Annotated in this window: 55 protein-coding genes (2 of these 55 cut by a window edge); 24 read left to right on the plus strand and 31 right to left on the minus strand. The window is 56.2% G+C overall.

From position 1 onward, the window contains the following. The 10 genes from moaA to AC0IM9_RS08330 form a co-directional block, all read left to right on the plus strand. Positions 1 to 349: the 3' portion of a GTP 3',8-cyclase MoaA gene (moaA, locus tag AC0IM9_RS08285; RefSeq protein ID WP_482803682.1), read on the plus strand. It extends 656 nt beyond the left edge of the window; 349 of the gene's 1005 nt are visible here — the last part of the coding sequence; its start codon lies off the left edge, out of view; the stop codon is at positions 347 to 349. Positions 350 to 364: 15 nt separating this feature from the next. Next, entirely contained in the window at positions 365 to 724 is a 360-nt protein-coding gene (locus tag AC0IM9_RS08290; RefSeq protein ID WP_140911434.1) for a YajD family HNH nuclease, read from the plus strand. After that, on the plus strand, positions 724 to 1293 hold the full coding sequence (locus tag AC0IM9_RS08295; protein ID WP_278210473.1) for a DNA-3-methyladenine glycosylase I: 570 nt from the start codon (positions 724 to 726) through the stop codon (positions 1291 to 1293). Before AC0IM9_RS08290 ends, AC0IM9_RS08295 begins: the two co-directional genes overlap by 1 nt. A gap of 4 nt (positions 1294 to 1297) precedes the next feature. Next, on the plus strand, positions 1298 to 1768 hold the full coding sequence (locus tag AC0IM9_RS08300) for a pyridoxamine 5'-phosphate oxidase family protein (RefSeq protein ID WP_482803683.1): 471 nt from the start codon (positions 1298 to 1300) through the stop codon (positions 1766 to 1768). Between the two features lie 50 nt (positions 1769 to 1818). Next, positions 1819 to 5088 carry an EAL domain-containing protein gene (locus AC0IM9_RS08305; protein WP_482803684.1) on the plus strand — a complete coding sequence of 1090 codons (3270 nt, stop codon included), beginning with the start codon at positions 1819 to 1821 and terminating at the stop codon, positions 5086 to 5088. A gap of 93 nt (positions 5089 to 5181) precedes the next feature. Further along, the gene (locus AC0IM9_RS08310; protein WP_482803685.1) at positions 5182 to 6144 is read left to right on the plus strand and encodes an ABC transporter substrate-binding protein; all 963 of its coding nucleotides are present in this window, start codon (positions 5182 to 5184) and stop codon (positions 6142 to 6144) included. Further along, positions 6144 to 6905 (plus strand): ABC transporter permease, encoded by a 762-nt coding sequence (locus AC0IM9_RS08315; RefSeq protein ID WP_482803686.1) that lies wholly within the window; start codon positions 6144 to 6146, stop codon positions 6903 to 6905. The genes AC0IM9_RS08310 and AC0IM9_RS08315 overlap by 1 nt, the downstream gene beginning before the upstream one ends. Beyond that, positions 6902 to 7642, plus strand: a complete 741-nt coding sequence (locus AC0IM9_RS08320) for an ABC transporter ATP-binding protein (protein WP_482803687.1) — start codon at positions 6902 to 6904, stop codon at positions 7640 to 7642. Before AC0IM9_RS08315 ends, AC0IM9_RS08320 begins: the two co-directional genes overlap by 4 nt. Before the next feature lies 1 nt (position 7643). After that, the gene (locus tag AC0IM9_RS08325) at positions 7644 to 8204 is read left to right on the plus strand and encodes an IMPACT family protein (protein ID WP_482803688.1); all 561 of its coding nucleotides are present in this window, start codon (positions 7644 to 7646) and stop codon (positions 8202 to 8204) included. A gap of 157 nt (positions 8205 to 8361) precedes the next feature. Beyond that, positions 8362 to 8523 carry a hypothetical protein gene (locus tag AC0IM9_RS08330; protein ID WP_186289501.1) on the plus strand — a complete coding sequence of 54 codons (162 nt, stop codon included), beginning with the start codon at positions 8362 to 8364 and terminating at the stop codon, positions 8521 to 8523. Positions 8524 to 8611: 88 nt separating this feature from the next. Here AC0IM9_RS08330 and djlA read toward each other — a convergent pair whose 3' ends face one another. Continuing rightward, a complete protein-coding gene (djlA, locus tag AC0IM9_RS08335; protein WP_482803689.1) occupies positions 8612 to 9415 on the minus strand; it encodes a co-chaperone DjlA in 804 nt (267 codons plus the stop codon). Between the two features lie 69 nt (positions 9416 to 9484). On the opposite strand from djlA, the gene AC0IM9_RS08340 reads away from it, so the two are divergent. Further along, a complete protein-coding gene (locus tag AC0IM9_RS08340; RefSeq protein WP_445371699.1) occupies positions 9485 to 10378 on the plus strand; it encodes a phosphoribosylaminoimidazolesuccinocarboxamide synthase in 894 nt (297 codons plus the stop codon). A 52-nt stretch (positions 10379 to 10430) separates the two neighbouring features. Here AC0IM9_RS08340 and AC0IM9_RS08345 read toward each other — a convergent pair whose 3' ends face one another. From AC0IM9_RS08345 to AC0IM9_RS08390, 10 genes are all read right to left on the minus strand, one after another. Further along, on the minus strand, positions 10431 to 10757 hold the full coding sequence (locus AC0IM9_RS08345; RefSeq protein ID WP_482803690.1) for a P-II family nitrogen regulator: 327 nt from the start codon (positions 10755 to 10757) through the stop codon (positions 10431 to 10433). Positions 10758 to 10766: 9 nt separating this feature from the next. Beyond that, entirely contained in the window at positions 10767 to 13835 is a 3069-nt protein-coding gene (locus AC0IM9_RS08350) for an efflux RND transporter permease subunit (RefSeq protein WP_482803691.1), read from the minus strand. Between the two features lie 15 nt (positions 13836 to 13850). Further along, a complete protein-coding gene (locus AC0IM9_RS08355; RefSeq protein ID WP_482803692.1) occupies positions 13851 to 15029 on the minus strand; it encodes an efflux RND transporter periplasmic adaptor subunit in 1179 nt (392 codons plus the stop codon). Positions 15030 to 15045: 16 nt separating this feature from the next. Next, positions 15046 to 16377, minus strand: coding sequence for a TolC family protein (locus AC0IM9_RS08360; protein WP_482803693.1), 1332 nt, complete (start codon positions 16375 to 16377; stop codon positions 15046 to 15048). 717 nt (positions 16378 to 17094) lie between these two features. After that, positions 17095 to 17412, minus strand: coding sequence for a hypothetical protein (locus tag AC0IM9_RS08365; RefSeq protein ID WP_482803694.1), 318 nt, complete (start codon positions 17410 to 17412; stop codon positions 17095 to 17097). A gap of 110 nt (positions 17413 to 17522) precedes the next feature. Then, entirely contained in the window at positions 17523 to 17663 is a 141-nt protein-coding gene (locus tag AC0IM9_RS08370; protein ID WP_186289503.1) for a hypothetical protein, read from the minus strand. Positions 17664 to 17942: 279 nt separating this feature from the next. Continuing rightward, on the minus strand, positions 17943 to 18419 hold the full coding sequence (gene tadA, locus AC0IM9_RS08375; protein ID WP_482803695.1) for a tRNA adenosine(34) deaminase TadA: 477 nt from the start codon (positions 18417 to 18419) through the stop codon (positions 17943 to 17945). A 1-nt stretch (position 18420) separates the two neighbouring features. Next, positions 18421 to 19389 (minus strand): L-threonylcarbamoyladenylate synthase, encoded by a 969-nt coding sequence (locus AC0IM9_RS08380; RefSeq protein WP_482803696.1) that lies wholly within the window; start codon positions 19387 to 19389, stop codon positions 18421 to 18423. Positions 19390 to 19530: 141 nt separating this feature from the next. Further along, positions 19531 to 21354: a sodium-extruding oxaloacetate decarboxylase subunit alpha gene (gene oadA, locus AC0IM9_RS08385; protein WP_482803697.1), complete on the minus strand. Its 1824-nt coding sequence runs from the start codon at positions 21352 to 21354 to the stop codon at positions 19531 to 19533. Positions 21355 to 21369: 15 nt separating this feature from the next. After that, positions 21370 to 22788 carry an acetyl-CoA carboxylase biotin carboxylase subunit gene (locus AC0IM9_RS08390; protein ID WP_482803698.1) on the minus strand — a complete coding sequence of 473 codons (1419 nt, stop codon included), beginning with the start codon at positions 22786 to 22788 and terminating at the stop codon, positions 21370 to 21372. Between the two features lie 366 nt (positions 22789 to 23154). Between AC0IM9_RS08390 and AC0IM9_RS08395 the strand changes: the two genes are divergently transcribed. From AC0IM9_RS08395 to AC0IM9_RS08405, 3 genes are all read left to right on the plus strand, one after another. Next, complete coding sequence (locus tag AC0IM9_RS08395) at positions 23155 to 23562, plus strand: hypothetical protein (RefSeq protein ID WP_278210456.1); 408 nt, start codon at positions 23155 to 23157, stop codon at positions 23560 to 23562. Between the two features lie 235 nt (positions 23563 to 23797). Next, positions 23798 to 24892, plus strand: coding sequence for a hypothetical protein (locus AC0IM9_RS08400; RefSeq protein WP_482803699.1), 1095 nt, complete (start codon positions 23798 to 23800; stop codon positions 24890 to 24892). Positions 24893 to 24960: 68 nt separating this feature from the next. Further along, positions 24961 to 25980 (plus strand): glycosyltransferase, encoded by a 1020-nt coding sequence (locus AC0IM9_RS08405; RefSeq protein ID WP_140911453.1) that lies wholly within the window; start codon positions 24961 to 24963, stop codon positions 25978 to 25980. A gap of 16 nt (positions 25981 to 25996) precedes the next feature. Here the strand turns inward: AC0IM9_RS08405 and AC0IM9_RS08410 are convergent, their stop codons facing one another. After that, positions 25997 to 26599, minus strand: coding sequence for an arylesterase (locus AC0IM9_RS08410; RefSeq protein WP_140911454.1), 603 nt, complete (start codon positions 26597 to 26599; stop codon positions 25997 to 25999). Here AC0IM9_RS08410 and AC0IM9_RS08415 point away from each other — a divergent pair. Next, complete coding sequence (locus AC0IM9_RS08415; protein ID WP_482803700.1) at positions 26598 to 27290, plus strand: ABC transporter ATP-binding protein; 693 nt, start codon at positions 26598 to 26600, stop codon at positions 27288 to 27290. The genes AC0IM9_RS08410 and AC0IM9_RS08415 overlap by 2 nt on opposite strands. Continuing rightward, complete coding sequence (locus AC0IM9_RS08420; RefSeq protein WP_482803701.1) at positions 27287 to 29767, plus strand: ABC transporter permease; 2481 nt, start codon at positions 27287 to 27289, stop codon at positions 29765 to 29767. The genes AC0IM9_RS08415 and AC0IM9_RS08420 overlap by 4 nt, the downstream gene beginning before the upstream one ends. Before the next feature lie 29 nt (positions 29768 to 29796). Here AC0IM9_RS08420 and AC0IM9_RS08425 read toward each other — a convergent pair whose 3' ends face one another. From AC0IM9_RS08425 to AC0IM9_RS08500, 16 genes are all read right to left on the minus strand, one after another. Further along, a complete protein-coding gene (locus AC0IM9_RS08425) occupies positions 29797 to 30135 on the minus strand; it encodes a small ribosomal subunit Rsm22 family protein (protein WP_482803702.1) in 339 nt (112 codons plus the stop codon). A gap of 103 nt (positions 30136 to 30238) precedes the next feature. Beyond that, the gene (locus AC0IM9_RS08430; protein WP_482803703.1) at positions 30239 to 31477 is read right to left on the minus strand and encodes a sialidase family protein; all 1239 of its coding nucleotides are present in this window, start codon (positions 31475 to 31477) and stop codon (positions 30239 to 30241) included. Between the two features lie 217 nt (positions 31478 to 31694). Further along, positions 31695 to 34472 (minus strand): glycosyltransferase, encoded by a 2778-nt coding sequence (locus tag AC0IM9_RS08435; protein ID WP_140911459.1) that lies wholly within the window; start codon positions 34470 to 34472, stop codon positions 31695 to 31697. Positions 34473 to 34776: 304 nt separating this feature from the next. Beyond that, positions 34777 to 34974: a winged helix-turn-helix domain-containing protein gene (locus AC0IM9_RS08440; RefSeq protein ID WP_140911460.1), complete on the minus strand. Its 198-nt coding sequence runs from the start codon at positions 34972 to 34974 to the stop codon at positions 34777 to 34779. Positions 34975 to 35063: 89 nt separating this feature from the next. Further along, on the minus strand, positions 35064 to 35318 hold the full coding sequence (gene minE / locus AC0IM9_RS08445) for a cell division topological specificity factor MinE (protein WP_140911461.1): 255 nt from the start codon (positions 35316 to 35318) through the stop codon (positions 35064 to 35066). Beyond that, positions 35318 to 36130, minus strand: a complete 813-nt coding sequence (minD, locus tag AC0IM9_RS08450) for a septum site-determining protein MinD (RefSeq protein ID WP_140911462.1) — start codon at positions 36128 to 36130, stop codon at positions 35318 to 35320. Before minD ends, minE begins: the two co-directional genes overlap by 1 nt. Positions 36131 to 36151: 21 nt before the next feature. After that, positions 36152 to 36859 carry a septum site-determining protein MinC gene (minC, locus tag AC0IM9_RS08455; RefSeq protein WP_482803704.1) on the minus strand — a complete coding sequence of 236 codons (708 nt, stop codon included), beginning with the start codon at positions 36857 to 36859 and terminating at the stop codon, positions 36152 to 36154. Positions 36860 to 36963: 104 nt separating this feature from the next. Then, a complete protein-coding gene (gene mgtE / locus AC0IM9_RS08460) occupies positions 36964 to 38322 on the minus strand; it encodes a magnesium transporter (protein ID WP_278210446.1) in 1359 nt (452 codons plus the stop codon). Positions 38323 to 38358: 36 nt separating this feature from the next. Further along, positions 38359 to 39216, minus strand: a complete 858-nt coding sequence (rapZ, locus tag AC0IM9_RS08465; RefSeq protein ID WP_482803705.1) for an RNase adapter RapZ — start codon at positions 39214 to 39216, stop codon at positions 38359 to 38361. A gap of 55 nt (positions 39217 to 39271) precedes the next feature. Further along, positions 39272 to 39562: a ribosome hibernation-promoting factor, HPF/YfiA family gene (gene hpf, locus AC0IM9_RS08470; protein ID WP_054761376.1), complete on the minus strand. Its 291-nt coding sequence runs from the start codon at positions 39560 to 39562 to the stop codon at positions 39272 to 39274. Between the two features lie 39 nt (positions 39563 to 39601). Continuing rightward, positions 39602 to 41038 carry an RNA polymerase factor sigma-54 gene (locus tag AC0IM9_RS08475; RefSeq protein ID WP_482803706.1) on the minus strand — a complete coding sequence of 479 codons (1437 nt, stop codon included), beginning with the start codon at positions 41036 to 41038 and terminating at the stop codon, positions 39602 to 39604. Between the two features lie 13 nt (positions 41039 to 41051). Beyond that, positions 41052 to 41777, minus strand: a complete 726-nt coding sequence (gene lptB / locus AC0IM9_RS08480) for an LPS export ABC transporter ATP-binding protein (protein ID WP_140911467.1) — start codon at positions 41775 to 41777, stop codon at positions 41052 to 41054. Next, entirely contained in the window at positions 41777 to 42277 is a 501-nt protein-coding gene (gene lptA, locus AC0IM9_RS08485; RefSeq protein ID WP_140911468.1) for a lipopolysaccharide transport periplasmic protein LptA, read from the minus strand. Before lptA ends, lptB begins: the two co-directional genes overlap by 1 nt. Further along, positions 42264 to 42830: an LPS export ABC transporter periplasmic protein LptC gene (gene lptC, locus AC0IM9_RS08490; RefSeq protein WP_140911469.1), complete on the minus strand. Its 567-nt coding sequence runs from the start codon at positions 42828 to 42830 to the stop codon at positions 42264 to 42266. The genes lptA and lptC overlap by 14 nt, the downstream gene beginning before the upstream one ends. Continuing rightward, the gene (gene kdsC / locus AC0IM9_RS08495) at positions 42827 to 43360 is read right to left on the minus strand and encodes a 3-deoxy-manno-octulosonate-8-phosphatase KdsC (RefSeq protein ID WP_482803707.1); all 534 of its coding nucleotides are present in this window, start codon (positions 43358 to 43360) and stop codon (positions 42827 to 42829) included. Before kdsC ends, lptC begins: the two co-directional genes overlap by 4 nt. A 13-nt stretch (positions 43361 to 43373) precedes the next feature. Beyond that, on the minus strand, positions 43374 to 44348 hold the full coding sequence (locus tag AC0IM9_RS08500; RefSeq protein ID WP_505331378.1) for a KpsF/GutQ family sugar-phosphate isomerase: 975 nt from the start codon (positions 44346 to 44348) through the stop codon (positions 43374 to 43376). Between the two features lie 145 nt (positions 44349 to 44493). On the opposite strand from AC0IM9_RS08500, the gene AC0IM9_RS08505 reads away from it, so the two are divergent. Genes AC0IM9_RS08505 through hisD form a run of 7 tightly spaced genes read left to right on the plus strand, consistent with a single transcriptional unit; the run spans position 44494 to position 50139 of the window. After that, positions 44494 to 45312, plus strand: a complete 819-nt coding sequence (locus AC0IM9_RS08505) for an ABC transporter ATP-binding protein (RefSeq protein ID WP_140911472.1) — start codon at positions 44494 to 44496, stop codon at positions 45310 to 45312. Positions 45313 to 45330: 18 nt separating this feature from the next. Next, complete coding sequence (gene mlaE / locus AC0IM9_RS08510) at positions 45331 to 46113, plus strand: lipid asymmetry maintenance ABC transporter permease subunit MlaE (RefSeq protein ID WP_140911473.1); 783 nt, start codon at positions 45331 to 45333, stop codon at positions 46111 to 46113. A 1-nt stretch (position 46114) separates the two neighbouring features. Further along, entirely contained in the window at positions 46115 to 46579 is a 465-nt protein-coding gene (mlaD, locus tag AC0IM9_RS08515; protein ID WP_140911474.1) for an outer membrane lipid asymmetry maintenance protein MlaD, read from the plus strand. Then, positions 46580 to 46891, plus strand: coding sequence for an STAS domain-containing protein (locus tag AC0IM9_RS08520; protein ID WP_140911475.1), 312 nt, complete (start codon positions 46580 to 46582; stop codon positions 46889 to 46891). It abuts the gene before it with no gap. A 33-nt stretch (positions 46892 to 46924) separates the two neighbouring features. Next, positions 46925 to 48190 carry a UDP-N-acetylglucosamine 1-carboxyvinyltransferase gene (murA, locus tag AC0IM9_RS08525; RefSeq protein ID WP_140911476.1) on the plus strand — a complete coding sequence of 422 codons (1266 nt, stop codon included), beginning with the start codon at positions 46925 to 46927 and terminating at the stop codon, positions 48188 to 48190. A gap of 15 nt (positions 48191 to 48205) precedes the next feature. Beyond that, positions 48206 to 48832: an ATP phosphoribosyltransferase gene (gene hisG / locus AC0IM9_RS08530; protein WP_482803708.1), complete on the plus strand. Its 627-nt coding sequence runs from the start codon at positions 48206 to 48208 to the stop codon at positions 48830 to 48832. A gap of 5 nt (positions 48833 to 48837) precedes the next feature. Then, positions 48838 to 50139, plus strand: coding sequence for a histidinol dehydrogenase (gene hisD, locus AC0IM9_RS08535; protein ID WP_482803709.1), 1302 nt, complete (start codon positions 48838 to 48840; stop codon positions 50137 to 50139). Positions 50140 to 50259: 120 nt separating this feature from the next. Here the strand turns inward: hisD and aceF are convergent, their stop codons facing one another. Together aceF and aceE are read right to left on the minus strand one after the other, a co-directional pair. Next, entirely contained in the window at positions 50260 to 51552 is a 1293-nt protein-coding gene (gene aceF, locus AC0IM9_RS08540; protein ID WP_482803710.1) for a dihydrolipoyllysine-residue acetyltransferase, read from the minus strand. 24 nt (positions 51553 to 51576) lie between these two features. Further along, positions 51577 to 54249: a pyruvate dehydrogenase (acetyl-transferring), homodimeric type gene (gene aceE / locus AC0IM9_RS08545; protein WP_140911480.1), complete on the minus strand. Its 2673-nt coding sequence runs from the start codon at positions 54247 to 54249 to the stop codon at positions 51577 to 51579. A 266-nt stretch (positions 54250 to 54515) separates the two neighbouring features. Here aceE and AC0IM9_RS08550 point away from each other — a divergent pair, with 266 nt between their 5' ends. Beyond that, entirely contained in the window at positions 54516 to 55088 is a 573-nt protein-coding gene (locus tag AC0IM9_RS08550) for a VPLPA-CTERM sorting domain-containing protein (protein WP_482803711.1), read from the plus strand. 68 nt (positions 55089 to 55156) lie between these two features. Here AC0IM9_RS08550 and AC0IM9_RS08555 read toward each other — a convergent pair whose 3' ends face one another. Further along, positions 55157 to 57671 carry the 3' portion of a retention module-containing protein gene (locus AC0IM9_RS08555; protein ID WP_482803712.1) on the minus strand. 596 nt of this gene lie beyond the right edge of the window, so the window shows 2515 of its 3111 coding nt (coding positions 597-3111); the start codon falls outside the window, past its right edge; the stop codon is at positions 55157 to 55159.

Consider the following 57671-nt stretch of genomic DNA (forward strand, 5'->3'; position numbering starts at 1 on the left):
CTTGAGCTGTCGTTTCAACTTACAAGCGATCGCCGACAACACCGGCGGTCCGTCGGCTTACTACCGCGTCGACGGTAGCGCCAGCCGGGTCGGTTTTATCTCGCCGCACAGCGCCAATTTCTGCGGCAGCTGCAACCGGGTCAGGCTGACAGCGGAAGGCCGCTTGCTGCTGTGTCTGGGTAACGAGCACTCGGTGGACCTGAAACGCGTGGTCAGGGAGCAGCCGGGCGATATGGCCGCGCTGAAACAAGCCATCGTCGCGGCGATGCAGATCAAACCCGAGAAACACGAATTCAATATTCACGAACAGCCGATGATTTTGCGGCACATGAACGCGACCGGCGGTTGAGAAACGGAGGACACCATGTCGGATAACAAAGCCTACCATATCGTTGCCGAAGCCCGGCGCTACAAAGAAGAGCGGGAAAAAGGCTACCGGGAACAGGCCTTGAAACTGTATCCGTGGATCTGCGGACGCTGCGCCAGAGAGTTCGACCATAAGAATCTACGCGAGCTGACGGTACACCATATCAACCACGACCACGACCACAATCCGCCCGACGGCAGCAATTGGGAGCTGCTGTGTTTGTACTGCCACGATAACGAGCACCAGCGCTACGAAGAACAGGTGCGCTACGGCGGCAAAAGCAGCACGGACGGCAAATCGCCAACGGCGACTTTCAACCCGTTCGCCGATCTGAAAAAAATGATGAACAAAGACTGATGACGGCCAAATGCGTCTGGGCGCTGGCCAGCGCCAACGAGGAGCGCTACCACGACAGCGAGTGGGGCGAACCGCTCCACGACGACCGCGGCCTGTTCGAATTTCTGGTGCTGGAAGGCGCCCAGGCCGGCCTGAGTTGGCGCACGATCCTGGACAAACGCCCGGCCTACCGTAGCGCTTTCGATGGTTTCGACCCGCGGGCCGTCGCCGAGTACGGTCCGGCCAAACTCGAACAGTTATTAGCAAACCCCGGCATCGTCAGAAACCGCTTGAAAATCCAGTCCGCTGTCGCCAACGCCAGAGCATTTCTGGCGGTACAACAGCAGTTCGGCAGCTTCGACAGTTACATTTGGGGCTTTGTCGACGGCCGCACGCTACAGAACCGCTGGCAAACCCATGCCGAAATACCCGCCTATTCGCTCGAATCCGAACGCATGAGCAAGGATCTGCAAAAACGCGGCTTCAAGTTCGTCGGCCGCACCATCTGCTACGCCTATATGCAGGCGGTGGGGATGGTCAACGACCACACCGTCGATTGCTTCCGCCACGCGGAATTGGCCCGGCCGTAAAGCGATGCAAGCCGCCGCTCCGGAAGCCGATTGTCTGCGCCTGATCGCCGCGAGCGACGCCGCGACGATCGCCAGTTGCGCGGCCGACGGGGATGCCGAAGCCAGCTATGCGACGGTGTTGCAGCATGACGGCGTGTTTTACGTATATGTCAGCGGCCTGGCCCAGCATACCGGCAACATGTTGCTGCGCCGGCAGGGTTCGTTACTGTTTTTAGGCGAGGCGGCCGGCAATCCGTTTGCCAGACCCAGAGCCAGCGTAAACTGCACGGTCGCCGAAATCGAGCCGGACCATCCGCATTACGTCGAATTACTTGATAGCCTAGAAGCCCGTTTCGGCAACGTCGTCGGTCTGCTGCGCACCTTGCCCGATTTCCGCTTGCTGGCCTTGACGCCGACTCGCTACCACTATGTTGCCGGCTTCGGCAAAGCCTATAACTTTAGCGCCAACCCACGCGACCCGGCCCAGTCAGGGTAAACTATTCCGGATCAGCACGCTCGACCGACCATGGAGCCCGCTTAACCGTCATGCCTGTTTTTCTTAAACCGCTACTGAGCAACAGTTTTTTCGCGTTGGCGTATTTCATCGGCGGCTTTCTGGGGCATTTGCTGGCTATTCCGCCCAGCGAAGCCAGTGCAATTTGGCCGCCGGCCGGTATCGCCCTGGCCGGCATGTTACATTCCGGTCGAAAAATCCTGCCGGGTCTGGCAATCGGTGCTATCGCCGCCCAAACCTATGCGTTCTACGGGCTTACCGACGGCCAGTCGCCGGCGTTAGCCTATTGGGTGGGTTCCGCTGTCGCCATTGCCGCCTGCGGCCAAGCCTGGCTCGGCGCATTTTTAATCAACCGCTGGATCGGGCCGCACAACCCGTTGCTGGAAGACCGCCACATCCTCCACTTCTATGTCTTGGCCATCGTCAGTTGCCTGCTGACACCGACGCTGGGCACCAGCTTGCTTTACTTGCTCGGATGCATCGAATTCTCCGGGATCGGCCTTAACTGGAGTACTTGGTGGGTAGGCGACTCGATCGGCACGGTGATCTTCACGCCCATCCTGCTGGCTTTCATCGGCGCCCCGCGCCACACTTGGCGCCAACGCCAACAGTTCGTGGTATATCCGCTGGCGGCAACCCTGTTACTGGTTGTGGTCGCCGTAGCCTACAGCAGCAATCTGGAGAACCGCCGTATCCGCGAATTATTCGAGAGCCAGACCAATTTGCTGCACCAGAGCATTCAGCAGCATTTCGACAACGACGTATTGAACAACCAGTTGTTGAAGGCCTTGTTCGACAGCTCCGACAGCGTCGACCGCAACGAATTTCGCTTATTCGCCCACACCATATTCAGCCGCCATCCGGAACTGGAAGTTCTGGAATGGTTACCGAAAGTCGGACGCGCCCAGCGCCGCGAATTCGAAAACCGGGAAGGGATGCCAATTCTGGAACGCAATGCTCAAGGCGCCAATACCGCGGCGGCGGAGCGCGACTTTTATCTGCCGATAACTTACTGGTTCGGTAATGAACAAAACCTGGGCCTCGATGCACTGACTCAACCCGAACTGCGCGACGCCATGGAACAAGCCATCACCTCCGGCAAAACCAGTGCCACCGGCCCGTTGACGTTTAGCGACGGTGAATTCGGCTTTGCCGTATTTTCCCCGGTCTACGCCAAGGGCAAACCGCTGGGTTCGGTTGCGCAGAGCGAAGCACATTTGCTTGGCTTGGTGGCCAACGTCTTCCGCCTCGGCAGCGAAGTCGGGGAAATCGTCACCCGCCTCGAAGCCGACGAGTTGTCGTTGAGCATATACGACGGCGACCGGATGCTGTTTGGCGAAACCGCAGCGGAGTCTGCTGTCAGCCTGATGCAATTGCAGCGGCAATTGGAATTAAAAATAGCCGACCGCATCTGGAATGTTCGTTACCGGCCGTCGGCCAAGTTCTACAGCGACCAACATTCCTGGACGGCATGGCGGTTATTGGCGGGCAGTTTTCTATTGTGCGGCCTGACCAGTTTCGGCCTGATGCTGATGACCGGCCGTACTGCCCGCATCGAAGACTTGGTGGCGCTGCGCACCCGCGACTTACTGCGCAGCAACCAAGCCCTGAACAGCGAAATCGAACGCCGCAAGCGGCAAGAAAACGAATTGCGGATTGCCGCCGCGACGTTTCAGTCGCACGAGGCGATCATGGTGACCGACGCCAAAGGTACGGTTCTGCGCGTCAACGAAGCCTTTAGCCGCATTACCGGCTATAGCCCGGAAGACGTGATCGGCCGGCGGCCGGATCTGTTGACCAAAGTCCGCCAAACGCCGGGCTTGCTACACGGGCTGTTCCGCGCCTTGCTGCGCGACAACCAGTGGCGCGGCGAGATCTGGAACCGGCGCAAAAACGGCGACGTGTTCCCGGAGCGGCTGACAGTGACCGGCGTCCGCGACGAGAGCGGCAAGCAACTGAACTATGTCGCGATTTTTTCCGACATCAGCGACCAAAAGGCCGCCGAGCGCGAGATCCACGAGCTGGCGTTTTACGATCCTCTAACCGGCTTGCCGAACCGGCGCCTGCTGTTGGACCGCTTGAAACAGGAAATTGCCGCCGCCAAGCGCCAACATTGCTACGGTGCGCTGTTTTTCCTGGATCTGGACCATTTCAAAACCCTAAACGATTCCCGCGGCCACCAGGTCGGCGACGAGTTGCTGACCCAGGTGGCTCAGCGTTTGCGCGCCATCATTCGGGAGGAGGATACCGCCTGCCGCCTGGGCGGCGACGAATTCATCGTCATGATACCGGGTCGTTACAACGAATTGGCCCGAGCCACGCACCACGCGGTGATGCTGGCCGAGAAGATTCTGCACACCATCAACCAGCCATTCACTGTACAAGGCAGCGAACACCATTTTTCCACCAGCATCGGCGTCACACTGTTCCCGGAGGCCGCCGAACAGCCGGAAGCGGTGATCCAGCAAGCCGACACGGCGATGTACCGTGCCAAGGAAGGCGGCCGCAACGGCATCAGCTTCTACCGGCCGTCGATGCAGGAAACCGCCGACCGCAGGCTGACGCTGGAAAAGGAAATTCGCGAGGCATTAAAGCAATGCCAATTCGTGTTGCATTACCAACCTCAGGTCGACGAAAGCGGCCGGGTGGTGAGCGCCGAGGCTTTGATTCGCTGGCAGCATCCGCAACGCGGCATGATTTCTCCGGCCGAGTTCATCCCGATCGCCGAAGACACCCGCCTGATTTTGCCGCTCGGCGAATGGGTGATCCGCGAGACCTGCCGCCAGATCCGTGCCTGGGACCGCGAGAACCGGCCAATCGGCCACGTTGCCGTCAACGTCAGCTCCCGCCAATTCCGCCAGCCGGACTTCGTCGAACAAATCGAACGCATTCTGGCCGACGCCGGCCTGTCTGCCGATCGTCTGGTGATCGAATTGACCGAAGGTTCCGTGATCAGCAACATCGACGACACCGTCAGAAAAATGCGCGATTTACAGCGTTTGGGCGTCAAAACCTCGATCGACGATTTCGGCATCGGTTACTCGTCCCTGTCCTACCTGAAAACCTTACCGATCAGCCAGCTCAAAATCGACCAAAGCTTTGTCAGAGACCTACCTGAAGACCAAAACGACGCTGTTATCGTCGAGACGATTATCAACATGGCGAAAAGCCTGCGCCTGCATGTAATTGCGGAAGGCGTGGAAACCGAGGAACAAATCCTGTTTTTGCGGGAAAAAGGCTGTTTGTCCTACCAGGGCTACCACATTGGCCGGCCGGTTCCGGCCGCTCAGTTCCACAGTTGACCGCGGGTTTGGAAACGGCTGGGAGAAACGTTCTTACAATCGCCGCGGCTGCGTTAAAATCGCCAGCTCGACATTCAGCCAGGGATAATAAAGATGAACTTGAAAATCGGCCTGTTTACTGCGGCGGCACTGTTCGCTGCCATCGGCGACGCCGCCGAGAAAACCGCGATCAGAGTCGGCGCCATGGCCTCCGGCACATTGAGCTGGGAATTGGCGGCGATGCGAAACCAGGGCTTGTTGGATCAGGCCGGCTTCGCCGTGGAAAACGTCGCCGTCGCCAACCAGCAGGCCGGTAAAGTTGCGCTGCAAGCCGGCGCGGTCGATCTGATCGTCTCCGACTGGATCTGGACCTCGAGCATGCGCGGCGAAGGCATCAAGTTGAGTTTTTACCCGTTTTCCGATACTTCCGGTGCCTTGCTGGTCGCAAACGATAGCCCGATCAAAACGCTGGCCGATCTGAAAGGCAAAAAACTGGGGATCGCCGGCGGCGAACTGGATAAAAACTGGCTGTTGCTGCAAGCCTTGGGCCGGCAGCAGCAATTGGACCTGAATGCCGGCGTCGAAAAAATCTACGGCGCACCGCCCTTGCTCAGCCAGCAATTGCTGGATAAGCGCGTCGATGCGCTATTGACCTACTGGCAATTCGCCGTTCGCCTGGAAGCCAGGGGTTACCGCACCTTGCTCAGCGGCGAAGACATCGTCCGCCAATTAGGCGTCGTGGAGACCGTGCCCAGCATCGGCTATGTTTTCAAACAGGAGTGGGCCGATCAGCATAAAGCCGCACTGAAGCAATTCTTCGAATTGAGCAGACAAGCCCGCGACAGCTTGTGCAGCGACGATGCGGAATGGACGAAAATCCTGCCGCTGACCGAAGCCGGCAACCCCACCGAGCAAGAAAAACTCCGCGCCGGTTACTGCAAAGGCCGTATCGAGCAATGGGCGCCAGCCCAACAAACCGCTGCCGAAAAGATTTACCGGATGCTGCATCAGGTCGATAGCAAACTGACCGGCGCTTCCGACCGGATACAGCCCGGCACATTCTGGTCTGGCGATTGATGGTCTTCGGTATCACCGGACAACGTAACGGCGTCGTTACGCTGTTATCGCTATTACTGTTGTTAGGCATCTGGCAAGCGGCGGCGATGTCGCTCAACGATCCCAGTCTGCCGCTGCCGGCAAAGGTGGCCGGAGTGTTCTGGCGCGCAACCGCTTCCGGCGAACTACCGCGCCACCTGGGTGCCACGCTGTATCGGTTGGCAGTCAGTTTTTCGATTGCGATGCTGCTCGGTTGCGCGATCGGCCTGTTGTTAGGCAAAAACAAAAGCCTGGACGCGTTCTTCGACAATTGGCTGGTGATTTTTCTGAACATCCCGGCTTTGGTCACGATCATCCTGTGTTACATCTGGTTCGGCCTGGACGAATCGGCAGCAATTCTGGCGGTCGTGGTCAACAAATTGCCCAACGTGGTGGTCACGATCCGCGAGGGCGCGCGGGCGCTGGACAAGGATTTGCTGGAAATGGCACAGAGTTACCGTTTCGGCCGCAAAAAAACGCTCAGGCACGTGATTTGGCCGCAATTGCACCCGTTCGTGATGGCCGCCACCCGCTCCGGACTGGCCCTGATTTGGAAGATCATTTTGCTGGTGGAATTGCTGGGCCGTAGCGACGGCATGGGTTACCAATTGCATTTGTTTTTCCAATTGTTCGACGTTGCCAGCCTATTGGCTTATACCTTTGCTTTCGTCGCGGTGATCCAGGCCATCGAATGGCTGGTGTTGCGCCCCATGGACCGGGCGGCGTTAAGGTGGCGGCGATGAACGCAATCAGTATCAGCATTCAAGACAAAACCTACCGCGACGGCCATGGCGGAAGTCAGCATAGGACGATCGCCGACTTGCAGTTCGAGGTCGAACCCAACGAATTCGTCTGTTTGCTGGGCCCATCGGGCTGCGGCAAAACCACACTGCTTAACATGGTGGCCGGCCTGGACAGCCACTACCAAGGCCAAATTCGGATTGGCGGCCAGGCCGCCGCCGCTAAAATCGGTTATGTGTTCCAAAGTCCGCGGCTGCTGCCGTGGCGGACCGTTCGCCAGAACATCGAATTAGTCTTCGCCGGCCCGCCGCCGGCCGCACTGATCGACGAACTACTGGCCGGCATGCAGCTCGATGCGGTGCAACACAGTTATCCCGAGCGCTTGTCGCTGGGCATGCAGCGCCGGGTGGCAATTATCCGCGCCTTTGCCGTGAATCCCGATATCCTGCTGATGGACGAGCCCTTCGTGTCGCTGGACGCGCCCAGTGCCCGGCAGGTGCGGACGCTGCTGTATGCGCTGTGGCAACAACGGCCGCATACGGTCTTGTTCGTCAGCCACGATTTGCGCGAGGCAATCGCGCTGGCCGACCGCCTGATCTTCTTGTCGCCGCCGCCGATGCGTATCGTCAGCGATATTACCGTCGATATACCGCGCGACGGCCGCCACGACGAAGCCCAAATCGAAGCCTTCCGCGAATATTTGTTGAGTCAGCATCCGGCTATCAACGGACTGTTGTAACGTGAAAATCGTCGTCGCGGCCTGCCAGGTCGAAGAAATCATCAAGAAATCCCGTTTCATCGGCATCATCAGTCCCTGCCGTTCCGAAGCCGAGGCGCTTGGGTTTTTAAACGACCTGCACCGACGGTATCCGGATGCCAGCCATATCGTTTACGCCTACCGGATCCAGTCGGCCGACGGACTGATCTGCCGCTTTCACGATGCCGGCGAACCCAGCGGCACCGCCGGCAAACCGATATTTCAACATTTGGAAGGGAAGCAACTGATCAATCTGCTGGTCGCCGTCGTGCGTTATTTCGGCGGCGTCAAACTCGGTGCCGGCGGCTTGACCCGGGCTTACGGCAATGTCGCCAAAGCGGTGATCGAAGCGGCGGACATTGTCGACTACATCGAATTTGCCGAAGTCAGCCTGACCTTGGACTATAACCAATTGCAGCCGCTGGAATACCAGTTAAAAAAATTGGACGGCTGCATTCTGGCGCAGGATTTCAGCGACAACGTGCGCCTGACGGTAAAACTGCCCAAGCACCATCTGGCTTCTCTCAACGCCTTTCTGGCATAAAGCCGGCTCATAGCAGCCCAATGTGACAGCTTTATTGCAGAATTGTTTCCCAATCAGAAACAAGATGTACACAATAGCCGGTATTGTAAATAAAAGAACTAGCTCATATAGTAGAACCGTCTTCATTGAATTGACTGTCATCAGTCAGGGAGAAAACATGAGCAAATCTAACAATCTTTACCGAGACATACTCACTGGTCTGTTTTTTACCTCCGGCGTGTTTGGCTTCATGTCGGGTGAGTTCATTATCTCCACCATGCTGTTCGGAGCCGCCACTATTTCCAGCAATCTGGACTTTAACGGCTCGTTCCGCGCTTAACCTGTTTGTTGTACCTCCTCACGCGATCAAGCAGTAGCTCTGTTTAGCTTAGCCCGCTCACCTGTCCCCAGGTGACGCGGGCATTTTTTTAAAAGCCCCGGCTTTCTTTGATCGTTTCGTAAGCTTTCCTGATCTGCTGCGTTTTCTGTTTGGCCAGCGCCATCATTTCTTCCGGCAAACCTTTAGCCACCAACTTATCCGGATGATGCTGGCTCATCAGCCGGCGGTAAGCTTTTTTGATTTCTGCCTCGCTGGCTGCCGACGACACCCCCAGCGCGGCATAAGCATCCGTCAATTGCGGCGCGGCCGGATCCGAGGTTGATGACCTGCCGCTCTGCTGGCGAAAACGCTGCTGCGCAGCAACCTGGCCCTTGATCAGCCGATATTCGAATTCCGACAAGCCGAGCTGCCGGCAAATATCCGCCAGCAAGGCTTCCTCGCTGGCATCGAACACGCCGTCGGCAAACGCCGCCTGCAATTGGATTTCGACGAACATCCGCAACAAATGCGTACGTCGGTGGCACTCGTTGCGAAATTGCTGCAGCACTTCCGCCAACGGAAAGCCGGTTTGCTTACCCTGGCGAAATAAGTGGATCGCCGCGTCGCGCAATTCCGGCGTCAGCTCCATATTGTCCATGACCCGGTTGGCCAAGCCGATTTCCTCGCTCGACACCCGGCCGTCGACCTTCGCCACATGCCCCATCACGGCAAAGGTCGCGGTAAAAAACGCGGTCTGTACCCGATGCTGCTGGCCCGGATGCAAGGTCTGATCCGCCATGCCTTGCATCCCGGCATCGAACTGGTGTCCGACCGCGGCACCGAAAATGGCGCCCAGCGGCCCGCCCATCAGGAAGCCGAAAGCGCCGCCAACCAATTTACCCAACCAACTCATGCGTTAACTATCCCTCTTTCGATTAATGATAAAATTTCGACCAATATCCACTGACTATCCGCCCCCGATATGAACGTCCCCGCCGCACTATACGAATCCTCTCTGCCGCATCTGAAACTGCTCGGCCGCGGCAAAGTCCGCGACATGTACGAAATCGACGACAGCCATCTGCTGATCGTCACCACCGACCGGATGTCGGCGTTCGACGTGATCATGCCCGATCCGATTCCGGGCAAAGGCCGGGTATTGACCAGCGTCTCCAACTTCTGGTTCGAAAAAATGCGCGACATCATTCCGAACCACTTGAGCGACGATTTAACGCTGGCCGACGTGATTCCCGATCCGGAGCTCAGAGCCCAGGTCGAAGGCCGTGCCATCATCGTCAAACGCCTGAAACCGTTGCCGGTGGAAGCCATCGTCCGCGGTTACCTGATCGGTTCCGGCTGGAAGGACTACCAGCGTTGCGGCGCGGTCTGCGGCATCGAACTGCCGGCAGGCCTGCAACAGGCGCAGCAACTGCCGCAACCGATCTATACGCCGTCCAGCAAAGCCGAAGTCGGCGTGCACGACGAGAACATCAGCTTTGCCGACACCGTGGCGTTGATGGGCGAGGAAATCGCCGGCAAAGTTCGCGACGCCAGCTTGCAACTGTATACCACCGCTGCCGAATACGCCCGCCAGCGCGGCATCATTATCGCCGATACCAAGTTCGAATTCGGCCTGGACGCCGCCGGCACCCTATTCCTGATCGACGAGGCGCTGACGCCGGACTCGTCGCGCTTCTGGCCGGTCGAACAATACCAAGTCGGCATCAGCCCGCCCAGCTTCGACAAGCAGTATTTGCGCGACTACCTGGAAACCTTGGATTGGAACAAAACCGCTCCCGGCCCGAAATTGCCGGAAGAAGTCAGCCGAAAGTGCGCCGAGAAATATCGCGAGGCGGAATTGAAGCTGTTGGGCTGAGCGCTGCCGAATTCAGCCGCATTCGCCTTTATCGGGCTGACGCCGAAACCGCTCAGCCCAGATCCGCATCCCGTTCGCCGGTACTGATCCGCCCGCCCGCCACCGCATCGACGATGTAGACCTTCCCGTCGCCATGGTGGCCGCTACGCGCCACCTGCATGATGGTCTGAAAAATGGTCTCCACCAGATGCTCCGGCGCGAAGATCTCGATCCGCTTTTTGGCCAGAAACGGTTTGTAGTCTTGCACGTGTTCGGTGCGTTCGCGGCCGAAACCTTCGCAATCCATGATCGACATCCCCGGAAAATCCGGAATTTCCATCAAGGCCATCGTCAATTGGTTGAGTTTATGCGGCTGTATATAAGCGCGGATTTCTTTCATGACCATCCTTTAAAGCTCGTCGGCTTCGGCAAAGTAACGGTATAGCGCCGGCAGCAGGGTCAAGGTTAGCAAGGTCGCGCTAATCAGGCCACCAATAATGACCACGGCAAACGGCTTGGCGGTCTCGGAGCCGACGCTGGTAGACAATGCCGCCGGGAACAAGCCCAGCATCGCCATCAACGCCGTCATCACCACCGGCCTGAGCCGGCTGACCGAGCCGTTGACGATCGCGTCGTGCAAGGATTGACCCTCGCGGCGCAGTTTGTTCAACTGCGACACCAGAATCACGCCGTTCTGCACCGCAATCCCGAACAAGGCGATGAATCCTACCGCGGCGGAAACGCTGAGATTGATGTCGGTTGCCAGCAGGATCAATAAACCGCCGATCAACGCAAACGGCACGTTCATCACGATCAGCAAGGCATTTTTAACCGACATGAAAGTCCAGAACAACAACACGAAGATCAAACCCAGACTGATCGGCACGATAATCGCCAAGCGCTTCATCGCTCGCTGTTGGTTTTCGAACTGGCCGCTCCAGACGATGCGATAACCGGGCGGCAACGCCACTTGCGCCGCCACCTTGGCTTGGGCTTCGGCGACGAAGCTGCCCTGGTCGCGGTCGATCAGATTGCATTTGATCGCAATCCGGCGCATGTTTTCTTCGCGGCTGATGCGGGATGCGCCTTGGTTGACCTTGATCGTCGCCAATTCGGACAACGGTATCAATTGCCCCGCCGGGGTTTGCACGGTCAGACTTTCCAGGCCGGATATCGAATCGCGGGCGTTTTCGGCATAACGCAGCGCGATATCGAAGCGGCGTTCGCCTTCCAGAAACTGGGATGCCGCTTTGCCGCCCATGCCGATTTCCAATACCTGTTCCACATCGGCCACGTTGATGCCGTAGCGGGATATCTTGGCCCGATCGATGTCGACGATGACTTGGGCCAGACCGGCTTGCTGTTCAGCGGCGACGTCGCTGGCACCGCGAATGCCGGCCAGGATGTGGGTAATCTGGTCCGCCTTGTCCTGCAGGGTTTGCAGATCGCTACCGAATACTTTGATTGCGATCTCGCCCTTAACCCCGGATATGGCTTCTTCGACGTTATCCTGAATCACTTGGGAAAAGTTGGTCTGAATCCCCGGAAAAATCGCTAGCGCCTTATCCATGGCCTGGACCAGCTCGTCTTTTTTGGCGTAACGCCAGGTTTCCTTCGGCTTCAGGTCTATCAACACCTCCAGATTGTTGAAGCCTTTGGGGTCGGTGCCGTCTTCGGGGCGGCCCAGTTGGGTCAGGATGGTTTTGGCCTCGGCGAAGGTTTCCAAGCGGTCGCGAACCTTGCGTTCGATATCTTTGGCGGTGGTCAACGATACCGGCGTCGGCAGCGTGATGGTCAGCCAGATATTGCCCTCGTCCAGTTTGGGCATGAATTCGGTGCCGATCAAGCGCACCGACAGCACGCTCAATGCCAAGGTGCCGACCGCCGCGAAAAACACCAATCGGGCATGTTTCAACACCCATTCCAGAATGTTGCGGTAATGGTGCTCCATCGCATGTACCAGCGGATTATGGCGTTCGGCCAGCTTGGGCCCGAGTAAATAGGTCAGCATCGACGGGATAAAGGTCAGGCTGAACAGCATCGAAGCCACCAACGCAAAGCTCAGCGTATAAGCCATCGGCGAGAAAATTTTGGCCTCGACCCGCTGGAAGGTAAAAATCGGCAGAAAGGCGATGATGATGATGATTTTGGAAAACAAAATCGGCCGCCCCATTTCGGTCGCGGTATTCAACAAGGATTGCCGCAAAACGCGGATGTCGCCGGTGCGCTGCATATCCAACGTTACCTGCACCATGACCGCTTCCACCAGCACCACGGTGCTGTCGACGATGATGCCGAAATCGATCGCGCCGAGCGAAATCAGATTGGCGGAAATGCCGCCCAAATCGACCAAAATGAAGGCAAACAGCAACGACAACGGGATGATCAGCGTGACCAGAAACGCGGCCATGAAGCGTTGCAGAAACACCAGCAGAATGATCAGAATCAATACCGCACCTTCGATCATGTTGTGTTCTACGGTATGCACGGTGTGTCCGACCAATTCGGTACGGTCGTAAATCGGCGTGATTTTCACGCCCGGCGGCAATCCGAACGCATTCAATTCTTCGATTTTCTGCTTGACGCCGTCGAGTACGCCGACCGCGTCGCGGCCTTTGATCAGCAGCACGATGCCTTCGACGATATCGTCGCGCTGGTTTAGCGAGACGATTCCGGTCCGAGGTTGCGGGCCGACCCGAATGTCGGCGACGTCTTTGACCCGGATCGGCACACCGTCGTTACTGGTGACGACGATTTCGCCGATCTCATCGGCCGATTTCAGTAAACCGATGCCTCTGACTACCAAGGCCTCATCGCCATCCTCGATATAGCCGCCGCCGGTATTGGTGTTGTTGGCCGCAATGGCGCTATAAACCTGATTCAGATCCAGCCGGTAGTTTTTCAGACTATCCGGCCGGACTACAACTTTGTACTCCTTGACGCCGCCGCCATAAGACACCACGTCCGCCACCCCTTGCACCGTACGCAAGCGCGGCTCGATTACCCAATCCTGCAAGGCCCGTTGCTCGGTCAACGGCAGGTGTTTGGCGTCGATTACGTAACGGTAAATCTCGCCAACGCCGGTCGACAGCGGCCCGATTTGGGGTTTAACGTCGCCGGGTAGGTCGGCGCCGCGCAAACGTTCCAGGACTTGCTGGCGGGAGAAATAGTCTTCGGCGCTATCATCGAAGGTCAGCGTAACAACCGATAGGCCGAAAATCGATACCGAGCGCATGTTGATCAGATGCGGCAAGCCGTTCATCTCCCGTTCGATCGGTAACGAAATGATCTTTTCCACTTCCTCCGGCGCTTGGCCGGGAAATTGCGTCACCACCTGCACGAACACGTTTTGCACGTCCGGAAACGCCTGTACCGGCAGATTCTCGAAGGCAACGATGCCGGAAACGGCGATAGCTAAGGTGGCGCCGATCACCATCAGGCGCTGTTGTAAACAAAAAGCGATAACGCGGGCAATCATCTCGGCAATCCTGGGCTAAGAGTTGGCATCGTTAACATCTTCCTCGGCGCGCAACACCAAGGCCCCCTCGGTCACCAACTGCTCTCCGGCTTGCAAGCCCTCGGTAACCACCGCGCGATCCTTCAACCGCAAGCCGATTTTTACCGGCCGCTGCCGATAATGGTTTTCGTCGACGGCGACAAACACGTAGTCGGAGTCGTCTTCGGTGAATACCGCGGTTAAAGGCACGACGATGGCTTGGGCATCCGGCGGGCTCTCGACATCGATGGTGGCGTACATGCCGGGCAGCAAGCGGCCGTCCGGATTCGGTAACGCACAGCGCACTTGTACGCTGCGGGTGGTTTCGTTCAGGACTTGACCGACGTACTCTACCGTCGCCGGAAAGGCTTCGCCCGGATAGGCCGGCACCGAGATTTTCAGTTGCTGACCGGGTTTGATCTTGGCCAGATTGACTTCGAATACGTCCATGACCACGGTCAGCCGTTGAATATCGGAAATGACGAACAGCGGCTTGTCCAAGCCAGGACTAACCTCCTGCCCCGGATTGACGTTACGCTCCACCACGACGCCGTTTATCGGCGAACGCAATGCAAAGCGGGCATCATTCTGGCCCAATCCCAGTTTCAGATTTTTCAAGCGATTTTGCGCACGTTGCACTTCGCTCCGGGCCTGACTCAGATCGTCCTCGGCCTGTTCCAGCTCTTTGCGCGAGACAACCTTGCCTTGATATAGCTCTTGCTGGCGCCGGAATGAACGATCGGCCAAGGTCAATTGCGCTTGCGCCTTGGCGTAGTCGGCTTGGGCATCCGCTACCTCCGGGCTATGCAATTCCAGTAACGTGGTTCCGGCTTGTACTTTACTGCCTAGCGGCAACGGATTGCTCAGCACTCGGCCGGTTACCGGAGAACTGATTCGGGAGGTCGCACTGTCGTTATAGGCGATTTTGCCGGCCAGCGGTTCGAGCAACGGCGGCCGGGTCAGGGTCAACGCGCTGGTTTTGACGTAGGCTTTTTTCGGCGAATCGGGGGTCAGGTAAACTTCGCCGACTGGCGCATGCGCAACCGACTGAGGCTGATTTTTATCGGCGGAGTCGGAACAGGCATTCAGCACTAACAATGCCAGCAACCCAAACAGTGTGGAGTAACGACGTAAACCGAAAATCGCTTGCTTATTCATGAAGTAGGGTATGTACATATGAAGTTACCGGCATTTACCGCGAGCCCACGCTTGCGGCAGCATTTTCAACACTGGGTTCGACGCCCAACGCTTTGCTTAAATCGAAGTAGGCATTCGTGCGATTGATCATGGCCGCGTAGTAGTCGCGCATCACGCTTTTATAGCTGCGTTGTGCTTCGACAAAATCCAGCACGCCGGTCGCGCCTTTTCTGAAAGCCAGTTCCGCGCTGTCGCGTACGCTACGGGCATCGTCTAACAGACCGCCATCGAAGCGTTGCACGATCTTGTCGGCGCTGTTCCAGACTGCCAACGCGCTGACCACGTCGTTGCGGATACCGAGTTCGGTTTGTTCGACCGCCAGCTGCGACTGGTTCAGACTGACGGTAGCCTTGTCCGCTTCGCCCTGATACTGGTAAAACAAGGGCAGTGGCACGCTGAAACCGACGAAAGCCGAATTTAATGCGTTGTTACTCGGGTCGCGGGCGTAGCCGGCGTTGACAGTGACATCCGGGTATTTCAAGCGCCGCGCCAGCTCCAGTTCCTTTTTCGCTTGTTCGGCGCGTTGTTTGTCGGCTTGCAGGTCGGGGCGCTGTTGCAAGGCCCGGTCGATCAATTCGTTCTTGTCGCGGGTTTGGCCTATATCGGCTAACGCTGGCCAGGCGTCCTTCGCTTCGATACGTAAACTCTGTTCGGGCCAGCGCAGCAGCACTGCCAGCGCCGCTTGCGCCTGCTCCACAACGGCTTGGGCACTATCCAGATCGGATTGGGCGCGCAAACTTTCCATTTTCACCCGCAAATAATCGGCCTCTGCAATATCGCCGCTTTTCAGCCGCAAATCGTTAGCCTGACCTATCTGTTGGTAATGATTGGCAATTTCCTGCGCCAGCCACCGGTTTTTTTGTGCCTGTAACAAATCGAAGTACGCATCGCGCACCATATTGCTGAAGATGCGCACGGCATCGCGCAAATCACTCTCTGCCGCCTGTGTCGCAAAACCGCTGCTTTGCATCCGCAGCCCGCGTTTACCGGCAACTTCGATTAATTGGCTGAAGGAGAAATATTCGGCCGGTCCGCACGATACGCTGGGGCTATGGTTGCAGCCGGTGGCATTGGACCCCATGTTGGGATTGTTACTGATTTCGGAGACTTGGATGCCGAATACCGGATTAGGAATCGCCCCGGCCAGCACTTGCTCGGCGCGCGTCTGGTCGATGTTGTATTGCGCGGCAATCAGGTCCAAATTGCGCTGGTAAAACAGGGCGACGACCTCATCGACCGACAGTTGCGCTTCTTGAGCATTTGCCGAACCGTACCCAAGCCAGATCGGGCAGGCGACTGCAAGCAAACGGAGGTAGAAATTTTTCATTAGCAGTAAGCGTCTTCGATTAAGCGGTGTTAACCCCGGAAAGCAACCTTTAGGCCACAAAAATTGATCTGCCGCTACTCGTCTTGGAGCGCACGCAAAACCCAACGATTGTACCAAATTAATATCGAGGCGCTATTAATATACGTCTGACGCTGTGTTTCTGAATGGTCTGCAGGAAATTTTGGCTGGAGGCCGGTTCAAATCAACCGAATCAGACCGGTTGAAATAACACGCAACCTTTTTCTCCAACAGTTACGCCAAAAAAAAGCCGGCGCTAAGCCGGCTTCTCGCTGTATTTGATGGGTGCTTGGTTAACTTAACCGGCCGCGGCAGCGGCAGCGGCAAGATGTTGATCGTAGTAAGCGCTACTGATTCTGTAGCCGCGCGATTTTAATTCTTTCGCCAACCCCGGGCTCATCTTTTCCGGGCTTATATGCGAAATGACTTTACCGAATTTTTTGATGTTATAGCGCATAGCAATCATCTCCAACCTCCAGTGATATCGACCTAAACCGAACGTTTTCGAACGCCGCTACGACAGGCTACCACGCGCAAAATTCCCTGCTTCCACCAATTAGCAAATTTTTACCGGCAATACTTCGGCATTCGCTCCTTGAGCCCCGTCTTCCGCAACCCACGAACGATTTGACGAAAGGCATAAAAAAGCCGCTGTTTAAAGCGGCTTTCGATACCCCGGTTGAACCTATTCGCTATGCGTTATTGCTCCGTTTCGGCCGGCTCCGCAGGCATAATGTCTTCAGCAGTAACGTCCTCGGCGGCTTCAGGCTTTACCGAATCGCATTTGCCCTCGAGCAGATCGTAAGATCCAGCCCAGCAGCGGGCGGCGACGTAGTACTTGGCATAATCGATAAAGGCGACGCCGGAACAATCTTCGTATTTTATTGCGGGAGCCGCGCTGGCATCCTTATCGTCGAAAGTTCGCAAAACCTTGCAATAGTTGACTTCCCTGGCTTGAACCACGCTGCTAACCAGACCGAGCAGCAGGACTCCACAAATTTTGTTGACCGAACTCATTTTTAGCATCCCCGAAAATTGAAACTGTTGCGCATGTCCAAACAGAGTGACGAATTTCGGCAAATTCGTCAACCGTAAACGGCACAATTCGATGCCAGCCAAATAATCGGTCAATGCGTTTCTGCGCTATGCCAGGCTTCAGCCATCAAATCTATAAATTCTTTGCCGACCACGCGTATCAATTGCAACGCCGCAATAACGACCAAACCACCGATTACCAAACCGGACAACATGACGACGACCATCTTCATACCCACCCCCGAAACTAACCGCAAAAATAAACTAGGGAGGGCGAGTATTCACACAAAACCGGCAAAAAGCAACTAGATTAAAGTTCAGTTAAAGCATTGATTATTCAGGACTTAAACATGTCAACCGCTTACATCTCAATGTTAATGTAAATTCGCAGATCAAGCGTTACCGTCTCAGCCCCGAGCTAAGGCTCAAACACAAATCTGTGAACCGACTCACGAAACCAGCTATCGCTCGATTTATTGAAGCAATCCGCGCCGTCAAATACCGGTAAGACGTTATGCACTCCGGCCCGGATTTCTCGATCGTTCGCGGCGGGCCTTGAAGAAGTCGCCGAGCAAGTCGGCGCAAACCGTTTGCAATACCCCGCCGGTCCATTCCACCTTGTGATTTAAAAATTCCGCATCACTGAGTTGCAGCGCATGGCAGACCGCCCCGCGCTTCGGATCGTAAGCGCCGAACACCAGGCGCCTGACCCGGGCGTGGGCAATGGCACCCATACACATCACGCAGGGTTCCAACGTCACATACAGCGTGGTATCGATCAAACGGTAGTTGTCGAGGACTTGGCCGGCTTTGCGCAACGCGACGATCTCCGCGTGAGCGGTCGGGTCGTTGGTTTGGATCGGTTGGTTCAAGCCTTCGGCGATACAACGGTTACCGAGCACCAGCACCGCGCCTACCGGCACCTCGCCTTGGTCTTCGGCGCGCTGCGCCAGCCGGATGGCATGGCGCATCCATTCGTCGTCGTTCATTTCAGACCGTGGCTTTGTTCAGGCGGTCGTTAACCGCGGCCCAGGCTTCGTTATCGGGCGGTTGCTCGATCAGAATCGTATCAAGTTGCAGATTGTCCAGAGCCCGAAGCGAGCTGTAGAGGGCCGGTTCGTATAGTTCGGCATCGGCCGGCAGCCGGAGAATATGCAGACAGGGAATTTCAGCAATCTCGGCGCTGAATGCCAGAATGCCAATGTGTTGGCCTTTGGCGCAGAGGTCGTCGGCCATCGCAATCAAGGTATCGGCCGGACAGAGCAAGGCCATCGTGTTGGGCGCATAGTGCACGGCCATCATGCCCGGCGCCCGAATCTTGGTTTGCGAGGAGAGTCGAATGTCGGCATGCAATACGGCTTTGAGTTGGCTACGGGTAATGCGGCCGGGGCGGAGGATGGTCGGGACCTGGTCGCTGAGGTCGATGATCGTCGATTCCACTCCCACCGCGCAGGGGCCGCCGTCCAGAATACAAGCCACACTGGCGTCCAATTCTTCGGCCACGTGCTGGGCTTCGGTCGGACTGATGCGGCCGAAACGATTGGCCGATGGCGCGGCGACGCCGCCGCCAAACGCCTGCAGCAAGCGCAACGCCACCGGATTGGCGGGCACCCGCAACCCCACGGTATCCTGGCCGCCGGTCACCGCCAGCGGCACCGACTCGCGTTTTTTTAAAATCATCGTCAGCGGACCCGGCCAGAATTGTTCAGCCAGCCGCCAGGCAGCCTCCGGTACCTGGTCGGCCCAATCAGCCATTCGCTCGGCACCGGCAATATGCACGATCAACGGATGGTCCGCCGGCCGGCCCTTGGCCGCAAAAATTTTCGCCACCGCCTCCGGATTGGACGCGTCAGCGCCCAGGCCGTAAACAGTTTCAGTCGGAAACGCGACTAGCTGACCATGGCGCAGTAAGTCGGCGGCGTGCTGGATGGATGCTTCGGTGACGGGGGTTGGTTTCACGGTAGAGCCGGACGAAAGGTCGAATACAAAAACAGCGGACGGGCCAATCGCTTCATGGCCGGCGCGCTGCACACCTTGGCGGTAAAGTTTAGGCGATTAAGCAAAGCGCGCTATTTTACCTTTCGTCTTGCTGCTTTTCTCTCAATTTATTTCCACCAATACCTCGTTGGGGTTAACCGCGTCGCCTTTAGCCACATAAATGGCTTTGACGCTGCCGGCAATCGGCGCGGTGATCTCGGTTTCCATCTTCATGGCTTCGGTGACCAGCAAGGCTTGGCCGGCGTTGACTTTCTGGCCTTCCTTGACCAATACGTCGATGATGTTGCAAGGCATGCTGGTCACGACATCGCCCGGCTCGCTGGGCCGACGCCGCTTGCTGGCGATCGCGCTTTGCACTGCACCTTGGGCGCCGCCGTCCAGCACGATTTCGTCCAGCGTCTCAATGACGATCTCTTCCGGCATGCCATCGACGGTGAAGTAAAAATGCCGCAAACTTTGATTTTTGGGGCCGGCACCGGTGACTTTAACGTGGTATTGCTCGCCGTGCAGCGCCACATTAAATTCGGTCGGGGCTTTTTTAACTTCGCCCGGCTTAGCCGCTTCTTCCAATTCCAATGGCTCCGGCACCAGATTGTCGGTGGAGCGCAATTCCAAAAATTGTTTACCGATTTCCGGAAACATCGCGTAACTCAGCACATCTTCATCGTTCAAAGCCAGATGAGCAATTTCGTTGCGCAGATGCTCGAATTCCGGTTTCAATAAATCCGCCGGCCGACATTCGATGATTTCCTCTTTACCCACCGCCTTCGCCAGCAATTGCGGATTGACCGGCGCCGGTGCCTTGCCGTAGCCGCCGTGCAGATAACGTTTGACCTCGTTGCTGATGGTCTCGTAGCGCTTGCCGATCAACACGTTCAGCACCGCCTGGGTGCCGACGATTTGCGAGGTCGGCGTCACCAGCGGCGGATAGCCCAAGTCTTTGCGCACTTCCGGGATTTCTTTATACACCTCGTCGATCCGGTCCAGTGCGTTGCGTTCTTTCAATTGGTTGGCCAGGTTTGAGATCATGCCGCCCGGGACTTGGAAGATGTGGACGCGGGTGTCGATGCCGGTAAATTCGCTTTCGAAGCGGCGGTATTTTTTGCGGACTTCGGCGAAATAGTCGTTCACCGCTTGCAGCTTATCCAAATCCAGCCCAGTGTCGTAATCGGTACCGCGCAGCGCGGTGACCAACGATTCGGTGGGCGGGTGGCTGGTGCCGCCGGCCCAGGAGGATAAGGCCGTATCGACATGTTCGCAGCCGGCTTCGATGGCCTTGAGCTGACACATTTCCGCCAAGCCGGCCGTGGCATGGCAATGCAGGTGCAGCGGCAAATCGACGGCATCTTTCAAAGCTTTGATCAATTCGCCGGCAATATAGGGGGTCAGTAAACCGGCCATGTCTTTGATGGCAATCGAGTCGCAGCCCAAATTGACCAAGCCTTTACCCAGTTTGATAAAGCTGGCGATGTCGTGTACCGGGCTGGTCGTGTAGCAGATGGTGCCCTGGGCGTGCTTGCCGGCGGCTTTGGTGGCTTCGATCGCCGTTTCCAGGTTGCGGATGTCATTCAGCGCGTCGAAGATTCGAAACACGTCCATGCCATTGCGGGCGGCAGTCTCGACGAATTTACGCACCACGTCGTCGGAATAATGCCGATAGCCCAGCAGGTTTTGGCCGCGCAACAGCATTTGCAGGCGGGTATTGGGTAAAGCGGCTTTCAGTTTGCTCAGTCTTTCCCATGGGTCTTCCTTTAAGAAACGCAGACAGGCGTCGAAAGTCGCGCCTCCCCAGCATTCCAGAGACCAATAGCCGATATCGTCCAGCATGGCGCAGGCCGGTAGCATATCTTCGGTGCGCATCCGCGTGGCGATCAGGGATTGGTGGGCGTCGCGGAGGATAACGTCGGTTACATAAACTTTGCTCATCTTGGTGTCCTTGGCTTACAGGCCGGTATGGGAAGCGACAACCGCCGCCAGCACGCTCGCCAGAATTTCCGGTCGCGGCTTGTTGGAATAGTTGATGAGGTCAGGATTAGCTTCGACAAAGCCGGTGTTGAACCGACCACGGCGAAAATCCGGATGACCGAGAATTTTTAGATAATAGGGAATGGTGGTTTTGATGCCGAACAAGCCCATGTCTTTCAAGGCGCGTTCGCCGCGATTGATCGCATCTTCCCAAGTCATCGAGCTGACGATGACCTTGGCCAGCATCGAATCGTAAAACGGCGGCACTTCATAGCCGGTATAGATGGCGGTGTCGGTGCGCACACCGGGACCGCCGGGGGCATAGTAGCGGGTAATGTGGCCGAAGCTGGGCAGGAAATTATTTTTCGGGTCTTCGGCGTTGACCCGAAATTGAATGGCATAGCCGCGGCGCACGATTTCTTCCTGCTTGAAGCGCAGCGGTAAACCGGCAGCAACCCGAATTTGTTCTTCGACGATATCGACGCCGGTGATGGTCTCGGTGATGGTGTGCTCGACTTGCACCCGGGTATTCATTTCCATGAAATAGAAGCGACCGTTGGCATCGAGCAGAAACTCCACGGTGCCGGCGTTGGTATAGCCGACCGCTTTGGCCGCCATTACCGCCAAGCCGCCCAGGTACTGGCGTTGCGCTTCATCCAATTGTGGCGACGGCGCAATTTCGATCAATTTTTGGTTGCGGCGCTGCACCGAGCAATCGCGCTCGTAAAGATGGATGGTGTTGCCGAAGTGGTCGGCCAGCACTTGCACTTCGATGTGAATCGGGTTGACCACGCATTTTTCCAAAAACACGTCGGCGCTACCGAAGGCCTTGGTCGCTTCGGAAATCACCCGCTGGAAGTTTTGGCGGAGTTCGTCGGGATTGTCGCAACGGCGGATGCCGCGGCCGCCGCCGCCCGAGGTGGCTTTCAGCATGATCGGGTAACCGATCTGTTCGGCGACTTGCAAGGCATGATCGACACTGTCCAAATTGCCGTCCGAACCCGGCGTAACCGGCAGGCCGGCGGCCTTCATTGCCGCCCTAGCCTCAGTCTTGTCGCCCATCCGGTGAATCACGTCGGCCGACGGGCCAATGAACACCAGACCGCGCTCCTGGCAGGCTTTGGCAAACTGGGCGTTTTCGGACAAAAAGCCGTAACCGGGATGGACTGCGTCGCAACCGGTGCGCAAGGCCAAATCGACCAGACCGTAAATATTCAGGTAACCGGCCAGCGGGTCGCTACCGATATAGTGCGACTCGTCCGCCTTTTTGACGTGTAGGGCAAACCGGTCTGCCTCGGAGTAAATCGCCGCCGAACGGATGCCCATCTCGGCGCAGGCGCGAATAATGCGGACGGCGATCTCGCCGCGATTGGCGATCAGGATTTTGCGTAGCATGATTTTTCCATTGCGGTTCGGGGACGCTTACTACTCTAACAAGTTATCGATATCTTTCAACCTTAAAACCGGTGGGTATCCAGCTTGGCGGCACTCCGGCAGGCAAGCCGAAAGCTGCCGGAAAATGTCGCTCTGTAATGCCTCTGAAACCGGCATCACCGATCGGACAACTTGCTGCGTTAGCCACAATTTGTGGGTTTCCCATGTCGCAATCCGCACACAGTCCCCGGGTAAGTCCCCACAATCCCTGCTAACCAGCCCTATTGAAATTGGCACATATGATGCTATCCTGATAATGCACAGGAAGCCTGGGCCTAGGCTCAGGGTTGTCACCTCCAAAGTAATCAATGATTTTCGAGGTTCATTATGGAAAAAAACAAAGCTCTACTTCTGGTTTTACTGTTGTTCTGCCTACCACTCGCGGCTGCCCTGGTACCAATAACGGCAAGGGCTGTTCCAGACTGGTCACAGGCAGTGTTCCTCAATCCGCCCCAACAATTCGCCACAGCTTTATCTTGGAGCGACACCGCACTCAGCTTTGCCGAACAAGCAGAGCGCGACGCTAGCTCAGCAGTCCGCGAAACTGTAACCGATCTGCAACACTGGCTGGATTTCGGTATGCAAGCCGCATTTTTCGGCTGGCTCGGTACACCCTCGTTGCTTGAAGCGTTACCGCTGCAAAATCTGAAAGCCGCCCTCCCTGGTACGGTTTGGTTTCTGCTCGGCAGCCTTTTGGCTATTTTAAGCCGTAAAAAACGCAGTATCGTATCCTGACGCCTGCCGGCTTGCGTGACCGGACCGGCGCCGCTCCGGTCACGTCTGTTTTGATTGCTTCCAAAGCACATCTAACATCACAAGTGCGGCGACCAGCCGCGCGACAACTTCGCTGCTCTGTCATTAGCGGCGGCTTATTTGGCAGCGGCCGAGATTTGGCTAATAATTGCCGCAGGCTATTGCAGCCGGTTGGTACTTTGAACAGCTTGTTAGCCATGAACTTTAGGAATCGCCGATGCCTCACTCCGTACCCGATACGGCAGACCAATTTCAGTTCCGTACACTTCAGCCGGAAGATATCGGCGCATGTATTCGGATTGCGATAGCTAATTTCGACGAATTCCGCCACCATCCGGAATACATACACCGATGGTTCGAGCAACGGATCACGCATAACCCCTGGCAAAACGCACTGCCGGGCCCCGGCGTTGGCGTTTGGCTAGACTCGCGTCTGGTAGGCTTCAGGGCCATGTTTGCTCAACCTTGGTGGTTGAACGGGCAGTCTAGGATAATCGCCTTCGGCGCAAATACATGCATCGACTCGGAATTCAGAGGCCAGGGCCTGGCGACCCGGCTGATTCGATTCAGCTGTGGCTTGTCCGACATCAACGGCAGCGTCACGGCCGGCATTATCACGCAGAAATCCTTCGGAGCTTGCGGCTTCCTCAAAATCGGCGGCGAATCCAACGATTTTTTTCGGCTAAGGATCGGTTACCGCGGTTCTTGGGAGAAGCGGGTCGGCAACCGATTAGGGCAAATTCTGGGCAGCTTTTGCGACCTCAGTTTACGTTGGCGCGACAGAAAATTGTCCCATCCCGACTTCACTATGGCGGAAATCAGCCATTGCGGCTCCGAGTTCGATTCACTGTGGGAGCGCGCCAAAACGGCCTACCCGTCGTGCGCGGAACGCAGCAGCCGCTATTTGAATTGGCGCTTGTTCGAATTCCCGACCTGCCCGTTGCAAATGCTGGCGTTGCGCGACCGCTCGGGGGAATTGCGCGCGTACGCCATCTGGCACCGGCAACAGCTCGCCGAGTCGATCGATATGGCCGTACTGCGCGACGTGTTCTACCCGCCGCAGGACGAACCGGCTATACGCGGTTTGCTGTACCACTTATTCGCTTACTGGCGGAAACTCGGTATCAGTTGGGGCAACCTCGAAGTGGCTTCACCACGATTGACTGCCTTATTCCGGGAACTGGGGTACGAGGCCTTGAGCTCGCACGGCAACCGCTACCAGATCTACAGCAACCCGGCGCTAGCGGAGAATGTTTTAACCGATTGGTACCGGAGCGGCATCGACGGCGATTATTTCGACCATCCGCTCTGACAAATAGCCAATATCAGCCAATGTATATTAAGCTTTTGCAATAACTAGACTTGCTCGCGCCTGTGACCATGCCCAATCAAACCGTAGCTATCATTTCCACCGTACTTAACGAGCGCGAAAGCATCAGACAGTTGCTGGACGCGTTTTTCCGCCAAACCCGCCAAGCGGACGAAATCGTTATCGTCGATGGCGGTTCCACGGACGGGACACTGGAAGTGTTGCAGGATTACGCCGCCCAGAACCCCAAATTGAAATTTTTGGTCGAGAACGGCGTGAATATTGCCGCCGGCCGCAACATTGCCATCGCCCACGCGAACTCCAGCATCATAGCCGTCACCGACGGCGGCTGCCGCCCGGAAGACAACTGGCTGGCGGAACTGGTCGCCCCCTTGTTGGCTGATCCTAGCTACGGCGCAGTTACCGGCGTACGCAATGTCGAGCATAAAAACGATTTCGAATTTTTCGCCGGCAAATTGTCAACCTCCGGCAATGCCGCCAACGAAGCCGACCGCGTATTTCACGGCCGTAATTCGGCATTCCGCAAAAGCGTCTGGCTGGATGTGGGCGGTTATCCGGAATGGCTGTATACCGCCGAAGATACCTTGTTTGCGCAACGGGCCAAAGCGCTCGGCTGCCGGGTTGCGGTGGCGCCGAACGCAATCGTATCCTGGCGGCCACGGCCGAATCTGAAAAAACTCGCGAAGCAATATTATCTGTACGGCAAGGGGACCGGCCGGATTGGTCAAGCCGATTTAAAAGCGGTGCTTTACCATCTGCGAAACCATGCGGTGTGGATGGCATCACTGTTGTTCGGGTTTTGGCTCAACGGGTTTTGGCTGATTACGTTGACCGTGCTCGGCTTCCTGTACTTCACGTTGGTGAATCCGGTAATCGCCAACCTGACAGCCAACCAAAATTTGAGGCCGGGATATTGGCTTTATGTGCCGACGATTATTCTGGTCCGCAGCTTTTACAACAATCTAGGCCAACTCTACGGCTACTGGGAGTGTCGGGAAGGCAGCCCGTTTCGGGAAAATCTGGCCCGCTACCGGTCCGGCTCCTGGAAATCCCCGGCCATCCGAGCATGACAAAGCCGGAGTCCGATCACTTCAACTGAAACTGCAAGTGCTTCCAGATTTTGTCGGCCAGGATCTGCTGCGCCAGGGCATTGGGGTGGATGCCGTCTTGTTGCATCAACTCCGGCCGCAACACGATGTCTTCCAGAATAAACGGTACGTAAGATATCTTGAACTCCTGCGCCAGCTCCGGGTAAATATCGTAAAACATCTCCACATAGCGCTTACCGTAGTTGGGTGGAATTTTCATCGCCAGCAAGGTCACTTTCGCCCCGGCTTGTAACGACCGGCCTATGATCGCGGCCAAATTGGCCTCCATTTCCTCCGGCGACAACCCGCGCAAACCGTCGTTGGCGCCCAACTCCAAAAACAGAATATCCGGTTTGTGTTTGGCCAAAATCGTCGGTAGCCGGGCCAAACCGCCGGCAGTAGTATCGCCGCTGATACTTTCGTTATAGACCGTATAGTCGAAACCGCGCGCGGTAATTTTTTTTTGCAACAAAGCCACCCAGCCCTGCTGAACTTCGATACCGTAACCGGCACTAATACTGTCTCCAAGCACGACAATCGATTTGGCGGACGCGCAAACAGGCAAAATACTCAATACTAAGGCAAGGACCACGCTATACATGACAAACACTCGTTCCGATCACTCCGCTTCCACCATCATCAGCGCCCATAAACTTGGCAAAGCGGTTCCAACATCCGAAGGCACCCTGCATATCTTGGCATCGGTCGATCTAATCATCAAGCGCGGCGAAAGTGTCGCCATCGTCGGCGAGTCCGGTTCAGGCAAATCGACCCTGCTCAGCCTGCTGGCCGGCCTTGACACTCCGAGCAGCGGCTCGGTCGAAATCGACGGCCGCGACTTGGCCAGTTTGAACGAAGACGGGCGGGCATTGCTGCGCAACGAATTGGTCGGCTTCGTATTCCAGTCGTTTCAACTACTGCCCGGTTTAACAGCGCTGGAGAACGTGATGCTGCCGCTGGAACTGAGCGGCGCGGCCGACGCCGAGCAATCGGCGCGGGCCCTGTTAGAACGCGTCGGCCTGGCTCAACGCCTAAAGCACACGCCGCGGCAACTTTCCGGCGGCGAACAACAGCGCGTAGCCCTGGCCCGCGCCTTCGTTACCCGGCCCGCAATATTGTTCGCCGACGAACCGACCGGCAACCTGGACCGAATTACCGGTGCCAAAGTCGTCGAGCTGTTGTTCGAATTGAACCAGGAACAACACACCACACTGATTCTGGTGACCCACGACATGTCTTTGGCGACCCGCTGCCAACGCACCATCCATCTGGAAGCCGGGAGCATCGTATGACGCGCTTTCGCCTGGCCTTAAAGCTGCTGTGGCGCGACGCCCGCTCCGGCGAACTGACGCTACTGGCCCTGGCATTGTTAATTGCAGTAGGCGGCACTACGTCGATTTCTTTGTTCGCCGACCGGCTGCAACGCACAATGAATTTGCAAGCCGCCGAATTCCTGGCCGGCGATTTGGTGTTGGCCGGACCGGCCCCGGCCAGTCCGAAATGGCTGGCAAAGGCTGACGAACTGGCGCTGAGCGGATCGCAAACGGTCGAGTTTCCCAGCATGTTGCTGGAGAACGGCGAAATGCAGCTGGCATCGGTCAAAGCGGTCAGCGCCAGCTATCCGTTGCGCGGCCGCCTGAAGACTCGCGACGCCGATCTACAAGACGAATCCGTCGCCGATCACGGCCCGGCAGCCGGCGAGGCCTGGATCGACAAACGCTTGCTGCCCGCCCTGAAATTGCAGCTGAACGATACACTGACCGTCGGCGAAAAAGCGCTGAAAGTGACCAGACTGATCAGTTACGAGCCGGACAAACGCGGCGATTTTTACAGCTTCTCGCCGCGCGTGATGATGCATCTGGACGATTTGGCCGCCACCGGCGCGGTCCAGCCCGGCAGTAGAGTCCATTACGCTCACCAGTTCATCGGCAGCGAACAGACTTTGGCCGAATTCAAGGCCTGGTTGCAACCGAACTTGAATCCTTCGCAAAAAATCTTGGATATTCGCCGGGACCGGCCCGAGCTGGGCTCTGCGTTGCAGCGCGCCGAGCGCTATCTGGGCTTGTCCAGCGTTGTCGTGACCTTGATCTCCGGCGTTGCGATCGCGATGACCACCCGTCGCTACAGCGAACGCCATTTCAACACCACGGCCTTACTACGTTGCCTAGGCTGCACGCAAGCGGAAATCTTAAGACTCTACGCCGTCCAATTCTTGGTATTAGGCTTGGCCACCAGCTTAGCCGGTTGCGCTTTGGGTTGGCTGGCCCAGTACGGCTTGTTTCAATTGCTGAAAAATCTGTTGCCGGAAACACTGGCCGATCCCGGGGAATTGGCGATCGTCTACGGCATTGCCACCGGCTTGATCATCTTATGGGGTTTTGCCTTGCCGCCGTTGTTGCGCTTACAAGCAGTCCCGCCGCTACGCGTGCTAAGGCGGGAGCTGGAACCTTTACCCGGCAGCGGCTGGCTGGTCTACGGCTTGGCTGCCAGCGTCGTGGCCGGTTTGATCTGGCGTTATACGGGCGATCCGAAACTCACTTTCGCGATTATCGGCACCGGTTTTGCCGTTTTGCTGATCTTGGGGCTGGCGATTCAGGGCATCTTGCATTTATCGCGACGGCTGCTGCCGCGGCTGGGCTTGGTTTGGCGCTTCGGTTTACGCGGATTGTTGCGCGACGGCCGGGCCAGCATCGGCCAGATTTTGGCATTCGGCATCACGCTGACCGCAATGGCTTTAAGTTTCAGCGTGCGCAGCCACCTTTTGGACGATTGGCGCCGGCAACTTCCCGATCAGGCTCCCAACCATTTTGCGATCAACATCCTGCCGTCGTCTCTGGCCGATTTTCAGGACGACCTGCATCGCAATCAGGTTCCGGACAGCCATTTTTATCCGGTGGTCCGCGGTCGTTTGGTGACCATTAACGGCGAAGCCGTGCAAGGTCGAGTCAGCAAAGACAGCCAAGGCGAAGCTGCCACGCAGCGCGAACTGAGCCTGACCTGGGCCGACCGGTTTCCGGAGGATAATCAAATCACCGACGGCGCAGCTTGGCAGGCGGACCGCCCCGGCCAGGTATCGGTGGAGAAAAAACTGGCGGACAATTTGGGTATCCGCCCCGGCGACCAGCTCGGTTTTACAGTGGGAGACGCCCAACTCACCGCCACGGTGGCAAATCTGCGCAGCGTACAATGGGACACCATGCGCCCCAATTTTTACATGATTTTTTCGCCGGGCACTCTGACCGGTTTTCCGGCGACCTACATGACCAGTTTTCATCTGACCGAAGCGCAAAAAAATCTGCTGCCGCCACTGTTAAAAAAATATCCGGCGGTGACGGTTCTGGAGGTGGAGCAGATTCTGCAGCAATTCAGAACCATACTGGCCCAATTAACCCAAGCGATTAATCTGATTTTATATTTTGCGCTGGCAGCAGGATTTAGCGTGTTGTTCGCCGCAGTCTATTCCACCTTGGACCAACGGATTTACGAAGGGGCGTTGCTACGTACGTTGGGGGCGCGGCGCAGCTTTTTAAGGAGCAGTCATTTGATCGAATTTTGCGTTTTGGGGCTGTCCGCAGGATTGCTGGCAACGCTGGCGACCGAGTCGATACTGTATATGCTGTATACCCGCGTCATGCAAATCCAGTTCCAGGCCCATGTTTATCTGTGGCTGGCCTTGCCGGCCGTCGGCGTTACCGGAGTGACCCTGGCCGGGTATTGGGGAGTACGCCACGTAGTCAGACAAGCACCGTTACGGGTATTGCGGCGTTAAGAGCTACCTGTTTTACAGCCGAAACCGGCTCAAAAGGAAATCAGCGACAGGTTTAAGACGATGCAAACCACATTCGATAACACACCGTAGATTGCCAGAGAACTATTGAACTTGGTATTGACCAGCGCAAATGCTGCCACGCCCAAGCCGCCGATATCCAAGACCAAAAACACGGTGACGAAAATCATAACCCCGTCGAACACATTGGGCCCGGGCGCCGCAGTTGCTAAGGTGGCGGGCATTAAAACCGTTAGCCAGGCCGCGCAACTCGACGCCGAGGTAATCAATGACGCCCGCGTAAATCCCTGGCTGCGGTAGCGGCTTTTGCGGCGGTCGCCGCCCGACCATGACGATGCTTCCTGATTCAATCCGAACTCCCCGTGTCAGAAAATGTGCCGACCTGTCCCGACAAGATTCCCGCCGCCGTTCGCTTTGCCGGGTACAAATGCTGGCGAGCCCGGCGGAAAAGATTTATATCTCCCGGAACCGATAACCGCCAGCGGTTTGCCAAGACAAATAAATACGGTCGCCATCGCTCAGTAAAAAAGCATCGTCTGCCGCATCCGGCGTTGCTTCCGCGATCTCGGGCTGAGTCCAGCGGTTGCCGCCGTCGTCGGACTTGATCAATTTGACCAAATTTTTACTGCCGTCAAACTCCGACCAGACTACCACCAGCCGCTGGCCCAACGCCAATACTTGAGGGTGTTTGGCGCCCGGATTGCCGAGCCGGTAGGGCTGGGAGAACTCGGCCGCACCCTTTAGCGAATGTGCGTAAAACAAGCCCTGATTGTCGGGGGCCCCGCTAAACCAAACGGCGTGTATCGTGCCATCGTCGGTAATCGACAACCCTGGACCATGGTGCGGACAGGCATCGATTTTCCAGTTCTCGTGGCTGACCCGCTGCACCGGCCCCGGCGTATGCCAATCGCTGAACTTGGACAAGACATGGTCGCGGATATTGCCGTCATAGACATGCCGCCACAGTACTAGCGGGCGGTTGTCGGGAGCGATTTCCACGCCCAAACGGCAACATTCGCAGCTATGCGGCGCGACAATTTTATTCGGGTAAAAGCTTGCTCCGCCATTGTCGGACCAAGCGTAATAGACCGCGGTACCGTTGAATTCCTGCTGGGCAGCTTTAGCCTTTTCCTTGTCCCGAGCGTCTAGCCAAGCGATAAACACTTCGCCGTTTTTGCCCAGCGCCAACGCATCGAAACGATGACTGATAACGTCAAGATTGTCGTTGACCGTTACCGGCTTGGAAAAGGTTCTACCGCCGTCGGTAGAGCGGCTGAAACGGATATGGCCGGTGTGGCGTTTTTCCAGACTCTGAGTCCACGTCAAATAAACGTTGCCTTCGGGGCCAATTTTGATTTTCGGCCGATATTCGCCGTGCGCGGCAATCGCCTCGGCGTCGGCATTAACCCGAACCGGTTTGGAAAAACTACGGCCGCCGTCATCCGAGGTTTGCAGATAAATATGCTGCTGCTGCACCCACGCGATCCAGAGTGTACCGTTTGAGTCGAAGCTGGCCGTCACGGTATCGGAACACCCACGCTGCGGCAATGCTTGCGCTTTGGTGCAGTCGGCTTGGTTTACCGCACCTTGCTGCGCGGCAGCCGGATTTTGATCGACGGGTACGGCATCGGTCGCACAAGCCGAAACCACAAACGGTGTGATTAAGGCTAGGAATAGTTTGGATATTTTCATATGTCATTCGGCGTGTTGAAACGTTGCAGCCGGGTTGCCGCAACAAATTGATTATATTTTTCGCAGATTATCGCCGTCCCGGCAGCCGCGCGCCACTCCGCTTGCATGATGCCGAAAAATCCGGCTCACCAACGCCGATTTTAACCTTGCGCAGCTTCGCAAAAAAAAGCCCCGGCCGTTACCGGCCGAGGCTGGGTGTCCCGTAAGCTAAACCCCGCTATTCGGTATCCAATTCGTCGGCCGACAGTTTTTTACCCGGAAAATAATTCGGCGCGACACTGATCAGAATCGTAATAAAAGTGGCGATATACGGTACCGATTGCACCGCCAGGACCGCGACCCATAACCGGCCGCTCAAGTTGTCGAAATGCTCGACGGAGCGCATCGCCACAATGCCGGCGACCAACAGCAGTAGCAGTAACAGCTCTTGCCAGATGATCAACAGACCGGCGACCAGAGGCCCCTGCTGTTCGTATTTAGGCGTACGCATGAAGGGCTTGCCTGAGGTGAACAAACCCTGCAAGGTGCCGCGCGCCACAGTGTGCGTCAACGACAGGCCGGCCAGCGCCGCACCCAAGGCCTGCAACATCGAACACGCCACCCGCGCCTTGTACAACCATAAACCGCGCACGATCTTGAAGGCAAACAAGCCTATCGTCGGCAACAGGAAGGCATTTACCGGCAATTCGCTGTGCTTGGGATCGGCGACGATCAGCGCCGTCAAAATCAAACTGGTGCCGGTAAACAGCAAGGCCAACGCATCGGAAAACCACGGCAACCAGCCGGCGACAAAGTAATAGCGTTGCGCCGACGTCAGCGAAGACTTCTTGTTGGGCAGGAAATGCCGCCAATGCTTTTTGATGATTTGCATCGCACCGTACACCCAACGGAAGCGTTGCGTCATATAGCCGGAGAAGGTATCCGGCATCAAGCCGCGGCCGAACGATTCTTTGCAATACACCGAATCGTAACCGGCCTCGTACAAACGCAAACCCAGTTCGCTGTCTTCGCAAATACACCATTCACCCCAGGAGCCAACTTTTTCGAACGCCGATTTGCGCACCATCGTCATCGTGCCGTGCTGGATGATGGCGTTGTATTCGTTACGCTGTACCATGCCGATGTTGAAGAAACCGGCATATTCCCAGTAACACATGTTTTTGAATGAACCTTGGTGGGCGTCGCGGTAGTCTTGGGGCGACTGGACGAAACCGACATTTTCCTGGTCGAAGTACGGCACCATGGCGTTCAACCAATCAGGCGACAAAATGTAATCGCTATCGATCACCGCGATAATTTCGGCATCGTCTGCGGTATTTTCCAGCGCATAGTTGATCGCGCCGGCTTTATAACCAGGCCAGTTGTCCAAATGGAAGAAGCGGAATTTCTCGCCCAAACGGTCGCAATCGTCGCGCACCGGTTGCCATACTGTCGGATCCTTGGTGTTGTTATCCATCACCAACACTTCGTAATTCGGATAATCGACCTTGGCCAGAGCATTCAAAGTCTTGCGTACCATTTCCGGCGGCTCGTTATGAATCGGCAGATGGATCGAGACTTTCGGGTAACGGAAACCGGCCGGCGGCGTCAGTGGCTGGAAGGTACGACGGCCTTTTCGATGCCAAATCACTTCCGCTATTTCCAAGCTTTCGGTCAACAGCACCAGGATTGCCATGGCCTGCATCATCAATAGAATCGCCCAAAACACGACCGAGAAACCGGTTTGGTATTGGGCTGCCGCTATCGAAGCCGACCAGAACAACACCGATGCCGCCAAGTTGGCGACGATGCCGAAGAAGAATTTACCGGGCAGTTTCAAGCTTTTCCGGGTAAACAAGAAGGCCGCCATCAGGATGATACTGAGTATTGCCGCACCGCTGGCCCAATTACGCCAGGTCGGATTGGCCAATACGTCGCCCTCCATCGGGAATTTGGGCTGGCGATCGGCATTGAACAGGCCCCAGTACGCGCCGGCGGTACCTTCCAGCTTGATTTTCCACGGCTGGTCGAAGGCCTCGACCACGTAGTAAATCACGTTCTCGGCGGTGGCGCGGTTCAGGAATTCGCGTAAAAACTTGGCCTGATTCGCCAACGAAGCCGTAGCGGCTTTTTGCGGCGGACCATCGGAAGGCCAACCCACCTCGGTAATGACGATGGTTTTATCCGGGTAAAGCTTTTGCAGTTCATAGTAGCGCTTGAACACGTATTCGACGGCATTATCGCCTTCCGCGCCTTGGGGCAATTCGACCGGAATGCCCTCCCAATACGGCAGGATATGCACCGCGATGTAATCGACTTCGGCCGCCAATTCCGGATGGTCGACCCATATATCCCAGGTCTCGGCGGTACTGACCGGCTTCCAGGTGCGTTTTTTGACTTCGCGGATATATTCGATCAGTTCATTGGCTTTGTTGGTAACTTCAAGATTGATCTCGGCTTTGATTTTATCCTGCAGTTCCTGCTCCGCCATCTGACCGCCAAACTCGTCGCGCACGCGCTTTGCGACCGGTTCGCTGACCTTGTTTCTGACCCGCAACAGCGATTCGTTTCCAACCAGCGTCCGAATGATCGTTTTCGGATATTGATTGGCTAGGTTGATTAAACTCTCGACTTCGCGCTGGTTCTTGTCCAACCGTTTTTGCCGGTTCTCCTCGCTTTCTTCGTCCTCGACCAAATCCACCCAGCAGCCCATCGCCAGATTCAACGCGCTTTTCGCGGTCAATTCCGGCACGACCTCCATACCCTCCAATGCGGTATAGGTCCTGATTGAATGCGCCTTGCCCGACAATAGCTCGACATCGGCCTGGATTTGTTCGCGGGTCGGAAAGATACCATCCTGCGGATTGAAATCGCGCTGCTTGGGGTTAAAAGTTACCCCCATCATCGTGTCGCTCCAAGACGGAAGCTGTAACGGGTTATTGATGTAGGACCAGATACCGATGTTGATCAAAACCAACAGGACTAGGGTGAGAAATGTGGCTATTTTGGCTTTCATTCGACAGAAAGACTCCGCATTATTGGAAAATTTGTTAAACGGTATTTTTGTAATTCTTACGGCGCTACCCGCGCCAATCCGTCGGCGGATCAATCAGACTTAGGCAAGATCTTTTCGACGTAATGCCGAACGCCAGCCATATGCGGGCCGCAATTCCAGTCAGGCAACAGGCTACCTAAAAACCTCGCGGCATTGAGAATACCCGCCTCAGACCGAAAAGCTCGACAAACTGATCACCGGACACATTGCCAGTATTGAAAGCTGCCTCGCTTAGCCCTGTCTTAAGCGGGTATGCGGAAAACTGTTACTTCAACGAAAGGGTCTCGACGCGTCCTTTCATCTCGATATTCAGCTTGTCTTCTTTAGCCAACCAGCCGATGGCCCGTTGCACTTCGTTTTTGCCCAAGCCGGTTTCGGTGGTGATCTTATTCACGCTGGCTTCGCCATTCGCGTTCAGAAATTGCCAGACTGCACCAGCTGCTTCGCCAATTGTATCTACCATTTCAACTCCTCATCATTTGCACAACAAAAAAATCGGCTGCTTGATCCAGCACAACACCGGAATAAGCCTTGTCAAACAAGCAAACGCAACTAACGCTCGTCAGGTAACACGATATTCAGTTCGAGTGTTTCCTGATTGCCATCCTGTTCGAAATTAACGGTGATAGCATCCTGCCCGACATTTACATATTTACGAATTACTGCCAATAGTTCTTTTTGTAGTTCTGGCAAATAAGAAGGCTGGTTGCGCGAGGCCCGTTCGTGCGCCACCAGAATTTGCAGCCGCTCCTTGGCTAAAGACGCCGTATTGGTCTTCGACGATCTGAAGTAATCTAAGAGACTCATCACTTGCTCCCGAACAGCTTGCTAAACAAGCCCTTCTTCTCTTCCTCGATAAAACGGTGTGGTCTGTTTTCGCCTAAATAACGGGCAACGATATCAGCATACGCCTGACCGGCATCGCTTTGCTCGTCCAAGATAACCGGGGTGCCGGAGTTCGAAGCGTTCAATACCGACTTCGATTCCGGAATCACGCCCAACAGGTGGAGGGATAAAATTTCCTGGACGTCTTCGACACTCAACATTTCGCCCAACTTAACCCTATCCGGTGCGTAACGGGTCAACAGCAGGTATTCCTTGATCGGCTCTTCGCCTTTTTCCGCCCGCCGCGACTTGCTGGCAAGAATGCCCAACATACGATCCGAATCCCTAACCGACGATACTTCCGGATTGGTCACGACGAAAGCGTCATCGGCAAAGTACATGGCAAGTGTAGCACCGCGCTCGATTCCCGCCGGCGAGTCGCAAACGATGTATTTAAAGTCCTTGGACAACTCTTCCAAAATCTTGCCGACGCCTTCGGTCGTCAACGCATCTTTGTCGCGGGTTTGCGAGGCGGGCAGTATGTACAGTTGCTCGCAGCGCTTGTCCTTGATCAAGGCTTGATTCAGAGTCGCTTCATTGTTGATCACGTTAACCAAATCGTAAACCACGCGGCGTTCGCACCCCATGATCAAATCGAGGTTGCGCAGCCCCACATCGAAATCGATCACGGCAGTCTTGTGCCCCCGCTTCGCCAAACCCATCGCGATCGCGGCACTGGTCGTGGTTTTGCCCACACCACCTTTTCCCGATGTTACTACGATTATTCTGGCCAAAATTATTCCTCCAAGAAAAGCTTAAAACTCTTTAATAATCAGGGCTTGATTATCCAGACTGATCTGTAACGGCTTATGCGCCGGATATTTGCTCAAATCTTCGCTCAGCTGGTAAATCCCGGCGATTGAAATCAATTCGGCTTGCAGGTCCGAGCAGAAAATACGGGCAGCAGTATCGCCCAACACGCCAGCCAAAGCTCTGCCGCGGAGCGAACCGTAGATGTGAATATTGCCCTCGGCCATGATTTCGGCGCCGGCGCTCACCGTTGCGGTAACGATCAAATCCCCTTTCGCATAGACCCGTTGCCCGGAACGGACCGGTTGCACGACCAGCTTGTTTTCCACAAGCTGAGTTTGCTGCTTCGGCTCTTCAGCAACTGGCGGCGGCAATGTTTTTGCGGCAGGTTTGTTGGCAGCGAGCGGCGCATTGGCGCCATGCAGGGAATAATGCGGCAAATTAGTTGCCAGAGCATCGTCGGTTTGTTTTTGGTTGCCACCGCGAATACCGATCGGCATAAACCCGTGTTTGCGGACCAAAGCGACGATTTCGGTAAAATCCAGTTCGAGATTTTGAGCGTTAAGCTTTTGCAAATCGATCAAGAGCGGCGAATTTTTAAAAAACTCGGGCGCTTGCGCGACTTTTTCCTGCAATTGTTGATCGATCAGGACCACGTCATTACCGGCTAGCAGCAATACCGGCACTGTCAGCGACGTGCTTTTGAACTCCAAAGCTGTTTTTTGCGTAATTGGTGCGCCGGTAGACATTTATTTTGGAAAATAAGCTGCTGTACGTCCGGAATACTACCATTTTCCGTAACAAAAAGCACAAACCCTTAAAGGAGAAACAAGGTCGCCAAACCCAAAAAGGCTGTAAAACCAACCACATCGGTGACTGTGGTCAATAACACTCCGCCGGCCAGGGCCGGATCAATCCCCATCTTGTTCAGCAAAACCGGTATCGCCACACCGGACAAAGCGGCACAGACCAGATTGATCAACATCGCCACACCCAGCAATATTCCGACATCCGGGCGGTGAAACCACATACCGGCCACCAGGGCTACCACACAGGCCCACACCAAACCGTTCAACAAGCCGACCGAAATCTCCTTAAACAATAAGCGTCCGGCATTGCTACCAGTGACTTGGCGTAAGGCCAGACCTCTGACCACCAAGGTTAAAGTCTGACTGCCGGCAATACCGCCCATGCTGGCCACAATCGGCATCAGCACGGCCAGCGCCACAATCTGTTGGATAGCGTCTTCGAACAAATCGATCACCGAGGCCGCCAGAAAAGCCGTCAGCAGATTTACGCCTAGCCAGAGAGCCCGACGCTTGGCGCTGCTGACCACCGGTGCAAACATGTCCTGCTCTTCGCTCAAACCGGCCATGCTCATCAGCGAATGGTCCGCTTCGTCCCTGATTAAACCGATAACGTCGTCGACTGCTATCCGCCCGACCACTCTGCCGTCATCCGCCAACACCGGAACAGACAGCAACTTGCGCCGCTCAAATACTCCGGCAACGTCACGACTTGGCATCCGGTAAGAAATGCCGGCAATTCGGGTATCCATCACAGCGGCAACCTTGGTATGCGGGTCATGGCTCAGTAACTGGCTGAGCGGCAATACCCCCTGAAAGTGTTCCTTACGATCGACAACGATCAGACTATCGGTATTGGCTGGAATGTTGCCGCGCAAGCGCAAGTATCGCGAAACAACATCCAATGTGACGTCGCCGCGTATCGTCAGCACGTCATCGGACATAATGCCGCCAGCAGTATGCTCCCCGTAACTCAAAGCCTTTTCGATCCGGTTACGGTTATGCACTCCAATCGATTCCATGATTTGCGACAACAACGGCTCAGGCAGCACATGCAATAGATCAACCATGCCGTCGGCACCCATCGACTCGGTCGCGGCAATCAGGTCTTTGCGGTCGGTGATTTTCAGCAGACCGGCACCGACTTCGACGTTAACCTCCACCAGGATTTCGCCAATCACTCCGGGTGGAATCAACGCCCAGAGTTTTGCGCGCTGTTCGGGATCCAAGGCTTCGAGAATATGCGCCGCTTCCGCCGGATAAAGGGACCGCACCAAGTTTCTGATTTCGATTTGCGAGCCGTTGGCCAAAACTTCCAGCGTCCGATCCAATAGAGATTCCGCGTTTTCGAGCTTCACTGCTGATGTCATAGGTACAAAACCAAAAAGAGGGCCGGCGGCCCGGGGTTACCGCAACTCCCGATGCCTGACGATGACGTTGGCGGTAATCGTTTGAAAATGTTTGCTTAAGGCTTCGACCAGATAAACCGAACGGTGTTGGCCGCCGGTACAACCGATCGCAATAGTCAAATAACTGCGGTTATCCGATTCGAACCGCGGCGCCCAACGGCCGATGAAGTAACCGATATCGTGTAGAAACTCCTTTACCGCCGGATCGTTCTGCAAAAAATCGGCAACCGCGGGGTTTTTGCCGGTTAAGCCCCTTAGCTCAGGCGCCCAATAAGGGTTGGGCAGACTACGGGCATCGAACACAAAGTCGGCATCCAAAGGTATCCCGTATTTGAAACCGAACGACTGGAACAGAATCGACAACGAGTTTTGGCCTTTCTCACCCAGCCGGTTTTTCAATAAATCCCGTAATTGATGGTAATGGGTATAGCTGGTGTCGATGACGATATCGGCTCTCAAGGCCAGCGGACGCAACATCTCCCGCTCGATTTCCAAGGCTTCGCGCAAAGGCCGGCTCTCGGTGCTGAGCGGGTGGCGGCGACGGGTTTCGCTGTAGCGCTTCAGGATGATGTTCTCATCCGCTTCCATGTACACCAGTTCGCAGTCGATACCCTTGTTACGAATTGAAGTCAGACTGTCCGGAAACTCGGCCAAATTGTCGGACCGATTGCGAGCATCGATGCCGATCGCGGTTTTGCTGTAAGTGGCTTGGTTTTTCAGCATCACGTGATCGACAAAGTCGGCCAGCAATGCGACCGGCAGGTTATCGATGCAGTAATAGCCGCAATCTTCCAGAGTATCCAACGCGATACTCTTGCCCGACCCCGATAAACCGCTGACGATAACAAGCTTCATGGTTGACTGGACACGAGACGAAAGCCGTTTTCATCCCGTGTCGCCGAATATCCGATTAACGATGGTTTTGAGATTTTTCTTTGTGCTTGACGATTTGGCGGTCGAGCTTGTCGACCATATTGTCGATCGCTGCATACATGTCTTCTTGCACGTCTTCCGCATAAAGCTTGGCACCGCTGACCTGTACTGCCGCTTCGGCTTTTTGCTCCAGTTTTTCAACGGTCAAAATGACATGGACATCAACGACGTTGTCGAAATGGCGTTTGATTTTGCCGATTTTTTCTTCGACATAAGCTTTCAACGCCTCGGTAACTTCTACGTGATGGCCTGTGATACTAACTTGCATGGAATACTCCTGTTTTTAAAAATTGTGCTTCCCGATCGATTAAATGTGCCTTTTCCGCTGGCTGGTTGAAGGGATGGACATCGCTTCCCGGTATTTGGCGATGGTGCGGCGCGCGACGTTAATGCCCTTCTCGTTCAATAAATCCGATATTTTACTATCACTTAATGGCTTGGCCGGATTTTCGTTGCCGACCAACTCTTTTATCAGCGCCCGGATTGCCGTCGCCGAGCACTCGCCTCCGCCATCGGTACTGACATGACTGGAGAAAAAGTATTTGAATTCGATCACGCCGTGCGGGGTGTGCATGTATTTCTGCGTGGTCACCCGCGAGATCGTCGACTCGTGCAACTCCAATTCCTCGGCGATGTCCCGCAAGACCATCGGCTTCATCGCAATCGCGCCGTGTTCGAAAAAATCGCCCTGTTTTTCGACGATACTTTTCGCGACCCGCAGCAAGGTGTCGTTGCGACTATGTAAACTTTTGATAAACCAACGCGCTTCCTGCAAGTGGTTCTTCATGCTGACGTTGTCCGTACTATTGTCGGCGCGCTTGATCATGCCGGAATAGAACGGATTGATGCGCAATTTCGGCGCGATATCGGGATTCAAACTGACCAGCCACTGGCCGTTTACTTTGGCCACGAACACGTCGGGCACGACGTACTCGACGTCCACTTCCTGCAAGCTGGCTCCCGGCTTGGGGTCCAAGGTCCGAATCAAGGCCAATATACCTTTCAATTCGTCTTCGCTGAGCCCGACCCGTTTCATCAAGCGGACCTGATCGCAACTGGTCAGCAAATCCAGATGCCGGTGCACAAAATCCAAGGCTTCAGCCTTGTAGCGGGTGTTATCCGGCAATTGCTGCAATTGCAACCGCAGGCAGTCGGCCAAATCCAGCGCCGCGACACCGACCGGATCGAAATTCTGAATCCGATGCAGCACGGCCTGAACCTCGTCGAATTCCAAGCCTTCCAACTGCTCCAGCAAACCTTGAAAAATGTCCTGCAGATCGCTGGCGACATAACCGTCGTCGTTGATTGCGTCGATAATCGCTACCGCAATTGCATAATCGCGATCCGAGATTGGAATCAGATCCAATTGCCACAGTAAGTGGTCGTGCAAAGTTTCGGATTTACCGCGAAAGGTTTCGAACTCGGGCGTGTCGCCGTCATCGCCGCTGCTGGGCAACGAACTTTCGTAAACATCGTCCCAACTGACATCGACCGGCAACTCGTCCGGCATATCGGTTTGGGAGCCTTCGCTGGTGACTTGGTCGGTGTTGTCGAGCTTTTTATCGCGAAACTCCAAAGCCGGCAGCTCTTCTTCGTCCAATTCCAGCATCATATTGGATTCCAGCGCCTGCTGAATTTCCTGCTGCAAATCCAAAGTCGACATTTGCAACAGTTTTATTGCCTGCTGCAACTGCGGCGTCATGGTCAAACTTTGACCGATGCGGAGCTGTAAGGATTGCTTCATGACTACTCGGATTTTATAAACTGAATTTTTCGCCCAGATACACTCTGCGCACCTCGTCGTTCTCGACAAGTTGGCGGGATTGCCCTTCGGCGATAACCTTGCCTTCGTTCAAGATGTAGGCGCGATCGCATATTTCCAATGTTTCCCTAACTTTATGCTCGGTGATCAGGATACCGATACCGCGCTGCTTCAGATGCGCGATAATTTTTTGCAATTCCAAAACCGAGATCGGATCGACGCCGGCAAACGGTTCGTCCAACAAAATAAACTGTGGTTCGCTGGCCAAAGCCCGGGCAATCTCGACCCGCCGCCGCTCGCCGCCCGACAGCCCCAATGCCAACTGGTTGCGCAAGTGGCCGATACCGAACTCCCCCAACAATTCGTCGATGACCAGTTCGATCTGGCCATCGGTCAAATCGTCACGAATCTGCAGTACCGCGCGCAAGTTGTCGGCGACACTGAGCTTACGAAATACCGATGCTTCCTGGGCTAGATAGCCTATCCCCAATCTTGCCCGCCGATGCATCGGATGCAGCGTAATCCGTTGGTCGTCGAGAAAAATATCGCCTCTGTCCGCCTTCACCAGCCCCACCATCATGTAGAAGCTAGTGGTTTTACCGGCGCCGTTAGGGCCGAGCAAGCCCACCACCTCGCCGGTATCGACCTGCAAACTGACGCCATCGACGACGTTGCGTGAGCTGTACCGCTTGTACAACTCGGTTGCTACCAAGCGCGCCACTATTGGGCCTTCTTGGTTTTGGGCTGAATCACCGAATGCACCCGCTTGCCATCGGAATTGGACTCACCGGCTTTCAACAACGAGTTTTTGGTATCGTACTCTATGTACTCGCTGGATTGTTTGGCATCACCCTGCCAAACCGAAGCATTTTTCATAAAGATCAACAAATTCTTATCCGGATAAAACTCGTTGATCAAACCCTCGCCGTGCATTTCTTCCTTACCCACGGCCGGCAATTGTTTGAAACGGGACGGCTTACCCGTCGCCACCAGTTTGGTGATGGCGCCGTCTTTCAGATGCACCACCAACTGGTCGGCGTCGATTCTGATACTGCCCTGGGTCGCCACCACATTACCGGTGTAGGTACTGATCTGGCTTTTTTCATCGTAAACGGCGTTATTGGAATCGATATAAACAGGCTGCTCGGAATCCGACTCCAAACCGAACGCAAGCCGCGCCGACAAAAACAGGCCTACCCCCACTATTCTACTTAATTTCATAGCGACCTTTCACTTTGGACAACAATTTCAGGTGAATCGGACTGACGAAAGTCGCCTCCATTCCTATCCCTTCCGTTCTATTGGGGGGACTGATGATTTCCGCCCAAGCTTGGGTCTCTGCAAAATGACTGGCGAGTTTAACTCGCAAATCCGATGTGTTAATGGTTAAAGCCGAATTGGTTTTCGATGCATCACGATTGATATAAGCTTTGCCGTTCAACTGCAAACTATCACCGTCCGCCGCCATGATTCCGGTTTCGGATTTGATCGACCATGGCTTTTGATTGGGATTGAACAGCGTCATGACCGGCTGCTGCAGATGCGTGCTGCCGTCGGCCTTGTAATGCTCCATTCTGTCAGCCGACAATTCGCTTTTCGGCAAGCCGTCCAAATCCATCTCTTTTTTGTAATAACCCACGCTGAAAAAATCCGGGCTATTTTCGGCAATTTTTATTTCGGCGTCACGCTGTTCGTTAAGCTGCACCAGCCACCACGACAACAAAGCGGCCAAGCCGACGTAGACAAAAATCTGAAAATTCCGCTGCGATGTCATAAATAGTTGTGCAACACCGCATCCAGCGTCCCTTGAGCATGCATGATCAAATCGCACACCTCGCGCACGGCACCCAAGCCGCCGGGGACTTTGGTTTGCCAATGCGCATGTGCCAACACCGCAAAATTGGCATCCTGCACCGCCACGGCAAACCCGACCTGGCGCATGACCGGCAAATCCAAAACGTCGTCGCCGACATAAGCCACTTGCCGCGACTGCAAATTCAATCGCTGCAACACGTCGGCGAAAGCCGCTCGCTTGTTTTCATGCCCCTGATAGACATGCTCGACGCCAAGCCCCTGCATCCGCAACGTCACCGAATTGGATTTTCGGCCGGAAATGACCGCGACTTCGACACCGGTTTGACGCAACAACTTAATACCGTGGCCGTCGCGGGCGTGAAAGCATTTGTACTCTCTGCCGCTATCGTCGAAAAACAAACGGCCGTCGGTCAGCACGCCGTCAACATCCAACACCAACAATTTGAGCTCGCGGACGATGGCGAGTTGTTCAGGACTTAATTCAAACATTTCCGCTCACGCTTCAAACAATCCCGGCCCGCAACAAATCATGCATATTCAACGCGCCGAGCAACTTATTATTTTCGTCGACCACCAACAAGGCGTTAATTTTTTTGGCCTCCATGATCTGCATCGCCTCGGCCGCCAACATACGTTCGTCGACGGACTTGCAATTCCGGGTCATGACTTCCGCAATCCGGGTCAGGTGCACATCCAGGTTTTTCTCCAGCATCCGCCGCAAATCGCCGTCGGTAAACACTCCGGCCACGCGACCGTCGCCATCCACCACCGCAGTCATTCCCAGTTTTTTGCCGGTCATTTCCAGCAAAGCCTCGCCGACCAACACCGTATCGGATACCACCGGCACTTCGCCGCCACGATGCATGATATCGCCGACCTGCAACAGCAATCGCTTACCCAAACTGCCGCCCGGATGCGATAGCGCGAAATCGTCCCGAGTAAATCCGCGAGTTTCCAGTAAAGAGACGGCCAAGGCATCCCCCATCACCAATGCCGCGGTAGTGCTGGCGGTGGGCGCCAAACCCAACGGGCAAGCCTCTTGTTCAACTGCAACATCGATGTGCGCCGTTGCAAACTTTGCCAACGTCGAGCCTTGATTGCCGGTCAACGCAATCAAGGGCACGCCCAGGCGCTTAATGATAGGCAAAATCGTCAGAATTTCTCCGGTTTCGCCGGAATTAGACAGGGCCAAGACCACGTCCTGACGGGTGATCATGCCCAAGTCGCCGTGACTGGCTTCACCCGGATGCACGAAAAACGCCGGCGTGCCGGTGCTGGCCAAAGTTGCGGCGATTTTACCGGCGATATGCCCGGATTTGCCCATGCCAGTAACCACTACTCGGCCTTTGCAAGCCAGTAACAGACGGCAAGCAGCAACGAACTGGTGGTCGATACGCGCGGCCAACGCTGCCACGGCTTGCATTTCGGTTTGAATCACCGCCAACGCCAACGCCTGAATGTTCTGATCGCCGCCCACCGAAAACCGACTCCGCACACTTGAGTAAAAAGGAATCATTATTGCATGTTCTTGATCGACTTTTCACCCCAAGTCATTGACTTATTCGCGACCAGTCATAGAAAATAACCTGTTACCAAACCAGATACTCCTGTAATCACAGCAGATGGCCACTAGCGCAAGCCCGGAAAGCAACATCGTTTCAATCAGCAACTTGAGCTTTTCCAGGGGCGCCAGAAAGATATTCGACGGCATCGATCTCGAAATCCAACGCGGCAAAATCACCGCCATCATGGGCCCCAGCGGCACCGGCAAAACCACACTGCTGAAACTGATCGGCGGCCAACTGACTCCCGAACGCGGCCAAATCAATGTCGACGGTTTGAATGTTCATCGTTTGCCGACCCGCGACTTGTACAATTTACGCAAACGGATGGGCATGCTGTTCCAAAGCGGCGCCCTGCTCACCGACATGAACGTTTACGACAATGTGGCGTTTCCGCTGCGGGAGCACACCCACCTGCCGGAATCGATGATCCGCACCCTGGTGTTGATGAAACTCCATGCCGTCGGTTTGCGCGGTGCTCACCGCCTGATGCCGAACGAACTGTCCGGCGGCATGGCGCGCCGGGTCGCTCTAGCCCGGGCCATCGCGTTGGACCCGATGATGATCATGTACGACGAACCGTTTACCGGCCAGGACCCGATCTCGATGGGCGCGTTGGTGCATTTGATCAAAGCCTTGAACACCACGCTCGGCCTGACCAGCATCATCGTCTCCCACGACGTCCAGGAAACCGCGGCGATTGCCGATTACATCTACGTTCTGTCTGGCGGAAAAGTGATTGGCCAAGGGACTCCACAACAATTGGCAGCCTCCGATTCGGAGTGGGTGGAACAGTTCATGAACGGTTACGCCGACGGCCCGGTGCACTTCCACTACCCCGCTCCAGATTATCTGGACGACTTGTTGTCCGGCAAATAAGCCCTATTTGAGAACGCGATGCTCGAATTACTGCAAACTCTGGGAAAAACCACGCGCAGCGCTTTTGCCAAATTGGGGCGGGGCACTTTCTTTCTGCTGCATACTCTGACCGGCATCGGCGAAGTAATGCCGCGCCCGAATTTGCTGCTGAAGCAGATGTATTCGGTCGGCGTGCTGTCGTTTCTGATCATCACCATTTCCGGCCTGTTCGTCGGCATGGTGCTCGGTTTGCAAGGCTTCAACATCCTGTCGGACTTCGGCGCCGAAGAATCGTTGGGCGTAATGGTCGCCGCTTCGCTGGTCCGGGAACTGGGGCCGGTGGTTTCCGCCTTATTGTTCGCCGGCCGGGCGGGATCTGCGCTGACCGCCGAGATTGGCCTGATGAAAGCCACCGAACAACTGTCCGGCATGGAGATGATGGCGGTCGACCCGATCAACCGCATCATTTCCCCGCGCTTTCTGGCCGGCTTTTTGGCCATGCCGTTACTGGCCGCACTGTTCAGCGCGATCGGCATCATGGGCGGCCATCTGGTCGGCGTCGGCATGCTCGGCGTCGACGACGGCGCATTTTGGGCGCAAATGCAGGCCAGCATCGATTTTCGCGAAGACATCGTTAATGGCGTAATCAAAAGCGTCGTGTTCGGCTTCGTCGTATCCTGGATCGCCCTGTTCGAAGGCTACGACGCCATCCCAACCTCGGAAGGGGTCAGCCGAGCCACCACTCGCACCGTGGTCAACTCGGCGTTTTCGGTATTGGCACTGGATTTCATCTTAACCGCACTCATGTTTGGAGACATTTAACATGCCGCATTCCAAGACCCAGGATACTCTGGTCGGATTTTTTGTCGCCTCCGGCATTGCCGCGTTGTTCTACATGGCTTTACAAGTCAGTAACCTGGGAACCTACACCGGTGACGACAGTTACACGGTGATTGCCCATTTTCAAAACTCCGGCGGTCTGAAAGTCAAATCGCCGGTATCGATCGCCGGCGTCCGCATCGGTCGGGTATCGTCGATCCGGTTGGATCGCAACAGCCACGAATCCATCGTCGAAATGCGCATCGAATCCAAGTACGACAATATCCCGATGGATTCGGGCGCCAGCATTTATACCGCCGGCCTGTTGGGCGAGCAGTACATCAGCATCGACCCCGGCTCGTCGGAAGAATACCTGCACGATAAGAGCCAGCTCGACATCACCAGCTCGGCCATCGTTCTGGAAGAAATGATCGGCAAATTCATGCTGAACAAGGCGGAAGGCAAATAGATGCCGAAACTGAGCGTCACCGAACAGGCCCCAGGGCATTACACCGTGGAAGGAAACCTGACTTTTGCCAGCATCGACAAGCAATCGCTGAAGTCCTTCAACTTTCTGAAAGGCATGGACAGCATCTGCATCGACCTGTCGCTAGTCGGCATGACCGACAGCGCCGGTCTGGCGTTGATGATCGAATGGATCAAGCAGGCCCGCAGCAACCGCGTCAAATTGTCTTTCAAGAACGTTCCGGCCCAATTATTGGCATTGGCCAAACTCAGCGGCTTCGACGAAACCGAATATTTTGCAAACCGCGCGCCTTGAGCCGCGTTCTGCCCCACTTACCCGAGACCATTCATGGATAAATTACTGATTACCGGCGGCAAACCCTTACACGGCGAACTGCGGATTTCCGGCGCCAAAAACGCCGCCCTGCCGATTCTGGCCGCGACGCTACTGTCCGAAGTACCGGTCAGCGTCGGCAACATTCCCCACCTGCACGACATCACCACCACGATGGAATTGCTCGGCCAAATGGGCGTGGGCCTGACCGTCGACGAGAAAATGAACATCGAAGTCGACACCAGCACCATCCACAAATACGAAGCGCCTTACGAACTGGTGAAAACCATGCGCGCTTCGATCCTGGTGCTGGGGCCCTTGCTGGCCCGTTTCGGGGAAGCTTACGTGTCGCTGCCCGGCGGCTGCGCGATCGGCACCCGGCCGGTGGATATCCACATCGATTCGCTGATCAAGATGGGAGCGGACATCACCGTGGAAGCAGGTTACATCCACGCCAAGGCCACGCGTCTGAAAGGCTGCCGCTTGGTGTTGGATAAAATCACCGTGACCGGCACCGAAAACATCCTGATGGCCGCCACGCTGGCGGACGGCATCACCATCATCGAAAATGCTGCCAAAGAGCCGGAAGTCACCGATCTGGCGCATTTTCTGAACAAAATGGGCGCCAAGATCAGCGGCGTCGGCACCGATATCCTGACCGTCGAAGGCGTCGAAAAGCTCGGCGTTCCCGGTCTGCATTACGATATTCTGCCGGACCGGATCGAAACCGGTACCTATCTGGTCGCCGGCGCGATCACCCGCGGCCATGTCCGTCTGAAAAATACCGACCCGAACACGCTGGACGCCGTGCTGGCTAAATTGAAGGAAGCCGGCGCCGACATCACCTGCGGCGAAAACTGGATCGAATTGAACATGCACGGCAAACGGCCGAAAGCGGTCACGGTACGCACCGCGCCCTATCCGGCTTTCCCGACCGACATGCAGGCCCAATTTACGGCGTTGAACTCGGTCGCCGAAGGCGTCGGCCTGATTACCGAAACCGTATTCGAAAACCGCTTCATGCACGTGCAGGAATTGCAACGCATGGGCGCCCAGATCAAACTCGAATCCAACACCGCGATCTGCACCGGCAACGAAGGTCTGAAAGCGGCGCCGGTGATGGCTACCGACTTGCGCGCATCCGCCAGCTTGGTGCTGGCCGGCCTGATTGCAGAAGGCGAAACCTTGGTGGACCGGATCTACCATATCGACCGCGGTTACGACCATATCGAGGAAAAATTGTCGCAACTGGGCGCCACGATTCGCCGCGTTCCCAACTAAACCCCATCCCGAGCCATGTTAACCATCGCCGTATCCAAAGGCCGAATTTACGAAGAAGCCCTGCCGTTTTTGCAACAGGCCGGCATCACGCCGATCGACGATCCGGATAAGAGCCGGAAATTAATCCTGCAAACCACCCGCGACGACGTGCAATTGGTGATTATCCGCGCCACCGACGTACCGACCTTCGTCGAGTACGGCGCCGCCGACCTCGGCATCGCCGGCAAGGACGTATTGCTGGAGCACGGCGCGGAAAGCCTTTACGAACCGTTGGACTTGGGCATCGCCGGCTGCCGCCTGATGACGGCCGGCCCGGTCGGCGCGCCGCCGGTCAAAGGCCGCTTACGCGTCGCGACCAAATACGTCAAAACCGCGCAACGCTATTTTGCCGACCTGGGCGTGCAGGCCGAGATCATCAAGCTGTACGGTTCGATGGAACTGGCGCCGCTGGTTGGCCTGGCCGATTGCATCGTCGACTTGGTGGACACCGGCAATACGTTAAGAGCCAACGGCCTGGAGCCGCGCGAACTGATCGCCAACATCACCTCCAGGCTGGTGGTCAATAAAGCGGCGATGAAAATGAAGCACCAAGCCATTCAAGCCTTGATAGACCAATTCGAAACCACGCTGGCGCAGAGGTAAGCCCCATGGCTGCGATCAAAATGTTACGCCTGGACAGTTCGTCCGCCGATTTCGCCAAGCAATTGCAGGCGCGCCTGGACTGGGACGCCAGCGACGATTTGGAAATCCATAAACGGGTGCTGGACATCATCGCCGATGTCAAAAAACGCGGCGACCAGGCCTTGCTGGAATACACCAACCGTTTCGACCGCACCGCATTCAAGGCCGGCAAAGAACTGGAACTGAGCCAGGAGGCACTGAAGCAAGCCTGGGACACGCTACCCAGCACACAAGCGATTGCTTTGCAAACCGCCGCAGACCGGGTACGAGCTTACGCGGAACATCAAAAATTGCAGTCCTGGCATTACACCGAACTGGACGGCACCCTGCTCGGACAGAAAGTGACGCCGCTGGACAAAGCCGGCCTCTACGTGCCGGGTGGCAAGGCCGCTTACCCTTCCTCGGTGCTGATGAACGCGATTCCGGCCAAAGTCGCCGGCGTCGGCGAATTAATCATGGTGGTACCGACACCCGGCGGCGAAACCAATCCGCTGGTGCTGGCGGCAGCCTACGTCGCCGGCGTGGACCGGGTGTTCACGATCGGCGGCGCTCAAGCCGTTGCGGCGCTGGCGTACGGCACCGAAACCGTGCCGGCCGTCGATAAAATCGTCGGCCCCGGCAACATCTATGTCGCCACGGCGAAAAAACTGGTGTTCGGTCAGGTCGGCATCGATATGATCGCCGGTCCGTCTGAAATCCTGATCATCTGCGACGGCCAAACCGATCCGGACTGGATAGCAATGGATTTGTTCTCGCAAGCCGAACACGACGAAAACGCCCAGGCAATCCTGATCAGCCCGGACGCCGATTTCCTGAAAAAAGTCGAAGCCAGCATCAATAAACTGCTGCCGGAAATGGAGCGCGCCGCCATCATCAAAGCCTCATTGACCGGCCGCGGCGCCTTTATCAAAGTCGCCGACCTGGACCAAGCCGCACAAGTAGCGAACCGTATCGCGCCCGAACATCTGGAGCTGTCGGTCGCCGATCCGGAAGCCTTGGCCGAGCAAATCCGCAACGCCGGTGCCATCTTCATGGGCCGTTACACCGCCGAAGCCCTGGGCGACTACTGCGCCGGCCCCAACCACGTGCTACCCACCTCGAGTACTGCTCGTTATTCATCGCCGCTGGGCGTCTACGACTTTCAAAAACGCAGCAGCCTGATCAACTGCTCCGCAACGGGAGCACAGAATTTAGGGAAAATCGCTTCGGTGTTGGCGCGGGGCGAGAGTTTGACTGCGCACGCCCGGTCGGCGGAATTCAGAATTTAGCGGAGCAGGTTCGGTGCCGTCGATCGTGACGATGCCGAACGAGTGGAATAAACTTCTACCACAAAGCGCCGCCCCGTTTACTCCAGAGCGGAAATAAACGGGGCGGCAACTTGGCCGGTTTTACAGCAGCAGCCGGCGAATATCGGCCAGATTGGCTTTCAAGGCTTCCATGAATCGGGCGCCTTCGGCACCGTCGATGACGCGATGGTCGTAGGTAATGTCCAGCGGCAACATCAGTTTCGGCTCGAATTCCTTACCGTTCCACACCGGCTGCACTTTGGAGCGGGTCACACCCAAGATCGCGACTTCCGGCGCGTTGACGATAGGCGTGAACGCCGTGCCGCCGATGCCACCGAGGCTGGAGATGGTCATGCAACCGCCTTGCATGTCGGACGGTTTCAGTTTGCCTTGACGAGCCAATTCGCTGAGCTCAGCCAATTCTTGCGACAACTGAAAAATGCCTTTTTTATCGACATCGCGGATGACCGGCACGACTAGGCCATTTGGCGTGTCGACCGCAATACCGAGGTGGTAATACTTTTTCAGGAACAGCTTGTCGCCTTCCGGAGATAGCGAGCTGTTAAAAGATGGGAATTTCTGCAGCGCCGCGACCAGCGCTTTCATGATGAACACCAAGCCGGTAACTTTGATGCCGTCCTTGCCTTGGCCGGCGTTGACCGCCTTGCGGAACTCCTCCATCTCGTCGATCGCGACTTCGTCGTGGTAGGTTACCAACGGCAGGTTCAACCAAACCCGGGTCAAATTTTGCCCGGTCAAGCGTTTGATTTTGCTTAACGGCTTTTCTTCGATTTCGCCGAATTGAGTGAAATCGACCGCCGGGATGGCCGGAATGCCGGCGCCACCACCGCTTACCGCGGCGCCGGACGTCATAACTTGCTTGACGAATTTTTTCACGTCTTCCTGCAAGATCCGCCCTTTGCGGCCGCTGCCGGCCGGGATCTTGCTTAGCTCGACGCCCAATTCGCGGGCGAACAAGCGTACGCTCGGCGTCGCATGCGGTTTATAACCTTCGGTGCTGGCAACAACCGGCGCTACCGGGGCAGCCACGGCTTTAGCCGGTTCGGCTTTCGGCGCTTCCGCAACCGGCGCCGGAGGCGGCTCGGCGGCGGCAGGCACCGCCGCAACTTCGGCAGCCGGCTCTGCAGCGGCGGCGCCGACTTCGACCGTGACGATCAAGGTACCTTCCGCGACTTTATCGCCCGGTTTGATATGGACCGACTTAACGATACCGGCCGCACTGGACGGCAGGTCCATTGTGGCCTTGTCGGTTTCCATCACCGCCAGAGTTTGTTCGATCGCAACCACGTCGCCGGGTTGCACCAAGACTTCGACGATATCGATTTCCGGCACGTTGCCGACGTCGGGGACTTTTACTTCAACTAAAGAACTCATCTACGCATTCCGTTAATTCAGCCGTTAAACCAACCAGGGGGCGCTGGCATCGGGGTTTATGCCATATTTCGCAATCGCCACGTCAACTTTGGCAGCATCGAACTCACCAGCTCGCGCCAGAGCTTGCAGCGCAGCAACGGTAACGTGGTAACGATCCACCTCGAAGAATTTACGCAGATTGGCGCGGGTATCGGAGCGGCCGAAACCGTCGGTACCCAGAACCGTGTAGGGATTTTTTACCCAGGGCCGAATCTGTTCGGCAAAGGCGCGCATATAGTCGGTTGCAGCGATCACCGGACCTTTGGCATCGTCCAGGCAGCGTTCGACGTGGGTCACGCGCGATTTCTCGGTCGGATGCAAACGATTCCAACGCTCGCAGCTTTGGCCGTCGCGCGCCAACTCGGTAAAGCTGGGGCAACTCCACAGATCGGCGTCGACACCCCAGTCATCGTGCAGCAATTGGGCGGCGAAAATCACTTCGATGAAAATGGTGCCTGACCCCAACAACTGGACTCTGGGCTTGTTGCCCTTGTGGCCCTTTTTGAACAGATACATGCCCTTCAAAATGTCGGCTTCGGCGCCTTCGACCAATGGCGGCTGGTCGTAATTTTCATTCATCAAGGTGATGTAATAGAAGATATCCTCCTGCTCGACGTACATCCGGCGCAACCCGTCGTGGATGATTACCGCCAGCTCACAGGCAAAGGTCGGATCGTAGGAATAGCAGTTCGGGACCGTCGCCGACATCAAATGGCTATGGCCGTCTTCGTGCTGCAAGCCTTCGCCGTTCAGCGTGGTTCTACCGGCGGTGCCGCCTAACAGGAAGCCGCGGGTACGTTGGTCGGCCGCGGCCCAAATCAAGTCGGCGACGCGCTGGAAGCCGAACATCGAGTAGTAGATGAAGAACGGAATCATCGGCGTGCCGTGAGTCGAATAGGCCGTACCAGCCGCGATCCAGTCGCACAGGCCGCCGGCTTCGTTGATGCCTTCCTGCAACACCTGGCCGTGCTTGTCTTCCTTGTAAAACATTAACTGTTCAGCATCTTGCGGCGTGTACAACTGGCCAACCTGCGACCAGATTCCCAATTGGCGGAACATGCCCTCCATACCGAAGGTGCGCGATTCGTCCGGCACGATAGGTACCACGCGTTTGCCGATTTGTTTGTCCTTGACCAGGATATTCAGGATGCGGACGAAAGCCATCGTCGTCGAGATTTCATGGCCTTCGCCGGTGCCATCCAGCAAAGCCTTGAACGCGGACAGCGCGGGGATTTCCAACGAATAGGATTTTGCCCGCCGCGCCGGCAGATAACCGCCCAAGTCGGCGCGGCGCTGGCGCAGGTATTTGAGTTCTTCGGAATCTTCCGCCAAACGGATGTAAGGCAGGTTGGGCAGGTCTTCGTCGCTGATCGGCAGTTGGTAGCGGTCGCGGATACCCTTGATCGACTCCAGGCTCATTTTCTTTTGCTGATGACTGGTGTTTTGGGCCTGGCCGGAATCGCCCATGCCGTAGCCTTTGATGGTCTTGGCCAGAATGACCGTCGGCTGGCCTTGGTGGTTGGCTGCCGCGTTATAAGCGGCAAACACCTTGATCGGATCGTGGCCGCCGCGGTTCAATTCCCAGATATCGCGGTCGGTGTAATCCTTGACCAGTTCTTTCAGTTCCGGCGTATTGAAGAAGTGCTCACGCACATAAGCGCCGTCCTTGGATTTGAAGGTTTGGTAGTCGCCGTCGACGCATTCCATCATGCGTTTGACGATCAATCCGTGCTTATCACGCGCCAGAATCGCATCCCAGCGCCGGCCCCAAATCACCTTGATTACGTTCCAGTTGGCGCCGCGGAAATTGCTTTCCAGTTCTTGAATGATTTTGCCGTTGCCGCGCACCGGGCCGTCCAGGCGCTGCAGGTTGCAGTTAATGACAAAGATCAGGTTGTCCAACTTTTCGCGGCCGGCCATGCCGATCGCGCCTAGGGTTTCCGGTTCGTCGCATTCGCCGTCGCCGAGGAAGGCCCAAACTTTACGGCCCTCGGTGTTGGCCATGCCGCGGTCCTGCATATAGCGCATGAAACGGGCTTGGTAAATCGCCATGATCGGCCCCAAGCCCATCGATACGGTCGGGAATTGCCAGAAATCCGGCATCAACCACGGATGCGGGTAAGACGATAAACCGTTGCCGCCGACTTCCTGACGGAAATTATCCATTTGTTCTTCGCTCAAACGACCGAGTAAGAAGGCCTGAGCATAGGTTCCGGGAGCCGAGTGGCCTTGCGAGAAAATCAAATCGCCGCCGTGTTTGTCGGATGCGGCATTCCAGAAATGGTTTTGACCTACATCGTACAAAGTGATTGCCGACGCGAAACTGGCGATATGACCACCGACATTGGTATGCTTGTTTGCCCGCAAAACCATCATCATCGCATTCCAACGAACGTATGACCGGATGGTCCGTTCGATATCGGTATTACCCGGGAATTTGGGCTGCTTATCGACCGGAATCGAATTGATGTAGGGCGTGTTGGCGGAGAAAGGGATGTCCAGACCGGCTTGTCTGGCGGTGCTGAGCAGGGTTTCGATCAGGTAACTGGCGCGTTCGCTGCCTTCCTTTTCGATCACCGCTTGCAGGGCTTCCATCCATTCTTGAGTCTCTGCGGGATCAATATCGTATTTGGCGGCAATGTCGGTATTGTTGGTCATTACGGAACCTAGGAAACATGGAAATAGCCGGAAAAGGATACCCGAAAAGGCCGGTGTCAGCATGTTTTTTTGGCAGCTTATCCGCCGACGCGGCCTTATATTCGGTGACTTGCGCCGGTTTCGGCTTTGTTGGCAACGAGGCCGAAACGGAGTCGGTAGCATCTTGAGCGCTGCCGCACTGTTCACCAGCCCAAAAGTACAAGTGGCTTTGCAGTACGACATCGCTTAGAATTTGCGTTAGTTCTAAATTTTACAAGGAGAATCCGATGCGTAGCCGAGTTTTACTCACTTTAGCCGCACTGTTTCTGACCGCGACCAGCGCGCAAGCCAATACGGTTACATTTACTTCGCAAACGTTTCAGCAAACCGCCGACGGACAACGCTTCGAATTTATAATCGATAACGCCCCACTCGCAGCGTTGACCGAGGGCTCGCTTTGGATTCACGCCCGCGGCGACTACAGCGAGAACTCCGACCTGGAAAACATCGCGTTCAGCATTGACGGCGTCGCGTTTCCGGATAATGCGTCCCCTTATTTCGGCGGCATCGTCTCCAATCCGCACCACCAAGACGTCGTCGAATGGAGCCAAGAATTTGTACTGGATGGCGCCGATCTGGTGAACTGGACCAGCGACAACAAAATTGTCATTTGGTTGAATTTATCGAGCGACGTTGAATTTAACTTGCATGCTGGCGGCTTCACTGCCCAGTTTCCGCCGTTCGTCGAAGCAAGGCTGACCTATAACACGCCAGCCGTACCTCTGCCGGCCGCCGCTTGGCTGTTTGCCGGCGGCTTGTTGGGCGTATTCGGTACCGGCAAATATCGTAAATCCAGCTGACTTAGCTAACCACCCCACATAAAAAAACCGGCTTAAGCCGGTTTTTTTATGTGGGGTGGTTAGCCAGATTAATGAACGTGGCTATCGGCGTGTTGTAGCTCGGGCAACGTCGTCGTAATACCCGTCGCGAGTAGTGTACCGGCATTTACGCTGAAGCTGCCGCTAACACTATCCCCATCACCATCTGTGGCAGTGAAACCGAAATTCAATTGCAGCGTTTGCGAACTTGCCGCCTGATATTTCAACCCACCCAGTTCAAACTTGCCCGCAGTGATATCGATCTTCAGGGTATCGAAACCACCATTGACGTTAATGGCTGGGGTAAAGCCGCCGGAAGGCATTGTCACATTATTCCGGCTGCCAACGACGGCTCCGTCTTTGTAAGCAGTCCAACTAAACCGATCCGGACCGGCGAGATCGGCATTGATGTCATTCATTTGCACTGCATTGACCACCCCACCGAACTTAAAGGTCAAGGTTTCACCACGATCCAAAGCGTTGTCGTTGACGCCGATATGATTGGCAGGACTCAACACCAGGTTGCTCCCCTGCACTACTAGCGAGCTTCCGAAGGCGATCTGCGACGCGGAAACGCTCGTGGCGTTCTCAAAAGTCAGTGTTGTCGGCGTTGGAGCCGGTATATCCAATACATCGTACAGAACCAACTTGTAAGCCCCGTCAACTGACCCGGGCTCCGTAGGCTCAAGAGAAAACACAGCACGATCGATTGACTTTTGATCAAGATAATTGGCCTCGGTGGTAAGACCACCTTTATCAACAAAAGCGTAAATCTCCTGCAAATTATCGCCGTTGCTATCGAAAACCAAATAAGAAATACTGTCTCCGCGCGAGGTTAATGCACCGTTGTTATTCACTAAAGTTACGCCGCCGGAAGCTCCGAAACCGTCGAATCCCAAATCATAATCAATCAAGCCGGACAAGACTTGGTCGGGCTGAGCAACATTCTGTACCTGGCCATTGCTGTTGGCTACCCTTGGCCCGTCGTCGTAAACATCAACCCGGAAAACGGCATTCGCGACTTCCCCGTTCGTTCCGGTCAATACCGCGGAAATATCGTATTGGATTGGCGCCGAAGCGGCGTCTGCCGCCCCGGGATGGGACAATGCGCCCTTCAACGCAAACTCGTAGCTACCGTCGGCATTCACCGTGATCCGATAAGTACTGGCATCCAACGTTTTGCTGGCAGCGTCCCAGGTTGCTCCCGTCGCCGCCAAAGTTACCGAAACAGGGGGCTGACCGTCGATCAACAAAGATCCGGAGCCGGTCGGCTCGACTAATACAGCGCCACCTGTTTGATCCAAATTGCCGTTAGTCTCGTCGACTACCGCGTTAGTCGCCACCACGGTTGGAATATAGTCGACGGTGACGGTGGCCGGGTTCGAGACCAGCCCCAGGTTGTCGGCCACGGTGTAGCTGATCGGGGTCGGGTCGCCAGTGAAGCCGACGTCCGGGGTAAAGGTGATGGCGCCGGTCGCCGAGTTAACCGTCCAGGTGCCTTGGCCCGCTACGACCAGCGGTTGGCCGGGGCCGCCGCTGCCGACGATCGTTACACTGGCCGGGTTTAACGTGCCGTCCGGGTCGTTGTCGTTGCCCAGCACGTCAAGTGTGACCGGGGTGCCGGCGGCGATGCCGCTGGCGCTGTCATTCGCGGCCACCGGCGGCCGGTTGTAGTCGACCGTCACCGTGGCCGGGTTCGAGACCAGGCCCAGGTTGTCGGCCACGGTGTAGCTGATCGGGGTCGGGTCGCCGGTGAAGCCGGCGTCCGGGGTGAAGGTGATGGCGCCGGTCGCCGAGTTAACCGTCCAGGTGCCTTGGCCGGCCACCACCAGCGGTTGGCCGGGGCCGCCGCTGCCGACGATCGTCACGCTAGCGGGGTTCAGGCTGCCGTCCGGGTCGTTGTCGTTGCCCAGCACGTCGAGCGTGACCGGGGTGCCGGCGGCGATGCCGCTGGCGCTGTCATTCGCGGCCACCGGCGGCCGGTTGTAGTCGACCGTCACCGTGGCCGGATTCGAGACCAGCCCCAGGTTGTCGGCTACGGTGTAGCTGATCGGGGTCGGGTCGCCAGTGAAGCCGGCGTCCGGGGTGAAGGTGATGGCGCCGGTCGCCGGGTTGACCGTCCAGGTGCCTTGGCCGGCCACCACCAGCGGTTGGCCGGGGCCGCCGCTGCCGACGATCGTCACGCTAGCGGGGTTCAGGCTGCCGTCCGGGTCGTTGTCGTTGCCCAGCACGTCGAGCGTGACCGGGGTGCCGGCGGCGATGCCGCTGGCGCTGTCATTCCCGGCCACCGGCGGCCGGTTGTAGTCGACGGTCACCGTGGCCGGGTTCGAGACCAGCCCCAGGTTGTCGGCCACGGTGTAGCTGATCGGGGTCGGATCGCCAGTGAAGCCGGCGTCCGGGGTGAAGGTGATGGCGCCGGTCGCCGGGTTGACCGTCCAGGTGCCTTGGCCGGCCACCACCAGCGGTTGGCCGGGACCGCCGCTGCCGACGATCGTCACGCTGGCGGGGTTCAGGCTGCCGTCCGGGTCATTGTCGTTGCCCAGCACGTCAAGTGTGACCGGGGTG

Source organism: Methylomonas sp. Uni0011, from assembly GCF_056850255.1.

Coding starts and splice junctions, on each gene's coding strand:
- AC0IM9_RS08290 (WP_140911434.1), top strand. CDS start 365: ATGTCGGATAACAAAGCCTACCATATCGTTGCCGAAGCCCGGCGCTAC.
- AC0IM9_RS08295 (WP_278210473.1), top strand. CDS start 724: ATGACGGCCAAATGCGTCTGGGCGCTGGCCAGCGCCAACGAGGAGCGC.
- AC0IM9_RS08300 (WP_482803683.1), top strand. CDS start 1,298: ATGCAAGCCGCCGCTCCGGAAGCCGATTGTCTGCGCCTGATCGCCGCG.
- AC0IM9_RS08305 (WP_482803684.1), top strand. CDS start 1,819: ATGCCTGTTTTTCTTAAACCGCTACTGAGCAACAGTTTTTTCGCGTTG.
- AC0IM9_RS08310 (WP_482803685.1), top strand. CDS start 5,182: ATGAACTTGAAAATCGGCCTGTTTACTGCGGCGGCACTGTTCGCTGCC.
- AC0IM9_RS08315 (WP_482803686.1), top strand. CDS start 6,144: ATGGTCTTCGGTATCACCGGACAACGTAACGGCGTCGTTACGCTGTTA.
- AC0IM9_RS08320 (WP_482803687.1), top strand. CDS start 6,902: ATGAACGCAATCAGTATCAGCATTCAAGACAAAACCTACCGCGACGGC.
- AC0IM9_RS08330 (WP_186289501.1), top strand. CDS start 8,362: ATGAGCAAATCTAACAATCTTTACCGAGACATACTCACTGGTCTGTTT.
- djlA (WP_482803689.1), bottom strand. CDS start 9,415: ATGAGTTGGTTGGGTAAATTGGTTGGCGGCGCTTTCGGCTTCCTGATG.
- AC0IM9_RS08340 (WP_445371699.1), top strand. CDS start 9,485: ATGAACGTCCCCGCCGCACTATACGAATCCTCTCTGCCGCATCTGAAA.
- AC0IM9_RS08345 (WP_482803690.1), bottom strand. CDS start 10,757: ATGAAAGAAATCCGCGCTTATATACAGCCGCATAAACTCAACCAATTG.
- AC0IM9_RS08350 (WP_482803691.1), bottom strand. CDS start 13,835: ATGATTGCCCGCGTTATCGCTTTTTGTTTACAACAGCGCCTGATGGTG.
- AC0IM9_RS08355 (WP_482803692.1), bottom strand. CDS start 15,029: ATGTACATACCCTACTTCATGAATAAGCAAGCGATTTTCGGTTTACGT.
- AC0IM9_RS08360 (WP_482803693.1), bottom strand. CDS start 16,377: ATGAAAAATTTCTACCTCCGTTTGCTTGCAGTCGCCTGCCCGATCTGG.
- AC0IM9_RS08365 (WP_482803694.1), bottom strand. CDS start 17,412: ATGAGTTCGGTCAACAAAATTTGTGGAGTCCTGCTGCTCGGTCTGGTT.
- AC0IM9_RS08370 (WP_186289503.1), bottom strand. CDS start 17,663: ATGAAGATGGTCGTCGTCATGTTGTCCGGTTTGGTAATCGGTGGTTTG.
- tadA (WP_482803695.1), bottom strand. CDS start 18,419: ATGAACGACGACGAATGGATGCGCCATGCCATCCGGCTGGCGCAGCGC.
- oadA (WP_482803697.1), bottom strand. CDS start 21,354: ATGAGCAAAGTTTATGTAACCGACGTTATCCTCCGCGACGCCCACCAA.
- AC0IM9_RS08390 (WP_482803698.1), bottom strand. CDS start 22,788: ATGCTACGCAAAATCCTGATCGCCAATCGCGGCGAGATCGCCGTCCGC.
- AC0IM9_RS08395 (WP_278210456.1), top strand. CDS start 23,155: ATGGAAAAAAACAAAGCTCTACTTCTGGTTTTACTGTTGTTCTGCCTA.
- AC0IM9_RS08400 (WP_482803699.1), top strand. CDS start 23,798: ATGCCTCACTCCGTACCCGATACGGCAGACCAATTTCAGTTCCGTACA.
- AC0IM9_RS08405 (WP_140911453.1), top strand. CDS start 24,961: ATGCCCAATCAAACCGTAGCTATCATTTCCACCGTACTTAACGAGCGC.
- AC0IM9_RS08415 (WP_482803700.1), top strand. CDS start 26,598: ATGACAAACACTCGTTCCGATCACTCCGCTTCCACCATCATCAGCGCC.
- AC0IM9_RS08410 (WP_140911454.1), bottom strand. CDS start 26,599: ATGTATAGCGTGGTCCTTGCCTTAGTATTGAGTATTTTGCCTGTTTGC.
- AC0IM9_RS08420 (WP_482803701.1), top strand. CDS start 27,287: ATGACGCGCTTTCGCCTGGCCTTAAAGCTGCTGTGGCGCGACGCCCGC.
- AC0IM9_RS08430 (WP_482803703.1), bottom strand. CDS start 31,477: ATGAAAATATCCAAACTATTCCTAGCCTTAATCACACCGTTTGTGGTT.
- AC0IM9_RS08435 (WP_140911459.1), bottom strand. CDS start 34,472: ATGAAAGCCAAAATAGCCACATTTCTCACCCTAGTCCTGTTGGTTTTG.
- AC0IM9_RS08440 (WP_140911460.1), bottom strand. CDS start 34,974: ATGGTAGATACAATTGGCGAAGCAGCTGGTGCAGTCTGGCAATTTCTG.
- minE (WP_140911461.1), bottom strand. CDS start 35,318: ATGAGTCTCTTAGATTACTTCAGATCGTCGAAGACCAATACGGCGTCT.
- mgtE (WP_278210446.1), bottom strand. CDS start 38,322: ATGACATCAGCAGTGAAGCTCGAAAACGCGGAATCTCTATTGGATCGG.
- rapZ (WP_482803705.1), bottom strand. CDS start 39,216: ATGAAGCTTGTTATCGTCAGCGGTTTATCGGGGTCGGGCAAGAGTATC.
- hpf (WP_054761376.1), bottom strand. CDS start 39,562: ATGCAAGTTAGTATCACAGGCCATCACGTAGAAGTTACCGAGGCGTTG.
- AC0IM9_RS08475 (WP_482803706.1), bottom strand. CDS start 41,038: ATGAAGCAATCCTTACAGCTCCGCATCGGTCAAAGTTTGACCATGACG.
- lptA (WP_140911468.1), bottom strand. CDS start 42,277: ATGAAATTAAGTAGAATAGTGGGGGTAGGCCTGTTTTTGTCGGCGCGG.
- lptC (WP_140911469.1), bottom strand. CDS start 42,830: ATGACATCGCAGCGGAATTTTCAGATTTTTGTCTACGTCGGCTTGGCC.
- kdsC (WP_482803707.1), bottom strand. CDS start 43,360: ATGTTTGAATTAAGTCCTGAACAACTCGCCATCGTCCGCGAGCTCAAA.
- AC0IM9_RS08505 (WP_140911472.1), top strand. CDS start 44,494: ATGGCCACTAGCGCAAGCCCGGAAAGCAACATCGTTTCAATCAGCAAC.
- mlaE (WP_140911473.1), top strand. CDS start 45,331: ATGCTCGAATTACTGCAAACTCTGGGAAAAACCACGCGCAGCGCTTTT.
- mlaD (WP_140911474.1), top strand. CDS start 46,115: ATGCCGCATTCCAAGACCCAGGATACTCTGGTCGGATTTTTTGTCGCC.
- AC0IM9_RS08520 (WP_140911475.1), top strand. CDS start 46,580: ATGCCGAAACTGAGCGTCACCGAACAGGCCCCAGGGCATTACACCGTG.
- murA (WP_140911476.1), top strand. CDS start 46,925: ATGGATAAATTACTGATTACCGGCGGCAAACCCTTACACGGCGAACTG.
- hisG (WP_482803708.1), top strand. CDS start 48,206: ATGTTAACCATCGCCGTATCCAAAGGCCGAATTTACGAAGAAGCCCTG.
- hisD (WP_482803709.1), top strand. CDS start 48,838: ATGGCTGCGATCAAAATGTTACGCCTGGACAGTTCGTCCGCCGATTTC.
- aceF (WP_482803710.1), bottom strand. CDS start 51,552: ATGAGTTCTTTAGTTGAAGTAAAAGTCCCCGACGTCGGCAACGTGCCG.
- aceE (WP_140911480.1), bottom strand. CDS start 54,249: ATGACCAACAATACCGACATTGCCGCCAAATACGATATTGATCCCGCA.
- AC0IM9_RS08550 (WP_482803711.1), top strand. CDS start 54,516: ATGCGTAGCCGAGTTTTACTCACTTTAGCCGCACTGTTTCTGACCGCG.